Annotated in this window: 42 protein-coding genes, 1 tRNA gene, 2 pseudogenes and 1 riboswitch; of the genes and pseudogenes, 18 read left to right on the forward strand and 27 right to left on the reverse strand. The window is 60.7% G+C overall.

Annotation, left to right across the window (positions count from 1 at the left end):
- Nucleotides 1-1,736 (forward strand): annotated as a pseudogene (locus MMS95_RS20070) (hypothetical protein); the annotation flags it as partial.
- A gap of 238 nt (nt 1,737-1,974) precedes the next feature.
- On the opposite strand, the gene gap reads toward MMS95_RS20070, so the two are convergent.
- The 4 genes from gap to MMS95_RS20090 form a co-directional block, all read right to left on the reverse strand.
- Nucleotides 1,975-2,985: a type I glyceraldehyde-3-phosphate dehydrogenase gene (gene gap / locus MMS95_RS20075; RefSeq protein ID WP_242142151.1), complete on the reverse strand. Its 1,011-nt coding sequence runs from the start codon at nt 2,983-2,985 to the stop codon at nt 1,975-1,977.
- A gap of 78 nt (nt 2,986-3,063) precedes the next feature.
- Entirely contained in the window at nt 3,064-4,038 is a 975-nt protein-coding gene (locus MMS95_RS20080) for a helix-turn-helix domain-containing protein (protein ID WP_004935441.1), read from the reverse strand.
- 126 nt (nt 4,039-4,164) lie between these two features.
- Nucleotides 4,165-4,899, reverse strand: a complete 735-nt coding sequence (locus MMS95_RS20085; protein WP_242142154.1) for an SDR family NAD(P)-dependent oxidoreductase — start codon at nt 4,897-4,899, stop codon at nt 4,165-4,167.
- A gap of 13 nt (nt 4,900-4,912) precedes the next feature.
- A complete protein-coding gene (locus tag MMS95_RS20090; protein ID WP_015378399.1) occupies nt 4,913-5,935 on the reverse strand; it encodes an LLM class flavin-dependent oxidoreductase in 1,023 nt (340 codons plus the stop codon).
- A 150-nt stretch (nt 5,936-6,085) separates the two neighbouring features.
- Nucleotides 6,086-6,188: riboswitch (TPP riboswitch) on the forward strand.
- A gap of 62 nt (nt 6,189-6,250) precedes the next feature.
- Here MMS95_RS20090 and tenA point away from each other — a divergent pair.
- Genes tenA through MMS95_RS20110 form a run of 4 tightly spaced genes read left to right on the forward strand, consistent with a single transcriptional unit; the run spans nt 6,251 to nt 9,406 of the window.
- A complete protein-coding gene (gene tenA, locus MMS95_RS20095; RefSeq protein ID WP_242142156.1) occupies nt 6,251-6,934 on the forward strand; it encodes a thiaminase II in 684 nt (227 codons plus the stop codon).
- Nucleotides 6,931-7,671 (forward strand): ABC transporter ATP-binding protein, encoded by a 741-nt coding sequence (locus MMS95_RS20100; RefSeq protein WP_033632644.1) that lies wholly within the window; start codon nt 6,931-6,933, stop codon nt 7,669-7,671. The genes tenA and MMS95_RS20100 overlap by 4 nt, the downstream gene beginning before the upstream one ends.
- Nucleotides 7,668-8,435, forward strand: a complete 768-nt coding sequence (locus MMS95_RS20105) for an ABC transporter permease (protein ID WP_015378402.1) — start codon at nt 7,668-7,670, stop codon at nt 8,433-8,435. Before MMS95_RS20100 ends, MMS95_RS20105 begins: the two co-directional genes overlap by 4 nt.
- Nucleotides 8,436-8,470: 35 nt before the next feature.
- Nucleotides 8,471-9,406 (forward strand): ABC transporter substrate-binding protein, encoded by a 936-nt coding sequence (locus tag MMS95_RS20110; RefSeq protein WP_242142158.1) that lies wholly within the window; start codon nt 8,471-8,473, stop codon nt 9,404-9,406.
- Here the strand turns inward: MMS95_RS20110 and MMS95_RS20115 are convergent, their stop codons facing one another.
- Entirely contained in the window at nt 9,407-10,147 is a 741-nt protein-coding gene (locus MMS95_RS20115) for a transporter substrate-binding domain-containing protein (RefSeq protein WP_085336738.1), read from the reverse strand. It lies immediately after the preceding gene.
- A gap of 286 nt (nt 10,148-10,433) precedes the next feature.
- Between MMS95_RS20115 and opgB the strand changes: the two genes are divergently transcribed.
- Both opgB and MMS95_RS20125 read left to right on the forward strand, forming a co-directional pair.
- Nucleotides 10,434-12,737, forward strand: a complete 2,304-nt coding sequence (opgB, locus tag MMS95_RS20120; RefSeq protein ID WP_048324201.1) for a phosphatidylglycerol--membrane-oligosaccharide glycerophosphotransferase — start codon at nt 10,434-10,436, stop codon at nt 12,735-12,737.
- Between the two features lie 138 nt (nt 12,738-12,875).
- Nucleotides 12,876-14,339, forward strand: coding sequence for an AMP nucleosidase (locus MMS95_RS20125; protein WP_049188250.1), 1,464 nt, complete (start codon nt 12,876-12,878; stop codon nt 14,337-14,339).
- A 35-nt stretch (nt 14,340-14,374) separates the two neighbouring features.
- On the opposite strand, the gene nac is transcribed toward MMS95_RS20125, so the two are convergent.
- Both nac and MMS95_RS20135 read right to left on the reverse strand, forming a co-directional pair.
- Entirely contained in the window at nt 14,375-15,298 is a 924-nt protein-coding gene (nac, locus tag MMS95_RS20130) for a nitrogen assimilation transcriptional regulator NAC (protein WP_015378407.1), read from the reverse strand.
- A 51-nt stretch (nt 15,299-15,349) separates the two neighbouring features.
- Nucleotides 15,350-15,574, reverse strand: a complete 225-nt coding sequence (locus tag MMS95_RS20135; protein ID WP_134954186.1) for a hypothetical protein — start codon at nt 15,572-15,574, stop codon at nt 15,350-15,352.
- Between the two features lie 62 nt (nt 15,575-15,636).
- On the opposite strand from MMS95_RS20135, the gene MMS95_RS20140 reads away from it, so the two are divergent.
- Nucleotides 15,637-15,712: transfer RNA gene (locus tag MMS95_RS20140), tRNA-Asn, on the forward strand.
- Nucleotides 15,713-15,769: 57 nt separating this feature from the next.
- Here MMS95_RS20140 and MMS95_RS20145 read toward each other — a convergent pair.
- Both MMS95_RS20145 and MMS95_RS20150 read right to left on the reverse strand, forming a co-directional pair.
- On the reverse strand, nt 15,770-16,210 hold the full coding sequence (locus MMS95_RS20145; RefSeq protein WP_044030891.1) for a DMT family transporter: 441 nt from the start codon (nt 16,208-16,210) through the stop codon (nt 15,770-15,772).
- A gap of 17 nt (nt 16,211-16,227) precedes the next feature.
- On the reverse strand, nt 16,228-16,746 hold the full coding sequence (locus MMS95_RS20150) for a GNAT family N-acetyltransferase (protein ID WP_060559869.1): 519 nt from the start codon (nt 16,744-16,746) through the stop codon (nt 16,228-16,230).
- Between the two features lie 38 nt (nt 16,747-16,784).
- Between MMS95_RS20150 and MMS95_RS20155 the strand changes: the two genes are divergently transcribed.
- Entirely contained in the window at nt 16,785-17,354 is a 570-nt protein-coding gene (locus MMS95_RS20155) for an XRE family transcriptional regulator (RefSeq protein WP_015378410.1), read from the forward strand.
- 13 nt (nt 17,355-17,367) lie between these two features.
- Here the strand turns inward: MMS95_RS20155 and MMS95_RS20160 are convergent, their stop codons facing one another.
- From MMS95_RS20160 to MMS95_RS20170, 3 genes are all read right to left on the reverse strand, one after another.
- Nucleotides 17,368-17,661, reverse strand: a complete 294-nt coding sequence (locus MMS95_RS20160) for a DUF2623 family protein (RefSeq protein WP_015378411.1) — start codon at nt 17,659-17,661, stop codon at nt 17,368-17,370.
- Nucleotides 17,662-17,952: 291 nt separating this feature from the next.
- Nucleotides 17,953-18,540 (reverse strand): nitroreductase family protein, encoded by a 588-nt coding sequence (locus tag MMS95_RS20165; RefSeq protein WP_015378412.1) that lies wholly within the window; start codon nt 18,538-18,540, stop codon nt 17,953-17,955.
- Nucleotides 18,541-18,609: 69 nt separating this feature from the next.
- Entirely contained in the window at nt 18,610-19,506 is an 897-nt protein-coding gene (locus tag MMS95_RS20170; protein WP_156865878.1) for a LysR substrate-binding domain-containing protein, read from the reverse strand.
- Between the two features lie 115 nt (nt 19,507-19,621).
- On the opposite strand from MMS95_RS20170, the gene MMS95_RS20175 reads away from it, so the two are divergent.
- Nucleotides 19,622-20,257, forward strand: coding sequence for a flavodoxin family protein (locus MMS95_RS20175; RefSeq protein ID WP_033632636.1), 636 nt, complete (start codon nt 19,622-19,624; stop codon nt 20,255-20,257).
- A gap of 8 nt (nt 20,258-20,265) precedes the next feature.
- On the opposite strand, the gene MMS95_RS20180 is transcribed toward MMS95_RS20175, so the two are convergent.
- The 8 genes from MMS95_RS20180 to ssuD all read right to left on the reverse strand — a co-directional run bounded on the left by MMS95_RS20180 (nt 20,266) and on the right by ssuD (nt 29,745).
- On the reverse strand, nt 20,266-21,483 hold the full coding sequence (locus tag MMS95_RS20180; protein ID WP_015378415.1) for an acyl-CoA dehydrogenase family protein: 1,218 nt from the start codon (nt 21,481-21,483) through the stop codon (nt 20,266-20,268).
- 18 nt (nt 21,484-21,501) lie between these two features.
- Nucleotides 21,502-22,932, reverse strand: a complete 1,431-nt coding sequence (locus MMS95_RS20185) for an MFS transporter (RefSeq protein ID WP_156865877.1) — start codon at nt 22,930-22,932, stop codon at nt 21,502-21,504.
- Between the two features lie 183 nt (nt 22,933-23,115).
- The gene (locus tag MMS95_RS20190) at nt 23,116-23,991 is read right to left on the reverse strand and encodes a MetQ/NlpA family ABC transporter substrate-binding protein (RefSeq protein WP_242142160.1); all 876 of its coding nucleotides are present in this window, start codon (nt 23,989-23,991) and stop codon (nt 23,116-23,118) included.
- Between the two features lie 2 nt (nt 23,992-23,993).
- On the reverse strand, nt 23,994-24,689 hold the full coding sequence (locus tag MMS95_RS20195; protein ID WP_086016698.1) for a methionine ABC transporter permease: 696 nt from the start codon (nt 24,687-24,689) through the stop codon (nt 23,994-23,996).
- A gap of 5 nt (nt 24,690-24,694) precedes the next feature.
- The gene (locus tag MMS95_RS20200) at nt 24,695-25,714 is read right to left on the reverse strand and encodes a methionine ABC transporter ATP-binding protein (RefSeq protein ID WP_021505840.1); all 1,020 of its coding nucleotides are present in this window, start codon (nt 25,712-25,714) and stop codon (nt 24,695-24,697) included.
- A 7-nt stretch (nt 25,715-25,721) separates the two neighbouring features.
- The gene (locus MMS95_RS20205; RefSeq protein ID WP_242142162.1) at nt 25,722-27,110 is read right to left on the reverse strand and encodes an LLM class flavin-dependent oxidoreductase; all 1,389 of its coding nucleotides are present in this window, start codon (nt 27,108-27,110) and stop codon (nt 25,722-25,724) included.
- Between the two features lie 83 nt (nt 27,111-27,193).
- On the reverse strand, nt 27,194-28,573 hold the full coding sequence (locus MMS95_RS20210; RefSeq protein ID WP_242142164.1) for an FAD-dependent oxidoreductase: 1,380 nt from the start codon (nt 28,571-28,573) through the stop codon (nt 27,194-27,196).
- On the reverse strand, nt 28,573-29,745 hold the full coding sequence (ssuD, locus tag MMS95_RS20215; protein ID WP_021505843.1) for an FMNH2-dependent alkanesulfonate monooxygenase: 1,173 nt from the start codon (nt 29,743-29,745) through the stop codon (nt 28,573-28,575). Before ssuD ends, MMS95_RS20210 begins: the two co-directional genes overlap by 1 nt.
- Nucleotides 29,746-30,024: 279 nt before the next feature.
- On the opposite strand from ssuD, the gene MMS95_RS20220 reads away from it, so the two are divergent.
- Nucleotides 30,025-31,944 (forward strand): sigma-54-dependent Fis family transcriptional regulator, encoded by a 1,920-nt coding sequence (locus MMS95_RS20220; protein ID WP_060559873.1) that lies wholly within the window; start codon nt 30,025-30,027, stop codon nt 31,942-31,944.
- 714 nt (nt 31,945-32,658) lie between these two features.
- Here MMS95_RS20220 and MMS95_RS20225 read toward each other — a convergent pair.
- Nucleotides 32,659-33,399: a helix-turn-helix domain-containing protein gene (locus tag MMS95_RS20225; RefSeq protein WP_242142166.1), complete on the reverse strand. Its 741-nt coding sequence runs from the start codon at nt 33,397-33,399 to the stop codon at nt 32,659-32,661.
- Nucleotides 33,400-34,215: 816 nt separating this feature from the next.
- Here MMS95_RS20225 and MMS95_RS20230 point away from each other — a divergent pair.
- The 4 genes from MMS95_RS20230 (at nt 34,216) to MMS95_RS20245 (ending at nt 40,404) form a co-directional block, all read left to right on the forward strand.
- Complete coding sequence (locus MMS95_RS20230) at nt 34,216-35,103, forward strand: helix-turn-helix domain-containing protein (RefSeq protein ID WP_033632630.1); 888 nt, start codon at nt 34,216-34,218, stop codon at nt 35,101-35,103.
- 495 nt (nt 35,104-35,598) lie between these two features.
- On the forward strand, nt 35,599-35,772 hold the full coding sequence (locus tag MMS95_RS20235) for a hypothetical protein (RefSeq protein WP_153303162.1): 174 nt from the start codon (nt 35,599-35,601) through the stop codon (nt 35,770-35,772).
- 457 nt (nt 35,773-36,229) lie between these two features.
- A complete protein-coding gene (locus tag MMS95_RS20240; protein WP_242142168.1) occupies nt 36,230-38,569 on the forward strand; it encodes a membrane-bound PQQ-dependent dehydrogenase, glucose/quinate/shikimate family in 2,340 nt (779 codons plus the stop codon).
- Nucleotides 38,570-38,763: 194 nt separating this feature from the next.
- Complete coding sequence (locus MMS95_RS20245) at nt 38,764-40,404, forward strand: Na+/H+ antiporter (protein WP_016927100.1); 1,641 nt, start codon at nt 38,764-38,766, stop codon at nt 40,402-40,404.
- 110 nt (nt 40,405-40,514) lie between these two features.
- Here the strand turns inward: MMS95_RS20245 and MMS95_RS20250 are convergent.
- Nucleotides 40,515-40,619: pseudogene (locus MMS95_RS20250) on the reverse strand (glycosyltransferase family 2 protein); the annotation flags it as partial.
- A gap of 215 nt (nt 40,620-40,834) precedes the next feature.
- Here MMS95_RS20250 and MMS95_RS20255 point away from each other — a divergent pair.
- Nucleotides 40,835-41,077, forward strand: coding sequence for a hypothetical protein (locus tag MMS95_RS20255; protein ID WP_004940831.1), 243 nt, complete (start codon nt 40,835-40,837; stop codon nt 41,075-41,077).
- Nucleotides 41,078-41,090: 13 nt separating this feature from the next.
- On the opposite strand, the gene MMS95_RS20260 is transcribed toward MMS95_RS20255, so the two are convergent.
- Complete coding sequence (locus MMS95_RS20260) at nt 41,091-41,720, reverse strand: alanyl-tRNA editing protein (RefSeq protein WP_242142170.1); 630 nt, start codon at nt 41,718-41,720, stop codon at nt 41,091-41,093.
- A gap of 86 nt (nt 41,721-41,806) precedes the next feature.
- Between MMS95_RS20260 and MMS95_RS20265 the strand changes: the two genes are divergently transcribed.
- A complete protein-coding gene (locus MMS95_RS20265; RefSeq protein WP_088381746.1) occupies nt 41,807-42,742 on the forward strand; it encodes a LysR family transcriptional regulator in 936 nt (311 codons plus the stop codon).
- On the opposite strand, the gene alkB is transcribed toward MMS95_RS20265, so the two are convergent.
- A complete protein-coding gene (alkB, locus tag MMS95_RS20270) occupies nt 42,725-43,372 on the reverse strand; it encodes a DNA oxidative demethylase AlkB (protein ID WP_016927095.1) in 648 nt (215 codons plus the stop codon). The genes MMS95_RS20265 and alkB overlap by 18 nt on opposite strands.
- Nucleotides 43,373-43,511: 139 nt before the next feature.
- Between alkB and rarD the strand changes: the two genes are divergently transcribed.
- Nucleotides 43,512-44,390, forward strand: a complete 879-nt coding sequence (rarD, locus tag MMS95_RS20275) for an EamA family transporter RarD (protein ID WP_076740674.1) — start codon at nt 43,512-43,514, stop codon at nt 44,388-44,390.
- A gap of 1 nt (nt 44,391) precedes the next feature.
- Here rarD and dhbA read toward each other — a convergent pair whose 3' ends face one another.
- The 3 genes from dhbA to MMS95_RS20290 form a co-directional block, all read right to left on the reverse strand.
- Nucleotides 44,392-45,150, reverse strand: a complete 759-nt coding sequence (gene dhbA, locus MMS95_RS20280; protein WP_031300685.1) for a 2,3-dihydro-2,3-dihydroxybenzoate dehydrogenase — start codon at nt 45,148-45,150, stop codon at nt 44,392-44,394.
- 100 nt (nt 45,151-45,250) lie between these two features.
- On the reverse strand, nt 45,251-46,441 hold the full coding sequence (locus MMS95_RS20285) for an isochorismate synthase (RefSeq protein WP_347340961.1): 1,191 nt from the start codon (nt 46,439-46,441) through the stop codon (nt 45,251-45,253).
- A 189-nt stretch (nt 46,442-46,630) separates the two neighbouring features.
- Nucleotides 46,631-47,323: a 4'-phosphopantetheinyl transferase superfamily protein gene (locus MMS95_RS20290; protein WP_099982756.1), complete on the reverse strand. Its 693-nt coding sequence runs from the start codon at nt 47,321-47,323 to the stop codon at nt 46,631-46,633.
- Nucleotides 47,324-47,415: the final 92 nt, after the last annotated feature.

Raw genomic sequence — 47,415 nt, forward strand, 5'->3', positions numbered from 1 at the left:
ACACTAGAAATATAAATTTCGTTAATGAAAACAGAGAGATTGTAGAGCAAGGTCGTCACTGGGGGTGTCTTGTTCGTTTTGCAGACCTTGTGCTCATGCATCCGGAAAGAATTGAATTAGAGTTTGGTGACGAAAAACTGGTTCGGACTGCGTTGCGAAATTGTCTGGATTTTATTACTCCCGTGATTCCCACCCTACCTGAACTGGCGGCCCTGCAATGCGAATCTAAACACAGGCATTCTGAGACGGTTTTATATGCAGCCTGTCTAGAGATTCTACGTGCAGAAGGCAACCTTGAATGCGTCAATATCGAGTTGCTTACAGCCTTAAGAACTAACATTCACTTGGGATACAACTCAGTTTCGACGGAAGAACGTGACGCCCTACAGACTGAAATCGATCGCCTCATTTTCCCTGATAGTGAAAGTGCGGAAAAATATCTCCGACAGTATGTTGAACCCCAACTGGCTCAGCCATGCTCTCACCCTGAAATTTGGATGTTAAGTGGAGAAGAGGTCTTTCATCATTCACGCGCTAAACTTTCCATTGAATGGCTTCGTCGTTTTACTGATTTATCACTTAACTCAGTAGATACACTTTTTGAAATTGCTGCTCAATACGGCGATCGTGAGAATTTAAAAGAGATTATTGCAGAGCGTTGTTCAGCGATAATATCAGGCTGGCCCAATCCGACAGAAGATGAGGCTTTTGAACTCAAGCGAATTTTCTGGCTGGTACGGGAGTTCTACTTTCTCGAGAACATTACAGCTACTTATTGGGCATGGTTAAAATCTAATAAAGATAATTTACTGCATTTTTATGAACGTTCTGGGCGCATGAATCGGAGTGAGCACCGTGCCTGGCCGGAACTTACCTCAATTAAGGTTGAAGCCATTTTAGACGCTTTCTTTGACCAATGGCCGCGTGTTGAACTGCCAAGTCATTGGAGCAGCGATAGCCCTGAAGAGGAAAAAGCCTACCGCTTTTTGACTGATTTAATTTGGTCAATTGAATCAGATATTCCTGACAATGCAATACCTGTACTGGGTCGCCTTCTTACTGATCCACGTTTTACGAGCCTATATAAAGAGCTGCAAAGTATATATGCTGGTCAGCTCAGGAAAAAAACGCTCAGGGATTTTGAACCACCGACGCCAGATGAAATAGTCCAACATCTGGATTGTGATTCAGTGGTTACTGTTGAAGGCCTGCGTCAGTTAGTTCTTCAGGAGCTTCATGATTTCCAGAAAGCGATTGATGGCGGGGAGTTTAACTCGGCAGATCGCTTTTATGAAAAAAATGAACGCCTTGATGAGGTGAAGTCTACGGAGATCATTGCTGAACGTCTCAATTTAAAACTCGAACCTCAGGGCATATCAATAACACCTGAACATCAGTTGAAAGGAAAAAACAGGAGTGATTTCACGGCATCTAAATTGATTGGCGGAAGAAGACGGCTGCTCGTTACGGAAGTCAAAGGCCAGTGGCACAGAGAGTTATACTCTGCCGCTTCAGCCCAACTCTATGAGCGTTATTCCATCCATCCAGATGCCGAGCAGCAGGGTATCTTTCTCGTCATATGGTTTGGAGAGAGTGAGACTGTTGCAGGCCGCAAGCTCCACGGTATCAAAACCGCTCAGGAACTCAAAATCAGCATTGAAGCAGTCTTGCCAATTGATCTCCGCGGTTTAATTGATGTTTTCATTTTAGATGTCTCTCGGTGCAGTAAAAATTAGCATGAGTTACATCGAACATAAATATCCGATATCACCGCAGGTGTAAGATCTGGCGTTTACCACTGGCACAGAGAGGTTGTTAAAAATTAGTGGTCATCCTGATGGCCTCTCTAGAAAAATAAATTCTTGCCTAGATTAATTATCGACCAGTTAATAGTAAAAGCGATCCCTGTCAGAGGAGCCATATTTAGAGAAGCCCGCTTAAGGAAACTTAAGCGGGCTTTTTGCTGTTGGGCGTTTACAGCCCGCGTTGTTCCATCAGCAGCGCCAGATCGACCAAGCGGTTGGAGAAGCCCCACTCGTTGTCATACCAGGCGAGCACTTTCACCAGGTTGCCGCCGATCACCAGCGTGGACAGGCCGTCGATGATCGACGAACGCGTATCGCCCCGATAGTCGCTCGACACCAGCGGTTCATCGCTGTACCCCAGGATCCCTTTCAGCGGGCCGGACGCCGCCGCCGCGCGGAAAGCGGCGTTGATCTCCTCCACCGTCGCCGGGCGTTTCAGCGTCACCGTCAGATCGACGATGGAAACCACCGGCACCGGCACCCGCAGCGAATAACCGGTCAGGCGGCCGTCCAGTTCGGGGATCACCTTGCCGAGCGCCTTGGCCGCGCCGCTGGAATAAGGCACGATCGATTCCGCCGCTGCCCGCGCGCCGCGCAGATCTTTTTCCGGCTGATCGTGCAGCGCCTGGCTGTTGGTATAGGCATGCGTGGTATTCATCAAGCCGTATTCGATGCCGAACGCCTGATGCAATACCTGCGCGGCGGGCGCCAGCCCGTTGGTGGTGCAGCTGCCGTTGCTGACCACCTTATGCAGCGCCGGATCGTAGAGGTGATCGTTAACCCCCATCACCAGCGTGATGTCGTCATTCTTGGCCGGCGCCGAGATAATCACCCGCTTGGCGCCGCCGTGCGTGATGTGCACTTCCGCCTTGGCTTTATCGGTAAAGAAGCCCGTCGCTTCGATCACCACGTCCACGCCCACGCTGCTCCAGGGGATTTCGGCGGGATCGCGCTGCGAAAACACCTGAATCGGCCGGCCGTCCAGCAGCAGCTGGTTGTCGCCGGCTTCCACCCTGGCCGCCAGCGTGCCGGAAAGCGTGTCGTATTTCAGCAGGTGCGCCAGCGTCTTGCTGTCGGTCAGATCGTTGATCGCCACCACTTCAAAATCGCTGCGCCCCAGCGCCGCGCGCAGCACGTTGCGCCCGATCCTGCCGAAGCCGTTAATGCCTACTCTCACCATGATGCACTCCTCATTTGTGGACTTTGCCTAAAATCTAGCGCCGACCAGAAGCGGCGTAAATGACGTTTACCAATCAATTTACGCCAAATTGCGCGCATGAAAGCGTTCGCGGTATTCGCTCGGGGTCAGCTGCAGTTTGCGCTCAAACACCCGCCGCAGGTTAAGGCCGTTGCCGAAGCCGGTGGCCAGGGCAATCTGCTCGATACCTTCCGCGCTCTGTTCGAGGCGCTGCCTGGCGGTATGCAACCGCCCCTCTTCAACGAATTTGGCGGGAGAAATGCCCGTCTCGCGGGTGAACACCCGGGTAAAGTTGCGCGGGCTCATCGCCACGCGCTCGGCCAACCGATCGACGCTGAGATCGTCGGCGAGGTTTTCCAGGATCCAGGATTGCAGGTCACGGATCGGCCCCGGCGATTTGGCCTGGTTGAGCGGATAGCGGCTGAACTGCGCCTGCCCGCCGGGGCGGCGCAGAAACATCACCAGGTCCTGTGCCACTTCGCGCGCCTGCACGAAGCCGTAGTCGTCCTCCACCAGCGCCAGCGTCAGATCGAAGCCGGAGCTGACGCCGCCGGAGGTCCAGATCGGCCCGTCCTGCACGTAGATTGGGCCGTTTTCGACCTGCACCCGCGGGAAGCGCGCCTGCAGCGTTTCCGCCAGCCGCCAGTGGGTGGTCGCCCGCCGCCCGTCCAGCAACCCGGCTTCGGCCAGCAGCAGTGCGCCACCGCAAACGGAAGCGATACGGCGCGCCTGCGGCGCCGCGCGGCGCAGCCAATCGGCGACCAGGGCACCCTCTTCTTCGGTCGCCCCCTTGCCGGCGACGATCACGGTATCGCGCGGCAGGGCCGGATCGAGATCCGCCAGGCGATGATCGGCCAACAAGCTCAGCCCGGACAGGCCGTGCACCACCCGGTGAGATTGCGTGGTGGCGACCGCGATCTGATACAGCGGCGTCTCGGCAGGGCTCAGGCGATTGGCCTGCATCAGGATATCGGCGATGCCCGCCGCTTCGAACAGCATGCCCCCTTCAGGGACAATAATCAGGAATGAGTGCATGGCGATAATATAAATAACAATCAAAACAGGCCAGGCAACCACTGTATAAGAAAAGCCCCGTCGGTTCACCCTGCGGGTATAAAAAAGCCCGCCGATAATCACCGACGGGCCAGGAAGGAACGGCCATCAAGTCTGCGGCAGGTTCACCCCGCCGGCGCGCGCCAATTGCGCCAGCAGCGCCGTTTGAAACGCCTCATCGTGCACCGCCGCGTGAGGTTCAAACCGCTGCTGGTGGTGCCAATAGCCGCCGGACGCCAGTGCCTGCGGTTCATCGCTGCTCACCAGCCACGCCTGCGTCACGTGTCCCAGCGCCAGATCGTCGGGCGCATCCGCGCCGCCCATTTTGGTCGGCACCCAGCCGGGATCGACCGCGCTGCTGATGACGCCGGGCCACAGGCGCGCCACGGCGGCGGCCAGCGCGGTGACGAACAGCTTGCTGTCCGAATAGGAGCCGGCTGCGCCGCCAAGCCAGTCCACGCCGTTCAGTTCCGCTACGCCGTCAAAGTGCATGCTGCTGCTCAGGTAGACGATGCGATCGGGGCGTTCGATCAGGGCCGTCAGCAGATAGGGCGCCATCACGTTCACCGGCATCACCTGCGGCCCGGTGAACATGCCGGCGTTGTGGATCACCGCATTCGGGCGGCCAAGACGATTCACCTGCTCGGCGACCTGCCGGATCTGCTGCACCTCGGACAGATCGCCAATCACCGCCTGCGCGCCATGATCCAGCAGATCGCGCACCGCCTCCAGACGGCCGGGGGCGCGCGCATGCAGGATCACCTGATGCCCTTCCGCCAACAGCGTTTGCGCGGCGGCGCGGCCCAGCCCGTCGACCGAACCGGTAATGAAAATGCGTGACATGCCACTCCTCCGTTTAGCGCCAGCCGAGCGCCGGCGCGACATGGGTTAAAATCGATTCGATAACGTGGGCGTTATAATCCACGCCCAGCTGGTTAGGCACGGTCAGCAGCAGCGTATCCGCTTCGGCGATGGCCTCGTCCTGCGCCAGCTGCTCGATCAGCGCGTCCGGCTCAGCGGCATAGCTGCGGCCGAAGATCGCCCGGGTCTGCGCGTCGATATACCCCAGCTGATCGCCCTCTTTGCCGCTGCCGCCGAAGTAATTGCGATCCCGCTGATCCACCAGCGCAAAGATGCTGCGGCTCACGGAAACCCGCGGCTCGCGCGCATGGCCGGCCTCTTGCCAGGCGGCGCGATAGGCGCGGATCTGCTTGGCCTGCTGGATATGGAAGGGTTCGCCGGTCTCGTCATTCTTGAGCGTCGAGCTTTGCAGGTTCATGCCCAGCTTCGCCGCCCAGACGGCGGTGGCGTTCGAACCGGCGCCCCACCAGATGCGGTCGCGCAGCCCGGCGGAAAACGGCTCCGGCCGCAGCAGCCCGGGCGGATTGGGGAACATCGGCTGCGGATTGGGTTCAGCGAACCCTTCGCCGCGCAGCGCTTCCAGGAACACTTCGGTATGGCGGCGGGCCATGTCAGCGTCGGTTTCGCCCTCGGCCGGGGCGTAACCGAAATAGCGCCAGCCGTCGATCACCTGCTCCGGCGAGCCGCGGCTGATGCCGAGCTGCAGCCGCCCGCCGGCAATCAGATCCGCCGCGCCGGCGTCCTCCACCATGTACAGCGGATTTTCATAGCGCATGTCGATCACGCCAGTGCCGATCTCGATACGTTGGGTTTTGGCGCCGATGGCGGCCAGCAGCGGGAACGGCGATCCCAGCTGACGCGCGAAGTGGTGCACGCGAAAATAGGCGCCGTCCGCCCCCAGATCTTCGGCGGCAACCGCCAGATCGATGGACTGCAGCAGCGCATCCGCTGCGGAACGGGTGCCGGACTGGGCGGAAGGCGTCCAGTGGCCAAACGAGAGAAAACCAATCTTTTTCATCGGGCATCGTCCTCAAAAGCAAAATCATCGGCCTACAGTGACAAAAACCGCGCGCCTTGCGCCAGAAAAATCGCCCCCGATCGCACTAAACGAACCGATTGCCGCCGCGCCGCCCGGCGATTGTAATCAAAAAACAAATGTCGTATAACAGGCAGCTCCGAGGGGTGTCCTGTTACGGGCTGAGATGGCGCAAGCCGAACCCTTTGAACCTGATCTGGGTCATGCCAGCGAAGGGACGGTTAGGCAACAACGCAATCACCCGTTGCCTGTTCATACCTCAGCGTGCCCGGATCTCCACTGACTCAAGGAGGTCCCATGTCCATCACCACCCTGTTCGAAAGCGGTCTTTACGGCCGGCTGCGGCAACAAGCCGGCAGCCACTGGCAGGACTACGTCGATCACCCGTTTCTGCAGCAGCTGGCCGCCGGCACCTTGCCTGAACGCGCTTTTCGCCGCTACCTGACCCAGGACTATCTGTTCCTGCTGCACTTCGCCCGCGCCTACGCGCTGCTGGTCAGTAAGCTGCGCACCCTGCCGGAGATGCGCGCCGCCACCGCCTCGCTCAACGGCATCATCGCCGAGCTGCCGCTGCACGTGGCCTACTGCGCCGAATGGGGGTTGAGCGAAGCGCAGATCGCCGCCCAGCCGGAGGCGGCGGAAACCATGAACTATACCCGCTACGTGCTGGACATCGGCCATGCCGGCGACGCCCTCGATCTGTTGGCCGGTCTGCTGCCCTGCGTGGCCGGCTATGCCGAAATCGGCCTGCGGCTGCTGCACGATCCCGCCACCCAGATGGAGGGCAATCCTTACGCCTCCTGGATCCGCAACTACGGCGACGAGGGCTATCTGGCCGGCGTGCGCGCCGCCATCGAACTGCTGGAAACCGTCGGCCGCCAGCGCGGCGCACAGGATCGCTTCACCGAGCTGGCGCAGATTTTCACCACCGCCACCCAACTGGAGTCGGCATTTTGGCAGATGGGGCTGAACGCCTCATGACCTCTCCGCTTCTCCCGCCCGGTATCCAGGTGCGGGATCTCAGCCTGCGTTTCGGTCAGCACATCGTCTTCGACCGGCTGAGCTTCGACATCGCCGGCGGCAGCTTCGTCGCCCTGCTCGGCGCCAGCGGCGCCGGCAAAACCAGCCTGCTGAAGATCATCGCCGGCCTGGCGCAGGCCAGCTCTGGTTCGGTGACCGGCAGCGACGGCCTGCCGATCGCCGGGCGCATCGCCTACATGGGGCAAAAAGATCTGCTTTACCCGTGGCTGACCATCGAAGAGAACGTCGCCCTCGGTTCGCGACTGCGCGGCGAAACGCCGGACCGGGCGTGGGCGGCGCACCTGCTGGAGCGCGTGGGCCTGGCCGCGCATGGCCGCAGCCTGCCCGCCTCGCTGTCCGGCGGCATGCGCCAGCGCGCCGCCATCGCCCGCACGCTCTACGAACGCCAGCCGATCGTACTGATGGACGAACCCTTTTCCGCGCTGGACGCCATTACCCGCGCCGAGATCCAGAGCCTGGCCGCCGAGCTGCTGGCGCAAAATACCGTGCTGTTGATCACCCACGATCCGATGGAAGCCTGCCGCCTGAGCCACCGGCTGCTGGTGCTGTCGCCCTGGCCGCTGGGCCTCGACGATACTCACCGCATCAGCGGGCTACCGCCGCGCGCGCCGGATGACGCCGACCTGCTGAAAAGCCAGGCCGAGCTGCTGCAGCAGCTGGTGAGGGCCGCGCAATGAATAGTGCCCAAGAGCGTGGACTCACCCGCCTGCGGCGCGGGCTGACGGTATTCGTCGGCCTGCTGCTGCTGTGGTGGCTGGCGGCGCAAAGCGGCATCCCGGCCTTTCTGCTGCCCACGCCGGGCGCAGTGGCGCAGGCGCTGTGGGACGGGCGCGGCTATCTCGCCTGGCACACGCTGGTCACCGCTTCGGAAATCGTCAGCGGGCTGGTTCTGGGCGTGTTGCTCGGCGCGGCGCTGGCGCTGTGCATGATTTTCTCGCCGCGCCTGCAGCGCTGGCTGATGCCGCTGGTGCTCACCAGCCAGGCGATACCGGTGTTCGCCCTGGCCCCGCTGCTGGTGCTGTGGTTCGGCTTCGGCATGAGCGCCAAGGTGGCGATGGCGGTGCTGGTGATCTTCTTCCCGGTGGTGTCGGCCTTTTTCGACGGGCTGCGCCGGGTCAACAACGACTATCTCGATCTGGCGCGCACGATGCGCGCTTCGCGCTGGGCGCAGCTGCGGCACGTGCGGCTGATGGCGGCGCTGCCGGCCTTCGGCTCCGGCCTGCGCATGGCCGCCGCCGTCGCGCCGATCGGCGCCATTATCGGCGAATGGGTCGGCTCGGCCGAAGGGCTGGGCTATGTGATGCTGAACGCCAATGCGCGCATGCAGACCGACGTCTGCTTCGCCGCACTGTTTATTTTGGTGCTGATGACCGTGCTGCTGTGGGCCGCGGTGGATGCGCTGCTGCGGCGCCTGATCGCCTGGGCGCCGGAAAACGACTGATGATTACAACCATAACCAGGGATAAAGGAACGACCATGATCAAACAAACCGTCTGCGGGCTGCTGCTCGGCGCCGCCATCACCGGCCAGGCCGGCGCGGCCGACAAGCTGACGCTGGTGCTCGACTGGTACATCAACCCCGATCACGCGCCGATTATGGTGGCCGAGCAGATCGGCGCCTTCAAGGCCGCAGGGCTGGACGTCAAGATCGTGCCGCCGTCCGATCCGGCGCTGCCGCCGCGGCTGGTGGCCGCCAAACAGGCCGACCTCGCCATCACCTATCAGCCGCAGCTGCACTTCTTCGCCGATCAGGGCCTGCCATTGATGCGCGTCGGCACGCTGATCAACACGCCGCTGAATACGGTGATCGCGCTGGATAAAAACATCACCTCGCCGGCGGATCTCAAGGGCAAAACGGTGGGTTACTCGGTCAGCGGCATCGAACAGGCGACGCTGGCCACCATGGTCGAACACGAGCACCTCAAGCCGCAGGACATCAAGCTTATCAACGTCAACTTCCAGCTGACCAGCGCCCTGCTGGCGGGCCAGGTCGATGCGGTGATCGGCGGCTACCGCAACATCGAAGCGCTGGAGCTCAAGCTGCAGGGTAAAGAACCGGTGGTATTCAACGTCGAAGACTACGGCGTGCCGGCCTACGACGAGCTGATCATCGTCGCCAACCGCAATGCGGTGAACGAGCCGAAAATCCGCAGGTTCCTCGCCGCGCTGAAGCAAGGCAGCGACTACCTGCACGCGCACCCGCAGGACACCTGGTTGGCGTTCGCCAAGGCGCACCCGGAGCTGAATACCGAGCTGAACAAACAGGCGTGGCAAGCCAGCCTGCCGCTGTTCGCGCGCGATCCGGCCAAGCTGGATCGGGCCCGCTATGAGGCTTACGAGCAATTCCTGTTCGACAACAAGTTGATCAAGAAAATCACCCCGGTAGACCAGTACGCGGTGGAGCTGAACTGATCACGCCGAGGCGGCCGGCGGTGCCACCGTCACCTCGCCCTGGCCGCTGCGCTGCAGGGCCGCCTTCACCAGCCCATTGGCCTTGCAGCGTTCGATAAACGCGTTCACGTAGGCGGCGCCCTGCGTGTTTTGCCGCGGCACCGCCATCGCCTGGCGGATGGCGGTAAAATGTCCGTCCAGCACTCGGTAGCCGGGACGGGCGGCCGCGGCGGCCAACAGCGGTTGACGCACGCCGGCCGCCGCCTCCAGCCCCCGTTCGAAAAACAGCGCGATCGCCTCGGCGGAGGTTGCCGCCCGCACTAATTGCGCCTGCTGCAGAGTGCGCGATAAAAACAGATCGTACGCCGCCCCCTGCCCGACCGCGATGCGCACCTCCGGCCGGTCGAGCTGCGCCACCTCAGAGTAAGGCGCGTCGTTCGCCACCAGGTAAGTCCCCTCGATGATCACGTAGGGTTCGCTGAAGGCGATCTGCGCCGCGCGCACCGGCTCGATGGCCATAAACGCCAGGTTCCAGGCGCCGCTGTCCAGATCGGCGAACACCTTGCCGGCCGCGTCATAAGTGACCAGCTCCAGCGCCACGCCCAGTTCGCGAGCCAGCGCGGCGGCCAGCTCCACCGAAGCGCCTTGCGGTTTGCCATCAGCCCCGGCCTGCGCCAGCACCGGATTGCCGTAGTTGATCGCCGCGCGCAACACGCCTTGCGGGGCCAGATCGTCGAGTACCGCTGCGGGGATTGTCTGCATACTTCCTCCTGAATGGCTGATGGGCGCACCGTCGCGGCGCTCATTAAGCGTAGAGCGAAACCTCCGACCAGCAAGCTTTCGCCGCCGCGGCCGCCGTCGGTGTGATTAACGTCACACTATTGTCATAAAAATGTACAATAGCCGCCGCTCGTCGGCCGTAGCGGGAGATCGCGCGTTGTTCCGCCGCCGGCAATAGGCTATACCCTTCACTTTTCGCGCCGCGGCACGCTCGGCGGCGCAAACCAGGGCAGCAACGGTTTTATTTCAATCAGACAAGGTTTGGCGGATGGTTTTAGCAGTCGTTTCGTTTGTTCTCTTTTTGGCGTCGATTTTGATTTATCGCACCCGGGCCGCCGCCAACCGCTGGTGGTTCGCCATTCTGCTGACGCTGCTCGGCAGCTATCTGGTGCTGAACGTCATCCTGATCGCCAGCAACTACTTCACCGGCGACGGCATCACCGATGCGGTGATCTACACCGTCACCAGCAGCCTCAAAGGCGCGGGCATCAGCAAATACGTGCTGCCGTTTATCGGCCTGCTGGCGGCGTTGGGGCTTATCTTCGCGGTGCTGGCCCGCAGCCTGCTGCGCCGCAAGGCCAAAGGCAGCAGCGTGGCTTACAGCGTCGTCGCCGTACTGCTGGCGCTGTTTTCTGTCGGCACCACCCCGGCGTTTCAGGACATCTCGCTGCTGGTCAAGAGCCAGATCGTCGGCGATACCGCCGATTTCACCACCTACTACAAGGCGCCGAAAAAGACCGTGCAGGGCAAGCGGCCGAACCTGGTGTACATCTATGCCGAGAGCCTGGAGCGCACCTACTTCGATACCGAGCTGTTTCCCGGCCTGGCCGACGAGCTGAACGCCCTGCGCACGGACAGCATCGATTTCAGCAATACCCAGCAATTGCCGGGCACCGGCTACACCATCGCCGGCATGGTCGCCTCGCAGTGCGGCATTCCGCTGTTCGCGCCCTTCGACGGCAACGCCTCCAGCGCGGTCTCCACCTTCTACCCGGAGAACGTCTGCCTGGGCGACGTGCTGAAGGCCGCCGGCTACAGCAACTATTTCTATCAGGGCGCCGAGCTGGCGTTCGCCGGTAAAGACACCTTCCTGAAATCCCACGGCTTCGACCACGTTTACGGCTTCAAAGAGCTGCGCGATCGGGTCGCCGATCCGAGCTACAAAAACGACTGGGGCTGGTACGACGACAGCGTGCTGGACGTGGTGTACGGCAAGTTCGTCGAGCTGTCCAAACAGCGCCAACCGTTCTCGCTGTTCACCCTGACCGTCGATACCCATCACCCGGACGGCTTTATCTCCGCCGGCTGCAGCAAGAAAAGCTACGCCTGGCAGAACAAGGAAAACCGCTCGCTGAGCGCGGTAGCCTGCAGCCAGCAACACATCGCCGCGCTGATCGACAAGATCAAACGCTCGCCCTATTTCAGCAATACCGTGATCGTGGTGTCCTCCGATCATCTGGCGATGAACAACACCGCCTACGATATCCTGACCAAACAGAAGCGCCGCAACCTGTTCTTCATCATCGACGGCACCCGGCCGCTGGCGGAACAGCGCAACGAGAAACGCAGCACGCTGGACAACGGCGCCACGGTGCTGGACGTGATGGGCGGCGACAACTACATCGGCCTTGGCCGCAGCAGCCTGTCGGCGCCGTCGCTGTCTACGGTGTTCCTGAACATCGAAGAGAAGATCAACGGCTGGAAACCGGCGGTGATCAATCAGTGGGGCCTGCCGAACCGCATCAGCGACTACAGCGTGGATACGCGCCAACGCAGCTTCAGCTTCTCCGGCGTCACCTACAAGGTGCCGTTCATCCTGCGGGTGGGCGACAGCCGCATCGAACCGATGTTCAACGTCTACCTCTCCACCCCGCTGCGCAAGCAGCTGGCCGGGCTGGGGGCGGGGGAGAAATTCGTCTGGGTCGATAAATGCTACGAGATCGGCCGGGTCTGGGCGCCGCAGCTGGCGCTGAGCACCGACATCTGCGTGGCCTCGGGCACCTTGGCCTCGCCGCCGCAGATCGCGCAGGCCAGCGGCGAACGCTTCAACGGCAAGGTGAACTTCACCGGCCCGGCGGCGGACAGCGTCGCCGATTATCAAAACGCCGTCGCCCGCCTGCAGGTGGACGACGCGGCGGTGAAATACCGGGCGGACGCCATCGAGTTCATGCTGCCCGGCATGCCGGAACAGGTGAAAGCCATCACCGGCGTCTCCGCCGTCGAGGAATGGGGCCGCTGGTCCGACGCCAATCTGGCGCCGGCGGTCGATATCGATTACGTCGATCCGCTGCCGAAGCGCTTCGATCTGGTGCTGCGCGCCCGCGCCTACGGCAACAACGTCGGCGAACCGATTTCGGTGCGCGTCGGCGACGAAGAGCGCTTCGTGTCGCTCGGTGAACAGGACAGCACCGTCACCCTGCGCTTCGACAACCCGCGCGGCGCGCAGAAGATCAGCATTACTCCGCCGGCGCCGACCGAGCCCAAAGAGAGCGCCAGCGGCGGCTTCACGCCGAAGAAGCTGGGCATCGGCCTGGTGTCGCTGAAGGTCGAAGCGGCCGCTCCCGCCTCCTGATCCCCCCGCCTTCACGGGCGCGGTAATTTCTTTGCCGCGCCCGTCATTTCGACCAAGCTTTTACGCCCTTCTTCGGCTAACCTGTGACGGTAAAACGCCGCAACCCCGCCACAGAGCCGGGACATCCAAGGAGAAAGTATGAGCTATGCCCCACCTCGCAGCGGCCTCAGCGCCGATCAGGCACTCGATCAACTGGAAGCCCTGTATGACGCCGCGGTAGACGCGCTGCGGCAGGCGGTCAGTGACTTTATCAGCCACGGCACACTGCCGGACCCGCAGGCGCGCGCCGCCGGGCTGTTCGTGTATCCCGAACTGCGCGTCAGTTGGGACGGGCAGCAATCCGGCCCGAGCAAAACCCGCGCCTTCGGCCGCTTTACCCATCCCGGCAGCTACAGCACCACCGTGACCCGGCCGCAGCTGTTCCGCCACTATCTGGCCGAACAGCTGGCGATGCTGGAACACGATTACGCCGCCCATATCGAAGTGGCACCGTCGCAGCAGGAGATCCCGTTCCCTTATGTCATCGACGGTTCCAGCCTGGCGCTCGATCGCTCAATGAGCGCCGGCATCGCGCAGCATTTCCCCACCACCGAGCTGGCGCAGATCGGTGACGAGACCGCCGACGGCCTGTACCACGCCACCGACAACCATTTCCCGCTGTCGCATTTCGATGCGCTGCGCGCGGATTTCTCGCTGGCGCGTCTGCGGCACTACACCGGCACGCCGGTGGAACATTTTCAACCGTTTGTGCTGTTCACCAACTACACCCGCTATGTGGACGAGTTCGTGCGCTGGGCCTGCGCCCAGATCGCCGATCCGGCCAGCCCGTACATCGCGCTCTCCAGCGCCGGCGGCACCTACATCACGCCGGAAACCAGCGCCCCGGAGCAGGCGGTGTCCGATCTGGCGTGGAAAAACCACCAGATGCCGGCCTATCACCTGATCTCGCGCACCGGCCAGGGCATCACGCTGATCAACATCGGCGTCGGCCCGTCCAACGCCAAAACCATCTGCGATCACCTGGCGGTGCTGCGCCCGAGCGCCTGGCTGATGATCGGCCACTGCGGCGGCCTGCGCGAAAGCCAGAAGATCGGCGATTACGTGCTGGCCCACGCCTATCTGCGCGACGATCACGTGCTGGATGCGGTGCTGCCGCCGGATATCCCGATCCCGAGCATCGCCGAGGTGCAGCGCGCCCTGTATGACGCCACCAAGATGGTTAGCGGCATGCCCGGTGAAGAGGTCAAACAGCGTTTGCGCACCGGCACCGTCGTCACCACCGACGATCGCAACTGGGAGCTGCGCTACTCCGCTTCGGCGCGCCGCTTCAACCTCAGCCGCGCGGTGGCGGTCGACATGGAGAGCGCCACCATCGCCGCTCAGGGTTATCGCTTCCGGGTGCCGTACGGCACGCTGCTGTGCGTCTCCGACAAACCGCTGCACGGCGAGATCAAACTGCCGGGCCAGGCCAACCGCTTCTACGAAGGGGCGATCTCCGAGCACCTGCAGATCGGCATCTGCGCCATCGATTTGTTGCGCGCCGAGGGCGATCGCCTGCACTCGCGCAAGCTGCGCACCTTCAACGAACCGCCGTTCCGCTAACGGTGCCAGGCCCGCTGCGGCGGGCCGTTTTTTCCTCAACGCACCAGCGCCAGCGCGCGCTTCTCCTGGCTGCGGCCGCCGGCGATCGACAGCAACAGGTCTTTCACCAGCAGCGCCGGGGCGGACAGCCCCTGTTGGCTGGACATGCACAGTGACAGCGGCACCGACATCGTCGGCGCATTGATGCGCGCCATCCAGGCCTTGGCCGGGCCGATCATCGCGCGCGCCACCGATTCCGGCAGCACGGTCGCCCCCAACCCGCTGGCGATCGCGGCGCTCAGCGCGCCCGAGGATTCGATCTCCCCCACCACGTTGGCAGCCAGCTTGCGCAGCGCCATCGCCTCCTCCAGCTGGTTGCGCACCGCATCGCCCTCGCGCGGCAGGAACAGGTTCAGCCGCGCCACGTCCAGCAGCTCTACGCTGTTGCCGGGATGCGGCACCGCGCGCGTCGCCACCAGATAAAGATCTTCCCGCATCAATGCGATGGCGTGCAGACCGGCGGGCATTTTGGCGCCGTAGACCATCGCCATGTCCAGCGTCTGGTTAGCCACCTGCCCGGCCAACGCCGCGCCGCCGTTTTCATGCAGGCTGAGCAGGATGCCCGGCTGCTGATCGCGCAGGGTCTGCAACAGCGGCAGCGCCAGCTGCGCCGCGGTGCTGCCCGACGCCAGCCCGAGAGACACCTGGCCGCTCATCGCCTGCCCGGCGCTGTTGACCGCGCTCTGCGCCTGCTCGCACTGGCGCAGAATGGTCTGCGCGTGGGCATACAGAATGTTGCCTGCCTCGGTCGGCTGCACCCCGCGCTTGGTGCGGATCAGCAGCTGCTGCTTCAGCTCCCCTTCCAGCGTCGCCAACTGCTGGCTGAGCGCCGGTTGGGCGATGTGCAACACCTCCGCCGCCTGGGTCAGGCTGCCGATATCGACGATTTTCACGAAGTACTTCAGACGTCTGAAATTCATAGTGCCTCCAGCGAGCCGCTAAATTGAGAATGCCGAAATCCGGTCATGCAATCACAGCAAGATCCAGGCCAGAGTCGGTAAACGGCCGTGGAAGCGGGGTACAAGGCGGTAAATGGCCGTTCGCCGGGCGGCGCGCGCCACCGCGCAGGGCAACCGTTGCACCATCGGCAGGCAACGGCGCCGATCAACGGGCAATTCGACGGCGCTGCGCGCGGGATAAGCGACAAAAGCGAGAAAAAGCAGCAGGTTGGGCAATCTTGCAGCAAACGAACGCATCGGGCGTTTTCACGCTTTACAAGCCGCAACCGCCCCGCTATTATTCGCCCCGTTCCAACGATTCCTCTGTAGTTCAGTCGGTAGAACGGCGGACTGTTAATCCGTATGTCACTGGTTCGAGTCCAGTCAGAGGAGCCAAATTTAGAGAAGCCCGCTCAGGGAAACCCGAGCGGGCTTTTTGCCTTTCAGCCGCCGTCAAAAGCTGCGTTTCGCCACCAGATAGGCGCCCGCCACCAGCAGCAGAGCGCCGAACAGCGCCGGCAGATTCTCGCGCAGCGCCGCCGGGCCGGCGCGGTAGACGTCCGCCAACAGCCCCATGCACAGCTGGCTGGCGACCAGGATCGAAATGGTGGCCGCCGCCCCCAGCTTCTGGTAACCCAGAATGCCGGCGAACACGAACAGCGATCCCAACAGCCCCGGCAACAGCATCCACCACCTGGCGGCGCCGGTCACTTCCGCCACCGCGCCGAGGCCGTTTTTGGCCAGCAGCAACCCCACCAGCAACAACAAACCGACGCTGGAGTTGATCACCAGCGTAATGAGGATGGTCGAAACGCTTTCGGTAATGCGCACCATCAGCAGATTCTGCACCACCAGCCCCATTCCCGCCGCGATCAGCAGTAACAGCATATTCATCGCCCTGTCTCCCGGGATCAGCGCGCGGGCGGCGTCGCCCGCTCGTCGAGCCTCAGCTGCAGGAAGGTCAGATCCAGCCATTGGCCGAATTTGGCGCCCACTTGTTCCATGCGCCCCACGTCGCGAAACCCCAGCGCCAGATGCAGCTTAATCGAGGCCTGATTGCCGGATTCGATGCCGGCCACCATCACGTGCTTGCCGATTTCCCGCGCCCGTGCGATCAGCGCCAGCAGCAACGTCTTGCCAATCCCTGCGCCGCGATGCGCCTGATGGACATACACCGAGTGTTCTACGGTATGGCGATAGCCGTCCCAGGCGCGCCAGTCGCCGAACGACGCGTAGCCGATCGCCTCGTCCGCGCCGTTCACCGCCACCAGCACCGGGTAGCCCGCCGCCTGCCGTTCGCCGATCCACGCCGCGCGGTTGGCCGCATCCACGGTTTGTTCATTCCAGATGGCGGTGCTGTTCAACACCGCGTCGTTATAGATAGCGGCAATCGCCGCGCTATCGTTGAGCGTCGCATTTCGTATAATCATGGTGTACCCCGGCTAATTGTCCACTATAATACTACGATATGAATATTAAATTAGACAATCTAAATCAGCTGATCGGCGCGCGCATTCGCATTGAACGCGAGGCGCGCCACTGGTCGCTGTCCGATTTGGCCGAACGGGCGGGCGTATCGCGGGCGATGGTGCATAAGATCGAACGCGGCGAGAGCAGCCCGACGGCGATGCTGTTGGGCAGACTGGCGGGGGCGTTCGGCCTCAGCATGTCCAAGCTGATCGCCCGCGCGGAAACGCAGGAAGGCCGGCTGCTGCGCCGGGAAGATCAACCGGTGTGGGTCGATCCCGAGAGCGGCTACGTGCGGCGCCACGTGTCGCCGCGCACCGATCTGCCGCTCGATCTGGTGCGCATCGAACTGCCGGCCGGCGCGGCGATCCCGATGCCGGCTTCGGTGTATGCCTTCAAGCGTCAGCTGATCTGGGTTTTATCCGGCGAGCTGGTCTTTCTTGAGGGCGACGCGCGCCATGAAATGGCCGAAGGAGACTGCCTGGAGCTCGGCCCACCGGCGGACTGCCGCTTTGAAAACCAAAGCGATGAGGCATGCGTGTATATGGTGGCGGTGCTGAGCGCCGCCTGACGGCTCGCCGGCGCTACCCCGGCGTCGGCTGGTTATAGCCGGCGTGGAAAAACTTCTCCGCCAACCGGCTGTCGCCGCCGGAGAAGAACTCGCTCATCGGCTCGCGGCCGAGGCCATAGGCGCGGCTGAGTTGCCCGGCCTCGAACGCCGCCCGGTTCTCGTCGCCGCAGCGCTGCGCCAAATGGTGCGCATAACCGAGCACGAAACCGCGCTTGTAGTCGGAGCAAAAGCGCGACAGCTCCGCCTCCGGCTTCAGGTTCTCCACCTTTAACCCCGCCAACAACCCTTTGCCAAAATGATCTCCCACGGGTTCCTCCTCACCGCACAATCGCTATATAACAAAATATACAGCGAATGAACGAACGAGAACATACTCCCTAAGTTTTACTCGCCGCATAAAAAAGGCCCGCGAAGCGGGCCTCAGACTGTTGACAAAGAGGGAAAAAGCGTGGTTTTTCCCCCTTTGTGGTGATCAGTCGAAAATCAATAAATTGATTTTCCTTGTTTTTTTATTCTGTGCTATCTGCCAAACCAGCAAAGGTATGAGGTTTGTCATCAATCTCAGGCCCGCGAAGCGGGCCTGCGAGAAAGCGGGCAATCACAGCGTGAAATTCAGCCCTTCGCTGACGGTCTTGCCGAGCGGCAGACGGCCCGACGGCGCTTCTTTCTCCTGCAGGAAATCCGGCAGGCGGGCTTTGTCGCCCGGCTTGCCGATCGCCACCATGGCGTGCACCGCATAGTCGTCCGGCAGTTGCAACGCCGCTTTGATCTTATCGTGGTGAATGCCGCTCATGCAGTGGGTCAGCCAGCCTTTCAGGTGCGCCTGATGCGCCAGGTTGGCCCAGGCCGCGCCGGTGTCGAATGCGTGGGTCGGGTTGTCCACCAGCCGCTCGCCGTTCAGGCTGGTGGTTTTGGAGACGATCACCACCAGCGCCGAGGCGTGTTGCGCCCAGCCGCGGTTGAAGTCGATCAGGAACTCCAGGTAGTTCTCCCAGCTGTCGGAGCCGTGCTTGCTGTAGGCAAAGCGCCACGGCTGAATGTTGTAGGCCGAAGGCGACCAGCGCGCCGCTTCAAAGAAGCTCAGCAGCGTTTGATCGTCGATGGCGTCGTTGGTCATCGCGCGCGGCGACCAGCGCTCGATAAATTGCGCGTCAATCGGGTAATCGGAGATTCTTGGCTGGCTCATGATAGGTTCTCGCAGTGAAGTAAAAACAAAAGTTCGCTGATATTCCCACAGCTTAGGACGGTAAAACTTTTATTTCGTGCCATTGTCCTGCGGCAATTCCTGCCGCAGCCAGGCCAGAAACGCCCTGACCGGCGGATGCCGCTCGCGCCCCGGGGCGCACAGCACGCTGTATGCGGCGCCCGGTACGCGCACCTCCGGCCGGTACGCCACCAGCAGACCGTTGTCCACCATCTCGGACACCATCACCGAGCTGGCGAGCACCCATCCCTGCCCGGCCACCGCCGCCTGCAGGGCGTAATGCTCCTCGTGATAGCTGCGCATCGCCGCATGGCGCTGCCACCAGTCCACGCCGGCGGCCCGGCACCAGTCATGCCAGCCGCTGTCGTACAGCGCCGAATCCCCCCACTTGACGGTGATCAGCACCGGGTTTTCCGGCGGAGCGGCGGTCAGCCCCGGCGCGGCGTAGACGCCAAAGCTTTCCTCCAGCCGCGCCGCCTGATGCAGCGCGGGATAGTGCGCGCGGCTGTAGCGCACCGCCACATCCACGCTGGCGTCCTGCTGCAGGTCGATCACCTCGGCGCAGGCCTCCAGGCGCACCAGATAGTGCGGATGCGCCTGGTAGAAACGCCCCAGGCGCGGCACCAGCCACAGCGCCGCGAACGAGTGCGTCACCGAGACGCACAGCGATCCGGCACTGGGCTGCGGCCGCAGGCCCTCAAGCGTGGCGGCGACGTCCAGCAGCGCGCCGTGCACGCCGGCAAACAGCGTTTCGCCCTTCGCCGTCAGCCGCACGCCGCGCGGCACCCGCTCGAACAGCGCAAAGCCCAGCTGCTGTTCCAGCGCCTTGATCTGGTGCGAAATCGCCGTCGGCGTCACCGCCAGCTCGGCCGCCGCCAGCTTGAAGCTGCGCAGGCGAGCGGCGGATTCAAAGGTGCGTAACGCGTTGACGGGCAGCGTAGCGAACATGGCGAGGCCTCTTGGGATGAGTTGAGCTCATCCTGGCAGAAAAACCGTCATTTGTCGCCTGCAGACGTTCGCCTCTAGATTAAGGCTGAGTTCACTTCACACCAAGGAGCATGACATGAATACAGCTCATCAATCCAAGCGCCTGGTGGTGCTGGTCGGCAGCCCGCGCCGCGACGGCAACAGCGCCACGCTGGCGCAGGCGATCATGGCGGGCGCCGCCGAAGCCGGCACGTCCGCCAGCCTGCATTTTCTCGACGATTACCTGAGCGGTTTCCTGAGCGATGAACGCCATACGCCGCCGCCGGCCGATCGCTACGCCGAGCTGTTCCTGGAGCACTTCCTGCCGGCCGACGGCGCGGTATTTTGCACGCCGATTTACTGGTACGGCATGTCGGCGCAAACCAAGGCCTTTTTCGATCGCTCGTTCAGCTTCTATTCCAACGCCTACCCTCAGGCGGAACAGGTGCACCAACGCATGAGCGGCAAACGCATCGGGTTGGCGGTGGCGTCGGAAGAAACTTATCCCGGCGCGGCGCTGGGCATCGTGCATCAGATCCAGGAGTTCAGCCGCTACACCCATTCCGCCTTCGTCGGACTGGTGCACGGCGCCGGCAACCAGCGCGGCGAGATCGCCCGCGATCCGCGCAACCCGCTGCGGGCCGCCCGCGAGTTGGGGCGCGAGTTCTTCACCCGCCCCTACTCGGATTATCAGATGGACAGCCCGCGCAGCACGCAGGTTTGGACGGAATAGCCACGGCCTCAACCGCCACTGCCGATTTGCCAGATAAAGGTCGGCGTATGGCGGTTAATTTCCCAGTCACCGATATTGCGCGCCTTGTAGATCACCGGATTATGTGAAGAGAGCGTGCGCGCATTGCGCCAGTGGCGATCCAACGCCTTGCCGGTACGGGTATCTGAAGCGCCGAGCGCATTGAACAATTCACCGGCGGCGCGCTGCACCCACTCCCCGGCGATGACCTGCGCCCTGGCGGCGTCCAGCTCCGCCGTCACGTTAAGCGCCTGCAGCAGCGCTTCATCGCCGGAACGATGCGCCTCATAAGCCTGCTGCAGCGAGGAAGTCGCTTTTAGCACCGTCGCCTCGACCGCATAGGCCCAGGCGCTGATTTGCCCCACCACCTGCTGGATCTGCACGTCGTCCTTCACCCAACCGGCGTTGCCGTGGCTATAGATCCTTTTACGTTGCCTCACGCCCTCGCCGACGTCTCGCAGCACCGCGCGGCCGATCCCCGCCAGCGTCGCCAGCAACACATGCTGATAGAACGCAGTTTGGTAGCGGAAGCGCTCGGCAAAGTCATAGACGTGCGCCTGCTCGACCTGCGCATCAATAAAACGCGTGGTGCCGCTGCCGGTAGTGCGTTGGCCAAATCCGTCCCAGTCGTCGTCGCGCTCTACGCCCGGCTGGGCGACGTTAACCAAAGCGATCACCGGGCCGCCGCTGTCGCTGCGCTCGGCATACACGTCGATCCAATCGGCAAACAGACTGCCGGTGCTGTAAAATTTCTCGCCGTTGAGCGACCAGCCGTCGGCCTGCGGCGTTACCCGGGTATTGACCTGCCCCAGCTTCACGCCGCCGATCTCGGTCCAACCGCTGCCGACCAGCTCGCCGTCGAGAAAGCGTTCGAACCAGCGATCGCGCTCCGGGCCGTCCGGCGCGTTCAGCCGATCTTCCACGAAGGCGAAATGCGCCCGCAGCGCCTGCGGCAGGTTAGAGTCCGCCTCCGCCAGTTCGGCCAGCAGTTCGAACAGCTGCGGCAACGAAGCGCCGTCGCCGCCCTTTTCACGCGGGATGCGCACCCTGCCGAACCCCGCCTCTTTCAGCCAACGGATCGGTTCATGCGGCAGCGTGCGCGACAGCTCGCGCTCCACCGCCCCGGCGGCGATTTCGGCGAAGATCGGCCGAAAACGCGCGGCCAGCTGTGCGTAGTCTGCTCCGGTGGATAACAGGTGTTGCGTCATGTCAGTGTCCTCTTGTGGTTAAGCGCGATCGGCCAGATCGTCGATATCGCGCGCCGTCGGTTCGAAGCAAATGATCAGCAGGAAGACGATGGGGATCGCCGCCGCCAGTGAAACAATCCAAAACATGTCGGTGCCGAAGCGCGCCTGCAAAATCGGCAGAATAAACAGCGCCAGCGCGCTGCCGATACCGGACAGCGAACGGCCGAAACCGACGCCGGTGGCGCGGATCGCCGTCGGGTAAGAGAGCGCCGGGTAAATCATCATCTGCGCGCCGGGGCCGAAGCCTTCGGCGAACAGCCATAGGCCCAACATCAGGATCGCCAGCCCAACGCCGAACGCCGCCTGCGGATGCCCGATCAACGCCAGGGCAATCAGCGCGATAAACTGCAGCGCAAATCCGGCGATCGCCACGTGGCGCGACGGATACTTCCATGCCAGACGCATGCCGAGCAGGCCACCGGTAAAGGCGAACAGCACGTTCAGCCCGAGCGAGGCGGAGAGGGTTTCAAACACCCCGGCGCCGAGAAACTGCGCCAGAATCGACGGCAGAAAGAAGGCGATGGCGGTGTATTCAAAGGAAATGCAAACGTTCATCACGCAGGAGACCAGAGTGCGTTCGCGGTACGGCTTGCGGAACAGCACGCGGAAGCTGACCTTCGCCGCCGCCGGTTGGGCGGCGTCAGGTTCCGCCTCATGGGCGGCGATGCCGTATGACTCGCGCAGGATGCGCGCCGCCTCTTTCAAATCGCCCTGGTTAGCGGCCCACAGCGGCGACTCGTTCATAAACTTGCTGCGCACCATGATGATCAGCAGCGCCGGCACCGCGCCGAAAATCAACGAGGCGCGCCACAGCCAGTTCGCATGTTCGGCCGGCAACAGAAAATAGAGCGCAAAGATGATCAGAAAACACATCGACGAAGCGGCGTACCACATCGGGCACCAGGCCGCCAGGCGCGACGCCTTGTTGGCCTTGCCGGAGAATTTGGAGAATTCGGCCAGATAGGCCATCGCCACCGGCAAATCGATGCCGACGCCGATACCCATCAAAAAGCGCGCGCCGATCAGCACCCAGACGTTGGGCGCCAGCCCGGCGGCGATGGCGGAAACCACAAAAAACAGCATATCGGCCATAAACACCTGATAGCGGCCGTACTTGTCGGTCAACCAGCCGCCGACCAGGTTGCCGAGAATGGTCCCGACCATGATCGAAGAAGTTACCACCCCGGTCAGCAGCGGGCTGAGGCTGAATTCACGCACCACGTCATCGATGCCGTAAGACAATGTGGTCAGGTCATAGGCATCGAGAAAAACACCGCCCAGCGCCAACAGCACGATCATGCGCGCATGGGTATTTTTCTCGCTGCGTTGGTTAATCAAACGCGCCACATCGCTGGCCGAGCCGATGGGCGCAGATAACGGCGGCGCGGTATCGATATTTAAGGTACTCATAGCTTCCTCGTTGTAATTGGCAGGTGACACCTCGTTTATAGGGTGAAAAAATTACGCCGACAAACAACAAATTATTCTATAAATATCATTAATATCAATAAATTAAGTGCAGTTACAGCGTAACAAAAACGCCGGATTAACACGCGTTAATCCGGTCTTTATCACGGCCATTTCGGGCGGGGATTATTCTGCTGATACCGGCACCAGCACGCCTTTTACCAGCGGGTCGTCGGTGTTTTTCAGCCACGCCTGCAACCTGGGATCGGCAAACGCCCGCTGCAGCTTGCGAATATTTTCGTCCTGCAGATAGGGCGTGCCAATTACCAGCTGCGAGGCGAAGGTCTTCGGCGCCGGTGGGAACAAGATGCCCTTCTCACGCGGCACCTTGCCGGCGTCGAACTGCGACACATAGCCAATAGCCGCATCTACCGAATTCAACGCGCGCGGCATGGTCAGCAAATCCAGCTCCTTGAAGTTAAAATGGCGTTTGTTCTCGCGAATGTCTTTCAGCCTGGCGGTGCGCGCCTCGATCGCCGGATCCAGCCCAATCAGTCCAATGCGCTGCAGCAGCCACAACGCCTGCCCCTGATTGGCGCCGTCGTTGGGCACCACAATCTCCGCGCCGTCCGGCAACTCGGCGATCGACGCATAACGGTCGGAATAGATGCCGAACGCCCACTGAAACACCGGCAGCGTCGGGGTCAGCTTAAAACCGTTGGCCTCCACCACCTGCTTTAGCCACCACTGGTGCTGGTAGATCGTGGCGGCGTACTGCCCCTGCGCCACCGCACGATCGGCCTGCACCGGATCCTGCAGGCCAACCGCCTCCAGCCTGAGGCCGTAATCCGGCGCGATATGCTCGCCGACGTACTCGATCACCCGCTGCTCTCCGGCCATCGCCGGCTCAAAGTGCACTTTGAGCGTGCTGCCGAACTGCACCGTCTGCGGCTGGCGGGCGCTGAAGTGCCAAACCGCGGCGGCGATAATCGCCACCGCCGCGATACCCACCGGCCACGGCCAGCGTTTCTTCTTCACTATCTCAAAATCGTGATTAGGCATGATTAAAGGGTTTCCTGATGATGACGCAACGCGGCGACCAGGCGGTCACCAATAAACTGAATCAGTTGAATCGTGGCGATCAGCACCACAATGGTGGCGATCATGATGTGATTGTCGAAACGCTGGTAGCCGTACACCACCGCCAGATAGCCGATGCCGCCCGCGCCAATGGTGCCGGCGATGGCCGAATACTCGATCATCGAGATGACGTTCAGCGTGATGGCGGCGACGATCGCCGGCAGCGCCTCGCTGAGCTGCGCGCGGGTGACTATCTGCCAGATCGAACCGCCGGACACCAGCCCCACCGCCGTCACCTCCGGCGGCAGTTCGCGCAGCGCGTTCTCCACCAGCCGGCCGAAGAATGGAATGCCGGCGACGATCATCGGGATCACCGCCGCCGGAATGCCGATGGTGGTGCCGGTCAACCAGAAGGTGAACGGAATAATCGCCGCCATCAGCACCAGAAACGGCAGCGAACGGCCCATGTTCACCAACCAGCTCAGCGCGCGATTCAGCGCCGGGCGCGGAAACAAGCCGCGCGATGAGGTGTTGAACAACACCACGCCGACGGCGCCGCCAATCGCCACCACAAACAGCATCACGATGCCGACCATCAGCCAGGTTTCGCCGTAGGCCGGCAGCATCAACCGATGGATCTCGCGCCAGGGTGTGTCCTGGCTCATCACGCTGTCAGACAGATTTTTCATACCGCCTCCTTCAACGCCGCCGGCTGTTCCAGCACCTCGGCGAGAATGCCCAACCGCCGCAGCTCGTCCTGCAGTTCAGCCACCGAACGCGAACCGCCGCCAAAACGCACCGCAATCTCCAACCGCCCGGCCAGGCTGCCGCCCACCACTTCAACGTGCCCGCCCAGCAGATCGATCTGCAGGTCGAGTTGGCGGCTGATGCGGCTGATCCAGTCGGTGGCCGCCGGCTGACGGGCGCAGTAGGTTACCTGCAGCCGCAACGCGGCGTCGGACGCCAGCGTCTTCAGCGGGAACAGCCGGCGGCCCAGCGAGGAATCGGGCGCTGCCAACAGTTCGCGCACCGGCCCTTGCTGCACAATCACGCCGTCGCGGATCTCGGCCACCGCGTCGGCGGCGTCGCGCACCGCATCCATCTCGTGGGTGATCAGGATGATCGACAGGCCATACCGATCGCGCAGCTGTTTAAGCAGGCTGAGAATGGCCCCGGTGGCGTCCGGATCCAGCCCGGAGGTGGCCTCATCCGCCAGCAGCACCGACGGATTCAGCGCCAGCGCGCGGGCGATGCCTACCCTTTGGCGCTGGCCGCCGGACAGCTGCGCCGGGTAAAACGCCGCCTTGTCCGCCAGCCCCACCGCCGCCAGCAGGCTCTTTACCCGCTTGTCGATATCGCGCGGCACCACGCCCAGATAGGTCAACGGCAGCGCCACATTCTGCCAGGCGGTTTTGCGCTGCAGCAGCGCGGAAGACTGGAACACCGTGCCTATCGCCCGCCGCTCCCTGCGCAGCGCCTCGCCCGCAAGCCGCGACAAGTCCTGGCCGTTCACCCGGATACTGCCGCTGCTCGGCCGCTCCAGCAGACTGATGCATTTCGCCAGCGTCGATTTGCCCGCCCCGCTGGGGCCGACTACGGCGGTAATCGATCCGGCCGGCACCCGCAGCGAAACGCCCTTCAGCACCTCAATCCGGCGCCCGTCCGGCGCGCGGTAAGCCTTGTGCAACTCCTCAATCTCTATCATCGCATCCTCACTTGACGCTCAGTGCATCGGCCAAGGACGCGCCGGCCGGCCAGCGGTAGCCCACCGCCGGGTGCGGCTCCGCCAGGCGCGGCCCCTGATTGAACAATTTTTCTCGCAGAGTGCCCGCCGTGTAGTCGCGCTTGTACGCTCCGCGTTTTTGCAGCTCGGGGATCAGCAGTTCCACCACGTCGGTGAAGGTTTCATGGGTAACGGCGTAGGCCAGATTGAAACCGTCAACATCCGTTTCCTCCACCCACGCCTGCAGCTCGTCGGCCACGGTTTGCGGGCCGCCCACCAACAGCGGGCCGAAACCGCCGATGCCGACCCATTCGGCGATGCCCTGTACTGTCCATTCACGGCTGGGATCGGCGCTGGAGAAAGTTTCCACCGCCGACTGAATGGCATTGGTGTGCAGATGCTTCAGCACCTGATCCGGCTGATACTGGCCGAAATCGATGCCGGTCCAGCCGGACACCAGCGCCAGCGCGCCTTCGTAGCTGGTATAGGATTTGTATTCCCGCCATTTTTCCTGCGCCTGTCGGTCCGTTTCACCGACGATCACCGTCTGCAGGTTGAAGATCAGGATGCTGCGCGGATCGCGCCCGGCCTCGGCGGCGCGGCGGCGGATATCGGCCACGGTTTTTTTCAGCAATGTTTTCGAAGGAGAGGCGACAAACACGCATTCGGCGTGTTCCGCGGCAAACTGCTTGCCGCGGCTGGAAGCGCCGGCCTGATACAGCACCGGCGTGCGCTGCGGCGAAGGCTCGCTCAGATGAATGCCCGGCACCTGGAAGAACTCGCCCTTGTGGTTGATCGGATGAATTTTCGCCGGATCGCTGAAGATGCGCCGCTGACGATCGCGCAAAATCGCGCCGTCTTCCCAACTGCCCTCCAGCAGCTTGTAAACCACCTGCAGGTATTCATCGGCGTAGTCGTAGCGCGCATCGTGATCGGTCTGCGCCCGGTGGCCAATATTGCGCGCGCCGCTCTCCAGGTAAGAGGTGACGATATTCCAACCGATGCGCCCCTTGGTCAGGTGATCAAGCGTCGACAATCTGCGGGCGAAAGGATAAGGGTGCTCGAATGACAGCGAGGCGGTCAGCCCGAAGCCGAGATGTTCGGTAACCAGCGCCAGCGGATCGTTAACCGGCACCTGCGTCGCCTGGCGGATCGCCGCGTCGCCGCTGCCGTTAAGCACGTCGTAAATCCCCAGCACGTCGGCGATAAACAATCCATCGAACTTGCCGCGTTCCAGCAGGCGCGCCAGATCGGTCCAATATTCGAGATCCTTATACTGCCAGGAACGGTCGCGCGGGTGCGCCCACAGCCCCGGCGACTGATGGCCGACGCAGTTCATATCAAAAGCGTTAAGACGAATTTCACGTTGCGATGACATAGCGAGCTCCACAATTATCTGCCGGCCACGGGCGGAGCCGGGCCGGATGGGGGTCTTAGGGTGTTAAAAACGGGAATGGACGATCAGTATGCAGCCGGACATCGCGCCAGCAGGTATTGCGCGACGCTTTGGGCGTGTTCCGCCACCTGCGGCAGCCCCATCAGTTCGCCGAAGCGCCCGCGCGCCGCCGGGCCGGCCACCAGCAGGCGCGGGTTGGCAAGGCCGTCGCCGCCGATCGCCTGGCTGTCGGCATTGACCCACAGCCCCAATCCCAGCGGATCGGCGCGCAGCGCCCCCTGCTCCGCCAGCGAACTGAGCAACGGGCTGGCGGCGATCAGGCCGGCATGAGCCGGCCCCGTAGCGATCAACAGCCGCTGCGCCTGCAGCGCCCGCTCTGCGCCCTGGCGCGGCAGAATCGTCAAGCGCACGCCCTGCGGCGTGGGTTCCGCCCGCCGCAGACGAGCGGCCAATACCTGCAGCGTGCCCGCTGCCTGTTGCTCCGTCAGCAGCGTGCTCACCTGCGGCGCAATGCGATAGCGGTGCACGTCCCAATAGGCGCGCAGATGCCGCAGAAAGCGCTGCTGTTCGGTCGGCGTTAACGCTTGCCACAGGCGCTGGCCCTGGGCGCGCACCGCGTCCAACACCGCCTGCCACAGCACCCGTTGCCGAGCGGCGCGCGCCACCTCAAGACGCACCTGCCGCACCCCGTCACGCAGTCCGGATGGCGGGGTAAACGACCACGTCGGGTACTCCCCTTCGGCATTGGCACGCGGCAGCAGGCCGTGACGAGAGAACGCGGTAATCGGCCCGCGATGCCCGCGGCGGTGCAACGCCGCCACCGCATCGGCCATCGTCAGCCCGCTGCCGACGATCGCCAACGATTCATCGGGTTCAATCTCATCCAGCGCCCCCTCCGCCCAGGGATTGGCGATCAAACGCGCGTCGCGCGCCAGTTCCGGGGCGATCTGCCGCGGCAGCGCGGGCGGCGGATGGCTGGTCGCCAACACCACATAATCGCCCCACAGCCGTTCGCCGCCGGCGGTGATGACGGACGCGCCCTGCGCCTGCGGCTGCAGGTGCTGCGCCCGATCGCGCAGGTGCCGCAAGCGGGCCTGGCCCGACTGCGCCGCCTGATGAAAACGTTCCTCGACGTAGCGGCCGAAGGCGCCGCGCTGCGGATAGGCTTTACCGTCGCGCCACAACGCCTGCGGATCGGCCGCCAGCCCGCCGCTCTCGCGGAACCAGCGGTCAAAATCCCCCGCCGGTTCATCCGCCAGCTGCATCCTATCGGCCGGGACGTTGATGCGGTGAGTCGGCTCGGTGGTCGAATACGCCACGCCATAGCCCGGCGCGGCGCGCGGTTCGATCACCGTGACATCCACCGCTCCGCGCGCCAGCTGGATCGCCAGCGCCGCGCCGGTGAAACCGCCGCCGATAACGATAATATGGGCACGCTTCGCCATCAGCCCTCCCGCTGCGCCGGGCCGGGACGACGATCGCCGCCGATGGTTTCGCCAAACGGGCCGGTATTGATCGTGCGAGCCGTCTGATGAGCCGACTGCGCCAGCGGCAGCAGCGGCATCACCAGCTCGGCGAAGCGGTGAGCCTCTTCCAGATGCGGATAGCCGGAAAGGATGAAATTGTCGATGCCCAGCGCCTGATACTCGCGTATGCGCGCCGCCACCTGCTGCGGGTTGCCCACCAATGCGGTGCCGGCGCCGCCGCGCACCAGGCCAACGCCGGCCCACAGGTTGGGGCCGATGCGCAGACTCTCGCGCGAGCCGCCGTGCAGCTCGCTCATGCGGCGCTGGCCGGTAGAGTCCATGCGCGCAAAGATCTGCTGCGCCGCCGCGATGGTGTCGTCATCCAGATGCGCAATCAGTCGCTCGGCCGCCGCCCAGGCTTCGTCTTCAGTTTCGCGCACAATAACGTGCAGGCGAATGCCATAGCTGAGTTTACGCCCCTGCCGCTCGGCGCGCTGGCGCACCGCCGCCAGCTTTTCCGCCACCTGAGCCAGCGGCTCGCCCCAGGTCAGGTAGGTGTCGATCTGCCCGGCGGCGATGTCGATCGCTTCCGACGATGAGCCGCCGAAATAGAGCGGCGGGCCGTTTTCCTGCACCGGCGGGAACAGCAATTCGGCGCCTTCGACGCGAATATGCTTACCGCTGAAATCCACCTTCTCCCCTTGCAACAGCCGTTGATACACCGTGAGAAATTCCTGTGTCACCTCATAGCGTTCGGCATGGCTGAGGAAGATGCCATCCCCTTTGTTTTCCACCGGATCGCCGCCGGTCACCACGTTGATCAGCAGGCGCCCGTCCGACAGCCGATCCAGCGTCGCCGCCATGCGCGCCGCCAGGCTCGGCGGCTGCAGGCCGGGGCGCACCGCCACCAGATAGCGCAACCGGCGGGTGATCGGCGCCAGCGCCGCCGCCACCAGCCAGGAATCCTCGCAGCTTTTACCGGTTGGGATCAGCACGCCGTAATAGCCGAGGTTGTCGGCGGCCAGCGCCACCTGCTGCAAATAAGGCAGGTCCACCGGGCGCCCGCCCTGCGCCGTGCCCAGATAGCGACCGTCGCCGTGGGTCGGCAGAAACCAGAAAACGTTGATGCGATCTTTCACTGACTCAGTCATTTATGCCTTTCCTATATAACTATTTTCATTATTTATCGATAGAAAAACCCTGCTTGGTTATAAAAAGAGAAGCAGGATGCGTGCCACATTGCAGATTTAAAAAAACCAATGCATATCAATATATTGATGAGATATCGACGTCAAAACGCTGCTGCATTGGCAGCAGGCGGCGGCGGAAAGCTGTTGCCAATGCAGCACCGTGCGCCTTTTATCCTCTCGCGGCGGCTCATTGGCTGGGATAAGATTTTTTTCCCCATCGCCGTCAGACAGGAGACGCCCATGTACGATCCCCAACCGTTCGCCGCCGACAAACCGGTGCTGATCGATCCGGCGTCGCTCGCTCTGCAAAGCGTGCTCGATCGGCTGGCTCCCACCGACGCCACTGTGCTGATCGTCGGTGAAACCGGCACCGGCAAAGAAGTGGTGGCGCGCTATCTGCACCACCACAGCGCGCGCCGCCATCAACCTTTCCTGGCGGTCAACTGCGGCGCGCTGACGGAAAGCCTGGCGGAAGCCGAACTGTTCGGCCATGAGAAAGGCGCCTTCACCGGCGCCGTCGGCACTCATCAGGGCTGGTTCGAAGCGGCGGAAGGCGGCACCCTGCTTCTGGACGAGATCGGCGAACTGAACCTGTCGCTGCAGGTCAAGCTGCTGCGCGTGCTGCAGGAACGGGAGATCACCCGCGTCGGTTCGCGCAAACCGCTGAAGATCGATGTGCGGGTCATCGCCGCCACCCACGTCGATCTGGCCGGCGCGATTCGCCAACGGCGGTTCCGTGAAGATCTCTATTACCGCCTGAACGTGGCGGCGGTGACTTTACCGCCCTTGCGCCAGCGGCCGGACGATATTCCGGTGCTGGCCAGACATTTTCTTGCGCTGTACGCCCGCCGTCTGGAACGGCCACTGCCGCGGTTGACGGCGGAAGCGCAGCAGACGCTGCTGGACTACCCTTGGCCCGGCAACGTGCGCGAGCTGGAGAACACGCTGCATAATGCGGTCTTGCTGAGCCAGGAGGGGGCGATCGCCCCGCAGCAACTGCAGCTCACCCATCGCCTGACGGATAACGACGGCGGCGGCGATGACGCCATCGATCGCTTTGTGCAGCAGCAGTTGCAAGGCGACAGCGCGCAGCTTTACCAACGGGTGCTGGATGCGCTGGTGCGCAACGCCTTCGAGCGCAGCGGCGGCAACCAGCTGCAAGCGGCGTCGTTGCTCGGCGTCAGCCGCAATACCCTGCGCACCCATTTGGCGCATCTTGGTTTGATCAAACCGCGCCGTCGCAGCGCCGGCGCACCCGCACATTCGCCGGCCATCGCCGCAGCGCCGCTGCCCGAACGCGAACTGCGCATCGGCTATCAAAAGTTCGGCAACCTCGGGGTGCTCAAAGCGCGGCAAAGCCTGGAACAGCTCTTCGCCACACAGCGCATCAGCGTGCTGTGGAGCGAGTTTCCCGCCGGGCCGCAGCTGCTGCACGCGCTCGACGGCGATGAGATAGACTTCGGCACCACCGGCGAAGTGCCGCCGATCTTCGCCCAGGCACAGGGCAATGCGCTGGTGTACGTCGGTTTTGAGCCGCCGGCGCCGCAGAGCGTGGCGATGGTGGTGCCGCAAGACAGCCCGATACACAGCGCCGCCGATCTGCGCGGCAAACGCATCGCGCTCAACAAAGGCTCCAACGTGCACTATTTATTGCTGCAGATGCTGGACGAACAGGGATTGACGTTGAACGATGTGCGTATCGTCTACGCGCCGCCGAAGTATCCGCTGTCGGCGACCGACCTGCAGGCGGTGGACGCCTGGATGATGTGGGATCCGCTGCTCAGCGACGCGCAGCGCAGCGGGGAACTGCGCGTGATCGCCGACGGCACCCAGCGAGTGCTCAATCAGCAATTCTATCTGGCGCGCCGCGACTTCGCCGAGCGCTCGGGCGATCTGTTGCAGCCGCTGATGCAAGCATTGCAGCACACCGGCCGCTACATTGCCGCGCAGCCGAGAGAAGCCGCTCGTCACCTTTCCGACGAACTGGGGCTGGCGAGCGCCTCGCTGGAACTCGCGCTGTCGCGCCGCAGCCACGAGATCCGCGCCATGGATTTGCAGGTGATCCGCCAGCAGCAAAGCATCGCCGACCGCTTCTACGCCCTCGGGCTGCTGCCCAGAGCGATCGCCGTGCGCGAGGCGGTCTGGCCGCTGGGATCTTAGCCTGGCTTCGGGGGCGCAGTATCGGCCGCCCTTTCTCCTCTCGCATAAACTCATTCCGCCGTCAGAGCCGGGCGGTAATGCCAATGCCGCAAAGACATTTTTAGGTAAAATATACTGCCGATGTCAGTGCTAGGATTAATTCGCTATCATTTTATGTGCACTTTCAATTAACGTTACCCTGTTATTTTCGCATTCGCCGGTCGTCCGACCGGCTTTTTTATTTCCTTTCCTCGCCTGCCAAAAATATCTCTTTTTGGTAAAAAAAAGCGCAGCAGGCGGGGTTAAATAGCAACCGCATAGCCTTATTTACCGTGTAGAGGTCGTGCATCTCAGAGAGATTTCGATGTTTCATTGGCCGGCGTTAATCGCCGGCTTTTTTTATCTTCATTTCATGATGCCTGCACGTCACGGCCCCCAGTCTTATTGTAAAAGAGGATGTGCGTATGCCGGGCCAATTGCTCCGTGAAATAACACTTTTCGGTAAAGAAAAAAACCAAACACGCGCTATTATTTAATTGTAGTATTGTCATACCTATTGAATACCCCATGCTTACCGACCCTCGCGGTCGGTTTTTTTTCTTCCTCGCCAACCGTTCCGTTGACGGAAACAGGCTTATGGGGGGGTGACGGGAGGGCGCCATCAAAATATCGATGGCATAACCAAAGCTTTCCGTTGTGATCAGGCAACCTTCTGCCGCGCGCGATAAACAAAGCTCATTTTATCGGGATGAAATACCACATGCTGACGTTTTCCTTTTCACCTGGGCAGTGATCGTGAATTTTAAAGATTACGCTTTGCGTGATGAAGATATCCTGGGAAGCCAACACCCCCTCATAGAGCGATAGGATGAACTCGTTTTCGCTCATCTTCTTTTCATTGCGTCTGATCGCAATGTACTTTGCCGATGCGTTGTACAGGCTACAGGTTATTGGATTCTTTACGTTTACCTTCATCTGCCCCCGGCTGATTACCGGTGAAAGCAGTTGCACGATCCTTTTTTTCTCGTAATACTCATGCAAATTCAAGTACACGATGCTGCTGGGGAAAGGCTCTTTATCGAAGCCAATAATCGGTTGATAATTGAGAAAAGGCCAATCGCGCAGAGTTCTGAATGTTCTCGGCGGGCAACCGAATTGATTTGAAAACGCACGGCTAAATGATTGCTGAGAACTAAATCCGGAAAGCAACGCGATTTCATAGATCTTCAGATCGGTACATTTCAGCAATAACGTCGCGCGGCTTAGTCTGCGCTTTCTGATATAAGTGCCTATCTTCATCCCTTCATACAAATAGAACATCCGCTGTAAATGCCCGATGGAATACCCTGACTTAATGGATAGCGCCCTTATTGATACATGGCTTTGTGTATCAATGGCTTTTTCAATGATAGCGATTATCTCATCTAAAATATTGCGTCTGAACTTGTTAGAACAATCCATAGTAAAGCCTGTCATCTTGCTATTTTTATTATTGAATGCATCTCTCTTCTTGCGGAACCAAAAGCTGTCCGACTTGCTTTCTTTCGAAGAATGGCATTCCCATATCCGTTAAAATATATCCACGCATCACATTGCAAAAAAAATCATTTCCAGGGCGAAAGATGCCGATTCACCTCTCGCACAAGATGAGATTCACAAAGAAGTCGTGTGGAAAAACGCTGATAAACCACGGACGCCAAGACAGAACAACGCTCAGCGTTTATTCTGCCTCAAAAAGCGCGGGCCACAGCCAGAAGATAAATAGCAAACGCTATTTATCGTGAAAATAAAGCATATATACGCTTCTCTGAATATCATTACCCTTGACGCCCCCCTGGATTAACCATCATTTAATTACGCAATGCCTTGCCTGCCTATTTTCCGCTTAACCACCCACTCTTAAACATAGAATAGTTAATTATTCCGATTCGAAAAGATGTTACTGTCAATAAATTGACAGCCATATAGAGTTTTTATCTATCAATGAGCAAAAATCGTTCTCCCTTCACCTTGGAACCCCAATAAAAATCAATAAAAATCAATAAAAATCAATAAATTAACAAAATCAAAAATGCCCCCCCTTCACGTTCGACTTCTTGCCATACGCGGCTATTTGGTAAATGACACTTTTAAGTACATTTTTTTTAATTTACCGCGTTAATATTGCAAGCGTTCTATACTCAGGATATTGCCTAAAAGAACGGATAAATTGGGGGCTTATCGCTGAATACCGATAACGCGTTATTTTACCCAACGCAACCATTAGGCAGTTAACTAAAAGGGAGCTCCTGCATGTTTATAACCAAAGTCATTGAGGAGCTGCTCGCCTGGGTGGAAGAAAGTGGGTTCAATGAGAAGCTCACCGTTGAGATGCTGTCAGAAAAAAGCGGATATTCACGCGGGCATATCCAAAAAGCGTTTAAAGATGAAACAGGGATGACTTTCGGAAGCTATGTGAGGGGCAGAAAACTCATTCGCGCCGCATTTATGTTGAAAGCGACGAACCTCTCTATTTCCGATATCGTTAAAACGCTAAATTTTCAGTCATATCAATCATTTGAACGAGCCTTCCGCAAGCAATTCAGAACCTCGCCGATGCAGTATCGCAAAAGTAAATCGTGGGACGTGTCCTCCGCCATCCCATTGCTGTTTCTCGACGGCATTCCCGAGCATCGCTATGTGCACCTGCCAAAGTTTTTCGACGATTCAGGGGATGGCGTTGATGCAGAAATATATCACTTCCATCCTGCGGTTTCCGCGCTGCGATTGGCGGCAATTGATAACATGAAAAAAACGGATAGCGGCGTGATTAACTTTTTCAATTTTGGCGCGAGCATCAAGAAAGAGAATTACGTCAGCATCTATTTGAAGACCCTCTATATTTCAGAAGAAGACTGTCTTGGCAGCGTGCTTGCCTCCCTGGCCGACGCCCAGGGAAAAAAAGACATGCAACTTTTTGCAGAGTTCAGTTTTGACGGCGCAAGCGATGAGGCGCAAAAATTCACGCAAAGTATCTACACCAAATCATTCCCGATAAATAAAGTTGGCATGATCGATCGCTTTCTCATTGAAATCATCACCCCCAAAGGCGGCGATAGAATAGAGATGAAGACCTATATCCCCATTGTCTTCCCTATCAAGCACAGAGAGAAAGAGGTAGCGCCTGGGCCAGAGCGCTAACCTTGTCACTATCGGCGTTGCTATTTATTAAAAAGGGTAATTATTTATATTTATCAATAAAGAGTCATGATGAATTTAGGCTCAAAACCACTCATTATCCACTCGCCGCAAAGCACCAACTTTAAGACTTATCTAATTGGAAAACGCGTCAATACCTCCCTAAAGATCGCGCCAAGATGAGATTTTCTCGCCCCCACAAGGAATAACCGCTTATCCGTTAAGCGTTGACTTCGATATGACTTACGTACCAAAACATTAAATATCAATGTGTTACCCACATTTGCTTTTTGTGCGACTGATTGGGCAACTTGTTGTTTTTATTACATTTTCATTAAATACCCTGCCTGAGCGCAACCGGCATTCTTCGCTTTATCCCGCCCGCACGCTTGTAGACATCCCCAGGTAGTGACGATATTTTATTTCCACGAGACTTATTTTTACGGGTGCTATCAATATGCCTTAAACAAGAATAAAGCGCGTCAGGAAAATAGAATTATGAGTATCCAAGCATGGTCTAAAAACCTAAAAAAACACTATCCTAATGTTAATGTTGAAAAAGTCACCGTCGGCGAACGCGGGAAAGGTTATATTGTCTATGTCGATGGGGAAAGAATGGCATTGAATCATTTTTTTCGCCGCTTCTATCGACACCGGCTTGATAAAGAATGACGTTTCACCCTGAACTCAACGCAGGGTAAACCTCTACGCAACCTCGTGATTAAAAGCAGTTCCGCATTCATCATCACTCTAAATAATTAGTCCAGAGAGGCTCTTTCATTCAATGCGCTTATCACTGCTATAAAATATCGGATTGCACAGCGCCCCCACAACCGTATCTCTGCGAGACGGTTACAACCCGGTATTAAATAAAAATGTTGATGGTTATTTTTATCGCGCGCGTTCTGTCATCGCCCAATAAAAAACCCTTATCTTGGTCTGGCGACGGATCCAAGCCGCAATGGCCACTGTTGAAATGGATATCAAAACGACAACTCAATGCCCCTAAAGCGTTAAAGAATAAAAAGTCTCAAGGCGGGAAATGCCTTGCCTTTCGCGCCTGCATTTTCACGCGTTGGCAGCGATGGGATGGTGATCCAATGTGGATTTAAAAGTCAAAGGAAAACATATGATTAGAACATCGTTTGGTAAGAGAGCCGCAATAATCACGTTCTTTTGCTTGCTGGTTTTTTCTGGCGTCGCGTTAACCGTGGGGGGAATTTGGCTGATCGCCCTCGGCGGATCGTTCTACTATGCCATTACCGGGATAGGCTACATCGCCGCCGCAGTGCTGGTCCTCAAGCGCAGCAAATCGGCTTGTTACTTAACCGGCCTGCTGTTTTTGATGACGTTGTTGTGGGCGCTTTGGGAATCGGGGCTTAACTACTGGGCATTGTTCCCTCGCCTGCTGGTGCCCGCCGGCCTCTCTATTATCGCCGCGTTTTTACTTCCCTCATACCTGCACGGCGCCAAGAGTCAAAAGCAGGCTTACATCGCCGGTTCGGCATTATCCGTGGCCTTTGTCGCTTTCTTTATCGGCGCCTTCTTTCCCCATGGCGAAATTACCCCTGCTGGCGACGTGACGTTTATCGAGAGCAAAAGCGACAATGCGCCTGCCGATTGGAGCGCCTATGGCCGCACGACGGAAGGAACGCGCTACGCGCCGTTCAATCAGGTGAACCGTTCAACCGTCAAAGACCTGAAACTCGCCTGGGTTTATCGCACCGGCGATTTCCGGCCGGGCGTGGACCAAAACACCCCGCTCGCGATTGATGATGTGGTGTATAGCTGTACGCCCAACGGTCTTATCACCGCTATCGATGCCGATACGGGTAAAGCGCGCTGGAAATTTGACTCGCATTCCACCTCCCCCGTTTGGCAACGCTGCCGCGGGCTTGGCTACTACAAAAATGAAGATATTGCGCCAGGCGCGCTGTGCGAGAAAACGATCGTTCACACCACGATCGATGCCCGCCTCATTGCGCTGGATGCCAAAACGGGCCAGAAATGCCCCGCCTTCGGTCAAAACGGTGAGGTGAATCTCGGCCAGCATATGGGGGAAGTCAAACCGGGTTATTACTTCCAAACCTCGGCGCCGACCATCGCCAGAGGGAAGATTATCGTCGGCGGCTGGGTTATCGATAACGTAATGAAAGGCGAGCCCTCCGGCGTCATCAGGGCGTTCGACGCCAAAACCGGCAAGTTGGACTGGGCGTGGGACTTAGGCAACCCGGGCATCACCAAGGCTCCGCCTGCCGGAAGCACCTATACGCGCGGCACGCCGAATATGTGGACCACCGCCGCCTATGACGACAAATTAGGCTTGTTGTATGCGCCGCTTGGCAATGCAACGCCCGACTATTACGGCATGAATCGCCCGGAAAATTCGGATGCGTACAACTCTGCCCTGGTCGCCATTGATATTGAAACAGGCCGTGAGCGCTGGAAATTCCAAACCACGCATCACGACATTTGGGATTATGACCTCGCATCCCAACCCGCGCTGGTGGACGGTTTTGATGAGCAACATCGCCCGGTGCCCGCCCTTTTGCTCGGCACCAAACGCGGGCAGATTTTCTACCTGAACCGGGAGACCGGCAAACCGCTGGCGCAGGTTGAAGAGAAAGCCGTGCCGACCCAAGGCGCCGCAGAGGAAGAGCGCCTCTCGCCAACCCAGCCGTTCTCCGTCGGCATGCCGACCATTGGCGCCGAACGCCTGACCGAAGAAAAAATGTGGGGCACCACCCTGTTTGACCAGATGGCCTGCCGCATCCTGTTCAAACAGATGAATTACCAGGGCGACATGACCCCGATCGGCACCCGCCCAACGCTCGAGCAGCCCGGCAATTTAGGCGGACTCAACTGGGGGAGCATGTCGATTGATCCTGTGAACCATCTGGCTTACATGAACGATGTGCGCATCCCGAATGTGTTTTGGTTAGTGGCGCGCGACAACTATGAACGCGTCGCGAAACAGTACCCGCAAAAAGTGATCGATGGCCACGGGTCTTCTCCCATGATCGGCACGCCATACGGCATGATCACGTTGATGTGGATGTCGCCGCTCGAAGTGCCTTGCAACCAACCCCCTTACGGCACGATCACCGCCGTCGATTACAAAAACAAAAAGATTGCCTGGCAGATACCGGCCGGCACCGCCGAAAAAATGGGGCCACTGGGCATCAGATCGCATCTGCCGATGCCGGTTGGCATGCCCACCTACGCGGGCACCATGACGACCGCCGGCGGCCTGGTCTTCTTCGCCGGCTTCCAGGACTATTATCTGCGCGCCTATAACAGCAGCACCGGCAAAGAAGTCTGGAAATATGCGCTGCCGGTCGGCGCGAGCGCGACGCCGATGAGCTACGTTTCGCCTAAAACCGGCAAGCAATACATCGTTATTGTGGTCGGCGGCGCCGCGCATTCGTCAGAAACCGGCGATTACGTGATGGCGTTTGCGCTGCCTTAACCCTTTGCCCCGTTTGCCTGCGCCATCCCACAGGCAAGCGGGGCGAAGACCGGCCTTGCTCAACTGCGCTTTCTTTATCGACAGCGGCCGCCATGGCCGCTGCTTAGCCTTGGCCGACGAGCCCGCCTGAGGGGCGGCATGCAGAAAAACCGTTTGATAACGGCGAGAAAAATTAAATCCACAAAAGGTTCACGATGGAAACATTCTTCACCATATTGATCTTATTGCTCACCGTCTCGTTGTCCGGCGTCGTGACGCGCATATTGCCCTTCCAAATCCCGCTTCCGCTGATGCAAATCATCGTTGGCGCCGTCTTGGCCTGGCCGCAGTTTGGGTTGCATATCGACTTCAATCCCGAGCTTTTCTTGATGCTGTTTATTCCCCCGCTGCTGTTCGCCGACGGTTGGAAAACGCCGGCGCAAGAGTTCATCCATTACGGCAGAGAAATCCTTTGTCTGGCCTTGGTGCTGGTGATCATCACGGTCGTCGGGGTGGGTTATCTGATTCACTTCCTGCTCCCGTCAATCCCCCTCGCCGCCGCGTTTGCCCTGGCCGCCGTTCTGTCGCCAACGGACGCCGTGGCGCTGTCCGGCATCGTCGGTAAAGGACGCATGCCCAAACCCGTGATGAGCGTGATCGAAGGGGAGGCGTTGATGAACGACGCCTCCGGTTTGGTTTCCCTCAACTTCTCCATCGCTGTCGCGCTCGGCGCGATGGCGTTTACCCTGGAGAGCGCCTTTCTGACCTTTCTGCAGGTATCGATTGGTGGGGTGCTGTGCGGCATCATTATTGTTTTTCTCTACAATCAAATGGTTAAGTTCATCCATAAATGGATGTATAACGATTCCGCCACTCAGATTATTTTCTCGCTGTTACTGCCCTTTTCCTGCTATCTGATTGCGGAAAGAATCGGCGTATCCGGCATCCTGGCCGCCGTCAGCGCCGGCATGATGATTGGCCAATCCAAAGTGAATCGCAGCATGCCGCTGGTGCGTTTACGCACCAATAATATTTGGGAAATGCTCGAGTTCGTGTTTAACGGCATGGTGTTTATTCTGCTTGGGCTGCAGCTGCCAGGCATCTTGAACTTCACCGTGGCGCAAACCGGTATCGATCATTCCATCAGCCTGGAGACGCTGCTGGCTTACGTGGTGATCATCTATTTTAGTTTGATCGCCGTGCGTTTGATTTGGCTGTGGCTGATGAAGGTCGGCAGCGCGACCCTGATGCGCAAAGATCCGCTGTTATTTTCGAAATTCAGCACGCGCGATCTGTTCGTCGCCGCCTTTGCCGGGGTGCGAGGGGCGGTGACCCTGGCGGGCGTGCTGTCAATTCCGCTGTTTTTATTGGATGGCTCGCCATTCCCGGGGCGGTATCAGCTGGTGTTTATCGCCTCGGGGGTCATCTTGCTGTCGATCGTCGTCGGCATCGTCACGCTGCCCTTCCTGTTGCGCGGCAATTTGCCGCCGGAAGAAGATCAGGAAGAGGCTTTCTCCGTTTCAGAAGCCTTGGCGAGCGCGGCGACCAAAGCCGTTAACGAAACCAAGGAAAAGCTGCTCGTCGCCCCGCCGGACGACGCCACGCCGGAGCTGATTGAAGAAACGACGCGGCGGATGCTGGACGTGCTGCAACGTAAAATTCTGACCAAAGAAGACGTTAAGAATATCGTGGCGCTGAAGCGGCTGGAAAAGCAGCTGTACTTAGCCTCGTTGCACGCGGAAAGAGAAGAGCTGTACCGGCTGCGCCGCATGAAGAAAATCAGCCATGAGAAACAGAGAAAGCTGCTGCATCGCATTGATATTACTGAGGTGCTGATCGCTGAAGACAGCGTTTAAACGAGGAGATGAAGGCGGTTCGCCCCCCGCCTTCGGCGCGCGGTTGCCGGCCCAAAGCCGCAATCGCGCACCGCAACCGAACGGGAGCTCACTCCACGCCCGCCGTTCGGCTATCTGTGGTACCACGCCTTGAAATACTTCAAAAAGCTGTAGGACACCGCGTAAACGCCGGTCACGGCCCCGACCCGGCCCGCTTTCCAGGCGCCGCTGAAAACTTAAGTATTTAGAATATTGGCTGCCCTGTCATTCCCTGGATGATGGCATCGGACTACTTCATCAATTTCAATGAAATCAAATAGAAAGGTAAATTAAACACGGGCGTTCACCGCACCGGCTCACGCGCTGGCGGGCGCCGATCGCGAGAGCGGCGCTTGGCGGCGCCTTGGTTTTGTTATAACGTATCAAAAAAACAAGTAAAGGGAAGACGACGATGAAAATCCAGCTGTCGCTGTTGTTTCTCAGCCTGCTGGCCGGCAAGGCCGCAGCGTTTCAGTCGAAAGTGCCCGAACCGCGCCCGGAGCAGGCGCGGGTGGCGGAACAAAACATCGAAAATCTGTTTTACGGCTTTCACGCCATGGACGCCCAGCCGGTGAGCATCGGCAGCTGCGCGGCGGTGCCGGTAGCGGGATGCCAATGCGCATTCTGCACCCAGCTGCGGCAGGCCGGGCGCTGAGCCGCCCCCTTATTCAACCCAGCTCATATTGCACGTTCAATTGCCCTTTCTTCATCTTTAGGCCGGTAATCGCGATCGCGCCCACCTCGCCCAGCGCGGCGACATGGGTGCCGCCACAGCCGTAGGCGGGCAACTCGCCGAAGCCGACCTGGCGCAGGCCGTCCACCGCCTGCTGGCGGCGCGGCAGATCGGCGGCGATCAAACGCATCAGCTCCGCCTGCAAAAAGTCCACTTCTATCGTCTGCGCATCCGATCCCGGCGCGAAAGTGATGCGCCCTTCCCCCGGCCAATGATGCGCCTTGACCGGCCGCCAGCCCCGGGTTTCGCCCAACCAGCCGATCAGATGCCCAGCGGAGTGCCAGCGGGCGTGCAGCCGACGCTGCGCTTCATCGATTTGCATCGTAACCGGCCCGTTCGGCAGCGGCGCGGCGGTAAAGTGCACCACGGTATCCCCCTGCTGCTGCACCCGCAGCACGGTAACGTCGCCTAACGCCCCCACATCGGAAGGTTGGCCGCCGCCCTGCGGGTGGAACAGCGTGGCGTCCAGTTCCACGGCGTAAGCGCCCGCCTCGGCCGGCGCACAGCTCAACACCCGCGCCTGGCCCTGTAAATCGTCGCTGTAGTAATAACGTCGCTCGGTCATCATTTTTTCTCCTCGGTTCGGAGAGCCATTATATTCATGCCATAATCGGAGGATAATCCGCCGCCATCACAATGGACTTTTGCGTCATGAGCACAAATCTTTCTTACACGCTGTTGGCCGAAATGGCCGTTTTCGTTCAGGTGGTAGAGAGCGGCAGCTTTTCCGCCGCCGCCCGCAAGCTGGGCGCTTCGCCTTCCGCCGTCAGCCGCAGCGTGGCGAAGCTCGAACAGGCGTTGACGCTGCAGCTGCTGCACCGCACCACCCGCAAACTGCGGCTGAGCGAAAGCGGTGAAGAGGTGTTTGCGCACTGCCGCACCCTGCTGGCGGCGGCCGACGCGGTCATGGCGATCGGCGGGCGCGGCGCCGCGGAGCCCGAAGGGCTGGTCAGCGTCAGCGTACCCAAAGCGGTGGGCCGCTTCGTGCTGCATCCGCACATGCCGGAGTTCCTGCGCCGCTACCCGAAGGTGGACGTGAGGCTGCGGCTGGAAGATCGCTACATGGATTTGATAGACGATCGGGTCGATCTGGCGCTGCGCATTACCGATCGCCCCTCGCCCGGGTTGATCGGCCGCCAGTTGATGAGAATAGACCATCTGCTGTGCGCCACGCCGCACTACCTGGCGCAGCACGGCACACCGCAGCATCCGCACGATCTGGCGGCGCACAGCTGCATCTATCTGGGGGAAACGCCGAGCGACGCACAATGGAAATTCCGCCGCAGCGGCAAAACGGTGACGGTCAACGTGCGCGGCCGCTACGCCGCCAACCACACCGGCGTGCGGCTGGACGCGGTGAAACGCCATATCGGCATCGGCAGCCTGCCGTACTTTACCGCCCGCCAGGCGCTCGACGACGGCGAGATCGTGCAGGTGTTGCCGGAATGGGATTTTCTCAGCAGCTATCACGGCGGCCTGTGGTTGCTCTACGCGCCCAACCAGTATCTGCCGCCCAAACTGCGGGTGTTTATCGACTATCTCGTCGCCTGCCTGGCGCAGGAGCCGCAGCTAAAGCGCCTTGCGTAGCGTGATGTTGATGCGGTGCGGCCCCACCAGCGAGTGGTAGCCTTCCTTGACCGGCAGGATGCCGTGAAAACAGAGCCGAGATGGGCCGCCCCACACCACCACATCGCCGTGCGCCAGCGGAATGCGCCGCGCCCGGTCGCTGCGCTGCAGGCCACCGAACTGAAACACCGCCGGCAGCCCGAGCGACACCGAGACGATCGGCGCGCCGAAGTCGTGTTCGTCTTTATCCTGATGCAGCGACAGCTTGCTGCCCGGATCGTAACGGTTCATCAGGCAGGAATCCGGCACGAAGGGGCCGAAGCCCGCCTGCTGCGCAGCTTCGTCCGCCAGCGCCATCAGGATCGGCGGAATGGCCGGCCAGCGTTTGCCGCTGCGCGCGTCGCGTTCCGAATAGCGGTAGCCCCGGCTGTCGCTGGTCCAGCCGTTGCCGCACCAGCTCATCGCCACCGACATCACGTGCCCGCCGGGGGTGGTCAAATGCCGCCACGGCACCTGCGCCACCACGCCCTGCACCGCCGCCAGCAGTGCCGGCCCGTGATCGCGCACGAAGCCGTGCATCACCACCGCGCCGGGGGCGATCTCTTCGCGCCACGGCGGCGGCAGCGCGTCTTCAAAAAGATCGATTGTCATCGCCAAAGCCTGTATGAATACACAGTATCCATTGTAACCCGCCGCCGCCGATTGTCCAGCGCCCGGCGGCGCCATTGTTGTTGGCGGCAAATTTCTCTACAGTAGCCGCCATAAAATCAATCACTCACCAGGAATGCGTGTGATTAAGGGCATCACTCTTTCAGTCGTCGCCTCCATCTTGTTCGGCGCGATGTATTACTTCACCTCTACCCTCACCCCGCTGAACGGCGAGCAGGTCTACGGCTGGCGCACGCTGCTGACGCTGCCGTTCCTGACGCTGTTCATGGCGCTGTCCGGCGATTGGCGCAAGGTGGGCGACACGCTGGCCTGGATCGGCCAACGGCCGCCGCGTCTGCTGGGCCTGCTGCTCACCTCGGCGCTGCTGGGGGTGCAGCTGTGGCTGTTCCTGTGGGCGCCGCTGCACGGCAAGGCGCTCGACGTATCGCTCGGTTATTTTCTGCTGCCGCTGACGATGGTGCTGGTGGGCCGTTTGATTTACCGCGATCGGCTGTCGCTGCTGCAAAAACTGGCGGTGGCATGCGCCATGGTGGGGGTGGGCAATGAGCTGTATCAGGCGGGTGGCGTGTCGTGGCCGACGCTGGTGGTGGCGCTGGGTTATCCGCTCTACTTTATTTTGCGGCGGCGTTTCGGCACCGACAATCTCGGCGGGCTGTGGTGCGAGCTGGCGCTGATGCTGCCGGCTGCGGCCTGGTTCGCCTTCGGCGACGGTGGCGCCGCGGCGTTGCAGATCAATGCCGAGCTGTATTGGCGCATTCCGCTGCTCGGCGTCATCAGCGCCGTGGCATTGGTGTGCTACATCCTCGCCAGCCGCCTGCTGCCGTTCAGCCTGTTCGGCCTGCTGAGCTATGTGGAACCGGTGCTGCTGGTGATCGTCGCGCTGCTGCTCGGCGAGAGCATCAGCCAAAGCGAGTGGCCAACCTATCTGGCGATCTGGCTGGCGGTGCTGCTGCTGGCGGCGGAAGGTGCGCAACACCTGCTGCGCCGCCAGCGGGTCTGACTCAGGCGGCCAGCGTGGCGCCGCCGTCGATCACGATATCCTGCATGGTGATGTGGCTGGCCAAGTCGGAGGCCAGGAACAACACCGCGTTGGCGATCTCGTCCGGGCGGGCGATTTTACCCAGCGGGATCCCCAGTTTGAACAGCTCGGGGAAGCCGGCGATGGTGCGCTGCTGTGCATCGTCGGTCTGCCACATGCCGCGCTGCATCGGCGTGTCGGTCGAGCCCGGCGACACCAGATTGCAGCGCACGCCGAACGGCGCCATCTCCAGCCCCACGCAGTGGTTCAGGCTGGTCAGCGCCGCCTTGGAGGCGCAGTAGGCCGCCATCTGCGCGCGCGGCACGTGCGCGGCGTTGGAGCCGATGCTGACGATCGCGCCGCTGCGCTGCGCCTTGAAGTGCGGCAGCACGGCGCGGAACAGGTAAAACGCCCCCGAGGCGTTGACGTTGATGCACTGGTGCCAGTCATCCACGCTCAGATCTTCAGTATTGCCCATGCGCAGAATGCCGGCGGCATTGACCAACACGTCCAGTCGCGGGTTTTCCGCCAGCTGTTGGCGGCACACCGCCTCCACCTGCTCCGGCCGGCTGATGTCCAGCGTCACGCAAGGGTAAGGCAGATCCGGGTTGGCGAACTCGCGGTCAAACCCCACCACCTCGGCGCCCTGCGTCAAAAAATGCCGGGCGATCTGCTCGCCGATGCCGCGCGCCGCGCCGGTCACCCACACGCGTTTGCCGGTGAAATCCATCTGAATGCTCATGCGCGCACCGCCATCCGGGCGCACAGCCGGGTCATGTTGTTGTTCATCGTTGTCTCCTGCGAAAAGCATATGATGCGGCGTGCTGCGCCGCAAAGTGGCCCTACAGCGCGCCGCTGTTAAGGCCGAAAGCGTTGAGCATGGTGCCCAGTTTGGCGGCGGTTTCCATCCACTCGGACTGCGGCGTCGAGGCGGCGACGATCCCCGCGCCGGCGAACAGCCGCACCCGGTTGCCGCGCAGCAGGCCGCTGCGGATGACGATCGCCCACTCGCCGTCGCCGTTGGCGTCGCACCAGCCGACGATGCCGCTGAACAGGCCGCGATCGTGCGGCTCCAGATCGGCGATCAGCTGGCGGGCGCTCTCGGTCGGGAAGCCGCACAGCGCCGGCGTCGGATGCAGCAGGCAGGCCAGCTGCATCACGTTGAGCGCCGGATTCAGCAACTCGCCGCGAATGCGGGTGGACAGGTGCCACATGGTGCCGGTGCTGAGCAGCGACGGGCCGCTCGGCACGCTCAGGCTGGCGCACAGCGGCGCCAGGCGCCGACGAATGTCGTCGATCACCAGTTTGTGTTCGTATTTGTCTTTGGTCGAGCGCATCAGGCGCTCGCTGCCGAGGCGATCCTGCCGCGCATCGTCCTGACGGCGCGCCGACCCCGCCAGCGGATTGGTGTGGATCTCGCCGCCCTGCTTGCGGATCAGCAGCTCCGGGCTGGCGCCGAGCAGCACGCCGCCATCGGCCAGCGGCAGGGAGAAGTGGTATCCGGTCGGGTTCTGCACCATCAGGTTATTGAGGATTTGGTGGCCCGCCACCGGCTGCTCCAGCTCGATGTCGAGGATGCGCGACAGCACCGCCTTGTCCAGCTTGCCTTGTTTGAAGCGGCTGACCGCTTCCGCCACCGCGTGCTTGAAGCGCGGCTCGTCCGGAATGCTGGTGCAGGCGACCAGGCGATGCGGCTGTTGCAGCATCGGGCGCGCGGCGCGGGTAAAGCTGTCGTTGGCGACAAACTGGCAGTTTTCAGGCACGTACAGGCTGGAAGGCCGGCGCGTATCGAACGGAATGGCGCCCACCACCACCGGTGCCGCCTGGCCGGCGGCGTTGGCGCGCGCCAACGCCTGGCGGATATGCTGCGCCAGCGCGCTGTCTTCCTGCTCGCCGCCGAACGCCGGCGTCTCAATGCGCTCGAACACGCCGCTGGCGGAGAGGGAACGGAATTCGGACCGGTACAAAAAGGTCGATTGTTCGGCGTACGCAAACCCGGGGAAGGTTTGGTTTTCTGTCGTCAGTGTCGCCACAAGACCACTCCTTTGTTGCGCCTCACCAATGATAATGTTTATGCGAATAGTTATCATTAGCTGTAAAGGGATGGTAAATTACACCGGTTCCCCACCGTGGGTCAATCTCCGATGAATGAATCTTTCCGCCCGCTGCGTCAAATCCGCGTTACGGCACGGAAAGAAATAACACATTGTTATTATTGTATTTTAGCAAAAAATAAAGGTCGTGACGTCGTCACCTTCACGCCAAAAATGCCCGCTGAACCGGCGCCCGGCGGCGCAATGCGGCGTCAATGTCTTAAGCAGCTCTAATACGAACGTCTGCCGCTGCACATCCACGGCCGTCATGCGCGCATCAAGAAAATCGAAGTAACAACGCACCTGCGGATACAGCGCCTTAAACAGGCTCTCTTTGGCGGAAAACGTCAGCGTCAGCAGCGCGTTGAACGGCAGCGTTTCGCCTAGCAACGCCTCGCGCTCCGCCGGTGAAACGATCGCGCTCCACAGCTCCTCAGCTCGCTCCACGGACAGCAACGTCTCCACGTCCAGCCCAACGCTGCCCAGCCCGCTCTCGCGGTGCACGGCGCACAGCGCGGTATGCGAATTATGGCTCAACGCCCCGGCAATGCCCGGCGGCCACTGCGGCGCGCGGTCTTCGCCGCGCGCCAGGGTGAAGTCGGCGAAACCGAGTGGCGCCAGCAGCTGGCGCGCCAGAACACGTCCGGCCAGATACTCCGCACGGCGTTTCGGCACCGCGCGCGCCAGATGGTCCGGCAACGTAAAACCTGCCTCGGGATAACTCTCGTCGCGGTAATCCGCCAGCGCAAAATGGCAGCGCGCCACCTGGCCCGGATAACCGTCCGGCGTGAAAAATTCGATATTGCGGATAAAAGTGGGCAACGGCGGTATCCATGATAAGCAGGCAGGCTGATGATGTTAGCCCCCGAAACGGCCTGCAACAATGACCCTGGGCAAAATAAATGGCGTTAAGT

This window comes from Serratia sp. PGPR-27 (assembly GCF_022678525.1).
GTDB classification, from domain to species: Bacteria; Pseudomonadota; Gammaproteobacteria; order Enterobacterales; family Enterobacteriaceae; genus Serratia; species Serratia nematodiphila.

Coding starts and splice junctions, on each gene's coding strand:
- gap (WP_242142151.1), bottom strand. CDS start 2,985: ATGGTGAGAGTAGGCATTAACGGCTTCGGCAGGATCGGGCGCAACGTG.
- MMS95_RS20080 (WP_004935441.1), bottom strand. CDS start 4,038: ATGCACTCATTCCTGATTATTGTCCCTGAAGGGGGCATGCTGTTCGAA.
- MMS95_RS20085 (WP_242142154.1), bottom strand. CDS start 4,899: ATGTCACGCATTTTCATTACCGGTTCGGTCGACGGGCTGGGCCGCGCC.
- MMS95_RS20090 (WP_015378399.1), bottom strand. CDS start 5,935: ATGAAAAAGATTGGTTTTCTCTCGTTTGGCCACTGGACGCCTTCCGCC.
- tenA (WP_242142156.1), top strand. CDS start 6,251: ATGTCCATCACCACCCTGTTCGAAAGCGGTCTTTACGGCCGGCTGCGG.
- MMS95_RS20100 (WP_033632644.1), top strand. CDS start 6,931: ATGACCTCTCCGCTTCTCCCGCCCGGTATCCAGGTGCGGGATCTCAGC.
- MMS95_RS20105 (WP_015378402.1), top strand. CDS start 7,668: ATGAATAGTGCCCAAGAGCGTGGACTCACCCGCCTGCGGCGCGGGCTG.
- MMS95_RS20110 (WP_242142158.1), top strand. CDS start 8,471: ATGATCAAACAAACCGTCTGCGGGCTGCTGCTCGGCGCCGCCATCACC.
- MMS95_RS20115 (WP_085336738.1), bottom strand. CDS start 10,147: ATGCAGACAATCCCCGCAGCGGTACTCGACGATCTGGCCCCGCAAGGC.
- opgB (WP_048324201.1), top strand. CDS start 10,434: ATGGTTTTAGCAGTCGTTTCGTTTGTTCTCTTTTTGGCGTCGATTTTG.
- MMS95_RS20125 (WP_049188250.1), top strand. CDS start 12,876: ATGAGCTATGCCCCACCTCGCAGCGGCCTCAGCGCCGATCAGGCACTC.
- nac (WP_015378407.1), bottom strand. CDS start 15,298: ATGAATTTCAGACGTCTGAAGTACTTCGTGAAAATCGTCGATATCGGC.
- MMS95_RS20135 (WP_134954186.1), bottom strand. CDS start 15,574: ATGCGTTCGTTTGCTGCAAGATTGCCCAACCTGCTGCTTTTTCTCGCT.
- MMS95_RS20145 (WP_044030891.1), bottom strand. CDS start 16,210: ATGAATATGCTGTTACTGCTGATCGCGGCGGGAATGGGGCTGGTGGTG.
- MMS95_RS20150 (WP_060559869.1), bottom strand. CDS start 16,746: ATGATTATACGAAATGCGACGCTCAACGATAGCGCGGCGATTGCCGCT.
- MMS95_RS20155 (WP_015378410.1), top strand. CDS start 16,785: ATGAATATTAAATTAGACAATCTAAATCAGCTGATCGGCGCGCGCATT.
- MMS95_RS20165 (WP_015378412.1), bottom strand. CDS start 18,540: ATGAGCCAGCCAAGAATCTCCGATTACCCGATTGACGCGCAATTTATC.
- MMS95_RS20170 (WP_156865878.1), bottom strand. CDS start 19,506: ATGTTCGCTACGCTGCCCGTCAACGCGTTACGCACCTTTGAATCCGCC.
- MMS95_RS20175 (WP_033632636.1), top strand. CDS start 19,622: ATGAATACAGCTCATCAATCCAAGCGCCTGGTGGTGCTGGTCGGCAGC.
- MMS95_RS20180 (WP_015378415.1), bottom strand. CDS start 21,483: ATGACGCAACACCTGTTATCCACCGGAGCAGACTACGCACAGCTGGCC.
- MMS95_RS20185 (WP_156865877.1), bottom strand. CDS start 22,932: ATGAGTACCTTAAATATCGATACCGCGCCGCCGTTATCTGCGCCCATC.
- MMS95_RS20190 (WP_242142160.1), bottom strand. CDS start 23,991: ATGCCTAATCACGATTTTGAGATAGTGAAGAAGAAACGCTGGCCGTGG.
- MMS95_RS20200 (WP_021505840.1), bottom strand. CDS start 25,714: ATGATAGAGATTGAGGAGTTGCACAAGGCTTACCGCGCGCCGGACGGG.
- MMS95_RS20205 (WP_242142162.1), bottom strand. CDS start 27,110: ATGTCATCGCAACGTGAAATTCGTCTTAACGCTTTTGATATGAACTGC.
- MMS95_RS20210 (WP_242142164.1), bottom strand. CDS start 28,573: ATGGCGAAGCGTGCCCATATTATCGTTATCGGCGGCGGTTTCACCGGC.
- ssuD (WP_021505843.1), bottom strand. CDS start 29,745: ATGACTGAGTCAGTGAAAGATCGCATCAACGTTTTCTGGTTTCTGCCG.
- MMS95_RS20220 (WP_060559873.1), top strand. CDS start 30,025: ATGTACGATCCCCAACCGTTCGCCGCCGACAAACCGGTGCTGATCGAT.
- MMS95_RS20225 (WP_242142166.1), bottom strand. CDS start 33,399: ATGACAGGCTTTACTATGGATTGTTCTAACAAGTTCAGACGCAATATT.
- MMS95_RS20230 (WP_033632630.1), top strand. CDS start 34,216: ATGTTTATAACCAAAGTCATTGAGGAGCTGCTCGCCTGGGTGGAAGAA.
- MMS95_RS20235 (WP_153303162.1), top strand. CDS start 35,599: ATGAGTATCCAAGCATGGTCTAAAAACCTAAAAAAACACTATCCTAAT.
- MMS95_RS20240 (WP_242142168.1), top strand. CDS start 36,230: ATGATTAGAACATCGTTTGGTAAGAGAGCCGCAATAATCACGTTCTTT.
- MMS95_RS20245 (WP_016927100.1), top strand. CDS start 38,764: ATGGAAACATTCTTCACCATATTGATCTTATTGCTCACCGTCTCGTTG.
- MMS95_RS20255 (WP_004940831.1), top strand. CDS start 40,835: ATGAAAATCCAGCTGTCGCTGTTGTTTCTCAGCCTGCTGGCCGGCAAG.
- MMS95_RS20260 (WP_242142170.1), bottom strand. CDS start 41,720: ATGACCGAGCGACGTTATTACTACAGCGACGATTTACAGGGCCAGGCG.
- MMS95_RS20265 (WP_088381746.1), top strand. CDS start 41,807: ATGAGCACAAATCTTTCTTACACGCTGTTGGCCGAAATGGCCGTTTTC.
- alkB (WP_016927095.1), bottom strand. CDS start 43,372: ATGACAATCGATCTTTTTGAAGACGCGCTGCCGCCGCCGTGGCGCGAA.
- dhbA (WP_031300685.1), bottom strand. CDS start 45,150: ATGAGCATTCAGATGGATTTCACCGGCAAACGCGTGTGGGTGACCGGC.